General features: G+C 72.9%; 43 protein-coding genes and 3 tRNA genes. 25 read left to right on the forward strand and 21 right to left on the reverse strand.

The window, feature by feature from the left end; all coding sequences use genetic code 11:
* Window positions 1-103: 103 nt before the first annotated feature.
* Window positions 104-1,477 carry an AAA family ATPase gene (locus tag ACFV9Q_RS23650; RefSeq protein WP_377236437.1) on the reverse strand — a complete coding sequence of 458 codons (1,374 nt, stop codon included), beginning with the start codon at window positions 1,475-1,477 and terminating at the stop codon, window positions 104-106.
* Window positions 1,478-1,603: 126 nt separating this feature from the next.
* Between ACFV9Q_RS23650 and ACFV9Q_RS23655 the strand changes: the two genes are divergently transcribed.
* The 5 genes from ACFV9Q_RS23655 (at window position 1,604) to ACFV9Q_RS23675 (ending at window position 6,418) form a co-directional block, all read left to right on the forward strand.
* Window positions 1,604-1,906: a DUF3039 domain-containing protein gene (locus ACFV9Q_RS23655; protein WP_377229631.1), complete on the forward strand. Its 303-nt coding sequence runs from the start codon at window positions 1,604-1,606 to the stop codon at window positions 1,904-1,906.
* Window positions 1,903-3,708, forward strand: a complete 1,806-nt coding sequence (locus tag ACFV9Q_RS23660) for a DEAD/DEAH box helicase (RefSeq protein WP_377229630.1) — start codon at window positions 1,903-1,905, stop codon at window positions 3,706-3,708. Before ACFV9Q_RS23655 ends, ACFV9Q_RS23660 begins: the two co-directional genes overlap by 4 nt.
* A gap of 92 nt (window positions 3,709-3,800) precedes the next feature.
* Window positions 3,801-5,249 carry a nicotinate phosphoribosyltransferase gene (locus ACFV9Q_RS23665; RefSeq protein WP_377229629.1) on the forward strand — a complete coding sequence of 483 codons (1,449 nt, stop codon included), beginning with the start codon at window positions 3,801-3,803 and terminating at the stop codon, window positions 5,247-5,249.
* A 114-nt stretch (window positions 5,250-5,363) separates the two neighbouring features.
* Window positions 5,364-5,672 carry an ATP-dependent Clp protease adapter ClpS gene (gene clpS, locus ACFV9Q_RS23670; protein WP_377229633.1) on the forward strand — a complete coding sequence of 103 codons (309 nt, stop codon included), beginning with the start codon at window positions 5,364-5,366 and terminating at the stop codon, window positions 5,670-5,672.
* A complete protein-coding gene (locus ACFV9Q_RS23675) occupies window positions 5,669-6,418 on the forward strand; it encodes a DUF2017 family protein (RefSeq protein WP_377229628.1) in 750 nt (249 codons plus the stop codon). Before clpS ends, ACFV9Q_RS23675 begins: the two co-directional genes overlap by 4 nt.
* A gap of 14 nt (window positions 6,419-6,432) precedes the next feature.
* Here the strand turns inward: ACFV9Q_RS23675 and ACFV9Q_RS23680 are convergent, their stop codons facing one another.
* Together ACFV9Q_RS23680 and murI are read right to left on the reverse strand one after the other, a co-directional pair.
* Window positions 6,433-7,260 carry an MBL fold metallo-hydrolase gene (locus ACFV9Q_RS23680; protein ID WP_377236438.1) on the reverse strand — a complete coding sequence of 276 codons (828 nt, stop codon included), beginning with the start codon at window positions 7,258-7,260 and terminating at the stop codon, window positions 6,433-6,435.
* Complete coding sequence (gene murI, locus ACFV9Q_RS23685; RefSeq protein WP_377229626.1) at window positions 7,260-8,063, reverse strand: glutamate racemase; 804 nt, start codon at window positions 8,061-8,063, stop codon at window positions 7,260-7,262. Before murI ends, ACFV9Q_RS23680 begins: the two co-directional genes overlap by 1 nt.
* A gap of 143 nt (window positions 8,064-8,206) precedes the next feature.
* On the opposite strand from murI, the gene rph reads away from it, so the two are divergent.
* Together rph and rdgB are read left to right on the forward strand one after the other, a co-directional pair.
* Complete coding sequence (rph, locus tag ACFV9Q_RS23690; RefSeq protein WP_377229625.1) at window positions 8,207-8,959, forward strand: ribonuclease PH; 753 nt, start codon at window positions 8,207-8,209, stop codon at window positions 8,957-8,959.
* A 27-nt stretch (window positions 8,960-8,986) separates the two neighbouring features.
* A complete protein-coding gene (rdgB, locus tag ACFV9Q_RS23695; protein ID WP_377236439.1) occupies window positions 8,987-9,619 on the forward strand; it encodes an RdgB/HAM1 family non-canonical purine NTP pyrophosphatase in 633 nt (210 codons plus the stop codon).
* Between the two features lie 103 nt (window positions 9,620-9,722).
* Here the strand turns inward: rdgB and ACFV9Q_RS23700 are convergent, their stop codons facing one another.
* Entirely contained in the window at window positions 9,723-10,106 is a 384-nt protein-coding gene (locus ACFV9Q_RS23700; protein ID WP_377236440.1) for a DUF3054 domain-containing protein, read from the reverse strand.
* 60 nt (window positions 10,107-10,166) lie between these two features.
* Here ACFV9Q_RS23700 and ACFV9Q_RS23705 point away from each other — a divergent pair, with 60 nt between their 5' ends.
* The gene (locus ACFV9Q_RS23705) at window positions 10,167-11,798 is read left to right on the forward strand and encodes an ATP-binding cassette domain-containing protein (protein WP_377236441.1); all 1,632 of its coding nucleotides are present in this window, start codon (window positions 10,167-10,169) and stop codon (window positions 11,796-11,798) included.
* A 3-nt stretch (window positions 11,799-11,801) separates the two neighbouring features.
* Here the strand turns inward: ACFV9Q_RS23705 and ACFV9Q_RS23710 are convergent, their stop codons facing one another.
* A complete protein-coding gene (locus ACFV9Q_RS23710) occupies window positions 11,802-12,371 on the reverse strand; it encodes an NUDIX hydrolase family protein (RefSeq protein ID WP_377229620.1) in 570 nt (189 codons plus the stop codon).
* Between the two features lie 156 nt (window positions 12,372-12,527).
* Between ACFV9Q_RS23710 and trxA the strand changes: the two genes are divergently transcribed.
* A complete protein-coding gene (trxA, locus tag ACFV9Q_RS23715) occupies window positions 12,528-12,893 on the forward strand; it encodes a thioredoxin (RefSeq protein WP_182614171.1) in 366 nt (121 codons plus the stop codon).
* A 37-nt stretch (window positions 12,894-12,930) separates the two neighbouring features.
* Here trxA and ACFV9Q_RS23720 read toward each other — a convergent pair whose 3' ends face one another.
* The 5 genes from ACFV9Q_RS23720 to bcp all read right to left on the reverse strand — a co-directional run bounded on the left by ACFV9Q_RS23720 (window position 12,931) and on the right by bcp (window position 16,176).
* Window positions 12,931-13,530, reverse strand: coding sequence for a DsbA family protein (locus ACFV9Q_RS23720; RefSeq protein WP_377236482.1), 600 nt, complete (start codon window positions 13,528-13,530; stop codon window positions 12,931-12,933).
* A 246-nt stretch (window positions 13,531-13,776) separates the two neighbouring features.
* On the reverse strand, window positions 13,777-14,223 hold the full coding sequence (locus tag ACFV9Q_RS23725; protein ID WP_377236442.1) for a hypothetical protein: 447 nt from the start codon (window positions 14,221-14,223) through the stop codon (window positions 13,777-13,779).
* A gap of 54 nt (window positions 14,224-14,277) precedes the next feature.
* Window positions 14,278-14,359, reverse strand: a tRNA-Leu gene (locus ACFV9Q_RS23730).
* A 35-nt stretch (window positions 14,360-14,394) separates the two neighbouring features.
* Window positions 14,395-15,618: an acyl-CoA dehydrogenase family protein gene (locus ACFV9Q_RS23735; protein WP_377236443.1), complete on the reverse strand. Its 1,224-nt coding sequence runs from the start codon at window positions 15,616-15,618 to the stop codon at window positions 14,395-14,397.
* 75 nt (window positions 15,619-15,693) lie between these two features.
* Window positions 15,694-16,176: a thioredoxin-dependent thiol peroxidase gene (bcp, locus tag ACFV9Q_RS23740; protein WP_377236444.1), complete on the reverse strand. Its 483-nt coding sequence runs from the start codon at window positions 16,174-16,176 to the stop codon at window positions 15,694-15,696.
* A 149-nt stretch (window positions 16,177-16,325) separates the two neighbouring features.
* Between bcp and ACFV9Q_RS23745 the strand changes: the two genes are divergently transcribed.
* Complete coding sequence (locus ACFV9Q_RS23745; RefSeq protein ID WP_020013266.1) at window positions 16,326-16,622, forward strand: co-chaperone GroES; 297 nt, start codon at window positions 16,326-16,328, stop codon at window positions 16,620-16,622.
* Between the two features lie 17 nt (window positions 16,623-16,639).
* Here the strand turns inward: ACFV9Q_RS23745 and ACFV9Q_RS23750 are convergent, their stop codons facing one another.
* Window positions 16,640-17,200, reverse strand: coding sequence for a hypothetical protein (locus tag ACFV9Q_RS23750; protein WP_377236445.1), 561 nt, complete (start codon window positions 17,198-17,200; stop codon window positions 16,640-16,642).
* A gap of 116 nt (window positions 17,201-17,316) precedes the next feature.
* Here ACFV9Q_RS23750 and ACFV9Q_RS23755 point away from each other — a divergent pair.
* Both ACFV9Q_RS23755 and ACFV9Q_RS23760 read left to right on the forward strand, forming a co-directional pair.
* Window positions 17,317-17,392 (forward strand) — tRNA-Lys (locus ACFV9Q_RS23755).
* A 106-nt stretch (window positions 17,393-17,498) separates the two neighbouring features.
* Window positions 17,499-17,571, forward strand: a tRNA-Lys gene (locus tag ACFV9Q_RS23760).
* 57 nt (window positions 17,572-17,628) lie between these two features.
* Here ACFV9Q_RS23760 and ACFV9Q_RS23765 read toward each other — a convergent pair.
* Window positions 17,629-17,931, reverse strand: a complete 303-nt coding sequence (locus ACFV9Q_RS23765) for a hypothetical protein (protein WP_377236446.1) — start codon at window positions 17,929-17,931, stop codon at window positions 17,629-17,631.
* Between the two features lie 146 nt (window positions 17,932-18,077).
* Between ACFV9Q_RS23765 and ACFV9Q_RS23770 the strand changes: the two genes are divergently transcribed.
* Complete coding sequence (locus ACFV9Q_RS23770; protein WP_377236447.1) at window positions 18,078-21,587, forward strand: hypothetical protein; 3,510 nt, start codon at window positions 18,078-18,080, stop codon at window positions 21,585-21,587.
* The gene (locus ACFV9Q_RS23775) at window positions 21,584-22,837 is read left to right on the forward strand and encodes a HupE/UreJ family protein (protein ID WP_377236448.1); all 1,254 of its coding nucleotides are present in this window, start codon (window positions 21,584-21,586) and stop codon (window positions 22,835-22,837) included. The genes ACFV9Q_RS23770 and ACFV9Q_RS23775 overlap by 4 nt, the downstream gene beginning before the upstream one ends.
* A gap of 136 nt (window positions 22,838-22,973) precedes the next feature.
* On the opposite strand, the gene ACFV9Q_RS23780 is transcribed toward ACFV9Q_RS23775, so the two are convergent.
* Entirely contained in the window at window positions 22,974-23,975 is a 1,002-nt protein-coding gene (locus ACFV9Q_RS23780; protein WP_377236449.1) for an alpha/beta fold hydrolase, read from the reverse strand.
* Between the two features lie 86 nt (window positions 23,976-24,061).
* On the opposite strand from ACFV9Q_RS23780, the gene ACFV9Q_RS23785 reads away from it, so the two are divergent.
* On the forward strand, window positions 24,062-24,625 hold the full coding sequence (locus tag ACFV9Q_RS23785) for a TetR/AcrR family transcriptional regulator (RefSeq protein WP_377236450.1): 564 nt from the start codon (window positions 24,062-24,064) through the stop codon (window positions 24,623-24,625).
* 28 nt (window positions 24,626-24,653) lie between these two features.
* Here ACFV9Q_RS23785 and ACFV9Q_RS23790 read toward each other — a convergent pair whose 3' ends face one another.
* Window positions 24,654-24,950, reverse strand: a complete 297-nt coding sequence (locus ACFV9Q_RS23790; protein WP_377236451.1) for a hypothetical protein — start codon at window positions 24,948-24,950, stop codon at window positions 24,654-24,656.
* Between the two features lie 163 nt (window positions 24,951-25,113).
* On the opposite strand from ACFV9Q_RS23790, the gene trmB reads away from it, so the two are divergent.
* From trmB to ACFV9Q_RS23805, 3 genes are all read left to right on the forward strand, one after another.
* Window positions 25,114-25,908, forward strand: coding sequence for a tRNA (guanosine(46)-N7)-methyltransferase TrmB (trmB, locus tag ACFV9Q_RS23795; RefSeq protein ID WP_377236452.1), 795 nt, complete (start codon window positions 25,114-25,116; stop codon window positions 25,906-25,908).
* A gap of 193 nt (window positions 25,909-26,101) precedes the next feature.
* Complete coding sequence (locus tag ACFV9Q_RS23800; RefSeq protein ID WP_377230971.1) at window positions 26,102-26,440, forward strand: DUF485 domain-containing protein; 339 nt, start codon at window positions 26,102-26,104, stop codon at window positions 26,438-26,440.
* Window positions 26,437-28,086 carry a cation acetate symporter gene (locus ACFV9Q_RS23805; protein WP_377236453.1) on the forward strand — a complete coding sequence of 550 codons (1,650 nt, stop codon included), beginning with the start codon at window positions 26,437-26,439 and terminating at the stop codon, window positions 28,084-28,086. Before ACFV9Q_RS23800 ends, ACFV9Q_RS23805 begins: the two co-directional genes overlap by 4 nt.
* 68 nt (window positions 28,087-28,154) lie before the next feature.
* Here ACFV9Q_RS23805 and ACFV9Q_RS23810 read toward each other — a convergent pair whose 3' ends face one another.
* Window positions 28,155-29,141 carry an epimerase gene (locus ACFV9Q_RS23810; protein ID WP_377236454.1) on the reverse strand — a complete coding sequence of 329 codons (987 nt, stop codon included), beginning with the start codon at window positions 29,139-29,141 and terminating at the stop codon, window positions 28,155-28,157.
* A 111-nt stretch (window positions 29,142-29,252) separates the two neighbouring features.
* On the reverse strand, window positions 29,253-29,609 hold the full coding sequence (locus ACFV9Q_RS23815) for a nuclear transport factor 2 family protein (protein WP_377236455.1): 357 nt from the start codon (window positions 29,607-29,609) through the stop codon (window positions 29,253-29,255).
* Between the two features lie 91 nt (window positions 29,610-29,700).
* On the opposite strand from ACFV9Q_RS23815, the gene ACFV9Q_RS23820 reads away from it, so the two are divergent.
* Window positions 29,701-30,534 (forward strand): MerR family transcriptional regulator, encoded by an 834-nt coding sequence (locus ACFV9Q_RS23820; RefSeq protein ID WP_377236456.1) that lies wholly within the window; start codon window positions 29,701-29,703, stop codon window positions 30,532-30,534.
* Window positions 30,535-30,585: 51 nt separating this feature from the next.
* On the opposite strand, the gene ACFV9Q_RS23825 is transcribed toward ACFV9Q_RS23820, so the two are convergent.
* A complete protein-coding gene (locus ACFV9Q_RS23825; RefSeq protein WP_377236457.1) occupies window positions 30,586-32,910 on the reverse strand; it encodes an FdhF/YdeP family oxidoreductase in 2,325 nt (774 codons plus the stop codon).
* 189 nt (window positions 32,911-33,099) lie between these two features.
* On the opposite strand from ACFV9Q_RS23825, the gene ACFV9Q_RS23830 reads away from it, so the two are divergent.
* The gene (locus tag ACFV9Q_RS23830; RefSeq protein WP_377236458.1) at window positions 33,100-33,504 is read left to right on the forward strand and encodes an ester cyclase; all 405 of its coding nucleotides are present in this window, start codon (window positions 33,100-33,102) and stop codon (window positions 33,502-33,504) included.
* 113 nt (window positions 33,505-33,617) lie between these two features.
* Window positions 33,618-34,538: a formate dehydrogenase accessory sulfurtransferase FdhD gene (gene fdhD, locus ACFV9Q_RS23835; protein ID WP_377236459.1), complete on the forward strand. Its 921-nt coding sequence runs from the start codon at window positions 33,618-33,620 to the stop codon at window positions 34,536-34,538.
* Here fdhD and ACFV9Q_RS23840 read toward each other — a convergent pair.
* On the reverse strand, window positions 34,511-35,386 hold the full coding sequence (locus ACFV9Q_RS23840; RefSeq protein WP_377236460.1) for an alpha/beta hydrolase: 876 nt from the start codon (window positions 35,384-35,386) through the stop codon (window positions 34,511-34,513). The genes fdhD and ACFV9Q_RS23840 overlap by 28 nt on opposite strands.
* A 30-nt stretch (window positions 35,387-35,416) precedes the next feature.
* Here ACFV9Q_RS23840 and ACFV9Q_RS23845 point away from each other — a divergent pair, with 30 nt between their 5' ends.
* Window positions 35,417-35,908, forward strand: a complete 492-nt coding sequence (locus tag ACFV9Q_RS23845) for a MarR family winged helix-turn-helix transcriptional regulator (RefSeq protein WP_377236461.1) — start codon at window positions 35,417-35,419, stop codon at window positions 35,906-35,908.
* Window positions 35,909-35,934: 26 nt separating this feature from the next.
* On the opposite strand, the gene ACFV9Q_RS23850 is transcribed toward ACFV9Q_RS23845, so the two are convergent.
* The 3 genes from ACFV9Q_RS23850 to ACFV9Q_RS23860 form a co-directional block, all read right to left on the reverse strand.
* Window positions 35,935-36,081, reverse strand: a complete 147-nt coding sequence (locus ACFV9Q_RS23850) for a hypothetical protein (RefSeq protein ID WP_377236462.1) — start codon at window positions 36,079-36,081, stop codon at window positions 35,935-35,937.
* A gap of 2 nt (window positions 36,082-36,083) precedes the next feature.
* Window positions 36,084-37,481, reverse strand: a complete 1,398-nt coding sequence (locus tag ACFV9Q_RS23855) for an OFA family MFS transporter (protein WP_377236463.1) — start codon at window positions 37,479-37,481, stop codon at window positions 36,084-36,086.
* 142 nt (window positions 37,482-37,623) lie between these two features.
* Window positions 37,624-38,940 carry a serpin family protein gene (locus tag ACFV9Q_RS23860; protein WP_377236464.1) on the reverse strand — a complete coding sequence of 439 codons (1,317 nt, stop codon included), beginning with the start codon at window positions 38,938-38,940 and terminating at the stop codon, window positions 37,624-37,626.
* Between the two features lie 224 nt (window positions 38,941-39,164).
* Here ACFV9Q_RS23860 and ACFV9Q_RS23865 point away from each other — a divergent pair, with 224 nt between their 5' ends.
* From ACFV9Q_RS23865 to ACFV9Q_RS23875, 3 genes are all read left to right on the forward strand, one after another.
* Window positions 39,165-41,573 (forward strand): Tex family protein, encoded by a 2,409-nt coding sequence (locus tag ACFV9Q_RS23865; protein ID WP_377236465.1) that lies wholly within the window; start codon window positions 39,165-39,167, stop codon window positions 41,571-41,573.
* Between the two features lie 191 nt (window positions 41,574-41,764).
* Entirely contained in the window at window positions 41,765-43,453 is a 1,689-nt protein-coding gene (locus ACFV9Q_RS23870) for a TetR/AcrR family transcriptional regulator (protein WP_377236466.1), read from the forward strand.
* Window positions 43,454-43,485: 32 nt separating this feature from the next.
* On the forward strand, window positions 43,486-45,114 hold the full coding sequence (locus ACFV9Q_RS23875; protein WP_377236467.1) for a dihydrolipoyl dehydrogenase family protein: 1,629 nt from the start codon (window positions 43,486-43,488) through the stop codon (window positions 45,112-45,114).
* Window positions 45,115-45,274: the final 160 nt, after the last annotated feature.

Genomic DNA, 45,274 nt, shown 5'->3' on the forward strand with positions numbered 1-45,274 from the left:
AAACTAACGAAAAAAGTGCCGGTGGGGGGGGTTTTGGTGGGGGGGGTTTGACCCCTGTGTGTAGCACTCCCCCCCCCCTGGGGCCACCGGCCCCCCCGACACGTCAGAGGTAGTTGCCCGCGACCGGCGCGGGCTTCCACCGACCGGACGTCGCCACGTCGGCGACCCGGCTGGTCGTGAGGCCGTCGGGGCCGTGCTCCAGGATGGAGCGGCGGGCCACCTCGCGCAGGTCGGCGCCCGTGGCCCCGTCCAGGTAGGACGCGACCAGGTCCACGTCGACGGGGGCGTCCGGCGGCAGGAAGAGCCGCAGGATCTCCGTGCGCCCCGCCTGGTCCGGCGGCGGCACCTCGATGATGGTGTCGAAGCGCCCGGGACGTTTCACGGCCGGGTCCAGCGCGTCCGGGTCGTTCGTGGTGGCGAGGGTCAGCACGTCGTCCGAGCTGCGGGTGCCGTCCAGGGCGTCGAGGAACTCGGCGAACGAGGTGTCGCCGCGCGAACCCTTGGAGGCGACCGAGTCGATCTCCTCCAGCACCACGAGGCACGGCCCGAGGCCGCGGATCTCCTCGTACAGCTCGGTCATCCAGGTGCGCAGCACCTCGGCCGTGACCAGCACGACCGTGAGCGGACCGGCCAGCTCCGTGGCGATGACCCGCGTGAGCTTCGTCTTGCCGACGCCGGGGCGGCCGGCCAGCAGCAGGCCGCGCGAGGTGGTGTGGCCCAGCGCCCGCAGCGCCTCGCGGCGGGTGGTCACGCTGGAGCAGAACAGGTCCACCTCGCGCCACAGCTCGGCGGGCAGCACCACGTCGCCGCGCACCTGGACGGTGTGCTGCACCGGCGTCAGCTCGACGGTGCCGTTCCCGGACCTGGCCGACAGCACGCCGCCGCGGTACGGGTGGTCCGCCTCCAGCGTGCGGGTCAGGTCCTTGAGCACCTGCTCGGCCAGCGCCAGCCCGCCCGGCGGGGTGAAGGTGGTGATCGTGGGCGTCCCGTAGCGGTAGGCCACCTCGACGGCGACGGCCGTGTCGTAGGCGGACCCGGCCGGGAACAGCACGGTGGCGACGGCGGGCACGCTCACCGAGGTGCCGTCGCCGAGGTCGAGCGCCGCGCGCTGCGGCGCTCCGCCGGGGCCGAACACGGCGACGTCGTCGGGGTAGCGGTCCACCCAGCGCTGGAGCGCGTAGGCGTGCAGCCGCTGCAGGGTGCGCGACATGTCGCGGGAGACGTTGACGAGCGTGCTCTCGTCGACGTCCCAGCGGAGGGCGAGCCACTCGGCCGACGAGCGGGGCTCCTTGGGGCGGTCCGGGACGGGGCGGCCGAGCATCGCCGCGACGGCGGCGACGGCGCGGCGCGCGGCCTCGTCGTGGTCACCGAAGTCGGGCCAGACGGGGTCGGGTACGCCGCGGGGGATCAGGTCGGTCGCGGAGGCGGCGCCGTCGTGGGGCAGGGTGAGGCTCCTCTCAGGGCGGGGATGTGACATGCGGACAGTTATATCCGTCGTCACCGACACGACCGCAAGGATTTCCGCGGATCAGCTGTCCGGAACCGGCCTTCCGGGCGCGCGCCGACGGCATCGCTGTCGGTGGTCCCGCGTAGACTTGTCCGCATGACCCAACCTCTCTCCAACCCGCAGGACGACCCCGTGACGCAGGGCGCTACGAGCGTCCTCGAGCGCGAGGAGACCCGGGAGGAGACGGAACCGGGAGACCACGAGCGTTTCGCGCACTACGTGCGCAAGGAGAAGATCATGCAGTCCGCCATGAGCGGCAAGCCGGTGATCGCGCTCTGTGGCAAGGTCTGGGTCCCTGGCCGTGATCCGGGCAAGTTCCCGGTGTGTCCCCGGTGCAAGGAGATCTACGACGGTCTCCGCGACCCGCAGGACGGCGGCGAGGGCGACTCCACCAAGTGACGAGCCAGCCGCAGCAGCTGCCCCACACACCGTCGTCTGCGGCCGCTTCGTCGCTCAGCCCTGCCTTTCCACGTCGTGCCCCCTGGGGTACGGCGTCGAGTCTGCGCGCCTGGCAGGCGGAGGCCCTGGAGCAGTACCGCGTGACGAACCCGCGGGACTTCCTGGCCGTCGCCACCCCGGGCGCGGGCAAGACGACGTTCGCGCTCCGCATCGCCACCGAGCTCCTCGAGCAGGGCATCGTCCGGCGGGTCACGGTAGTGGCCCCCACCGAGCACCTGAAGACCCAGTGGGCCGACGCCGCCGCGCGCGTCGGCATCCGCATCGACCCGGCGTTCAAGAACTCGCAGGGCCGGCACGGCTCGCACTACGACGGCGTCGCCCTCACCTACGCGCAGGTGGCGGCCAAGCCGGCGCTGCACCGTGCCCGCACGGAGGCGGCGCGCACCCTGGTGATCCTCGACGAGGTGCACCACGGCGGTGACGCCCTGAGCTGGGGCGACGCCGTCCGCGAGGCGTTCGAGGGCGCCGAGCGCCGCCTGGCGCTCACCGGCACCCCGTTCCGCAGCGACACGTCCGCCATCCCGTTCGTCCAGTACGAGGCCGACCGCGAGGGCATCCGCCGCTCCAAGGCCGACTACACGTACGGCTACGGCGAGGCGCTGCGCGACCACGTCGTGCGCCCCGTCCTGTTCCTGTCCTACGCGGGCGACATGCGCTGGCGCACCAAGATGGGCGACGAGGTCAGCGCCCGTCTCGGCGAGGCCATGACCAAGGACATGACCGGGCAGGCCTGGCGCACCGCGCTGGACCCGGAGGGGCAGTGGATCCCGTCGGTGCTCGCTGCCGCGGACAAACGCCTCACCGAGGTGCGCCGCACGGTGCCCGACGCCGGCGGCCTGGTCATCGCGACCGACCAGGACAACGCGCGCGCCTACGCCACGCACCTGCAGGAGATCACCGGCAAGCGCCCGATCGTCGTCCTCTCGGACGACGAGGGGGCCTCCGGGCGCATCGAGGAGTACGCGCAGGGCGAGGACCGCTGGATGGTGGCGGTGCGCATGGTGTCGGAGGGCGTGGACGTGCCGCGCCTCGCCGTCGGCGTGTACGCCACCAGCGCCTCGACGCCGCTGTTCTTCGCCCAGGCGATCGGCCGGTTCGTGCGCGCCCGCAAGCGTGGCGAGACGGCGTCGATCTTCCTGCCGAGCGTCGCGCCGCTGCTGAACCTGGCGAACTCGATGGAGCAGGAGCGCGACCACGCGCTCGACCGGCCGCGCACGGCCGAGGAGCAGGGCATCGAGTACGACCCCGAGGCCGCGCTGATCGCGGAGGCCAACAAGGAGGAGAAGGCGTCGAGCGAGCTGCTGGGCTCGTTCCAGGCGCTGGAGGCCCAGGCCTCGTTCGACCGCGTCCTGTTCGACGGCGGCGAGTTCGGCACGAGCGCGGACCTCGGCTCCGCGGAGGAGCAGGACTTCCTCGGCCTGCCCGGGCTCCTGGAGCCCGACCAGGTGGCGACGCTGCTGCGGCAGCGCCAGGCCGACCACCTCAAGGCGCGCGGCGGTGCCCCCACCTCGCGCGAGGTGGAGAACGAGCGGTCCGAGCAGGAGCACCGGCGCGCGGCCGAGCTGCGCAAGGAGCTGTCCAAGCTCGTCTCGGCGTGGGCCAAGCGCAGCGGGCAGCCGCACGGCGTGGTCCACACCGAGCTGCGCCGCAAGTGCGGCGGCCCCGAGGTGCCCCTGGCGACCGCGGACCAGCTCGAGGCGCGCGTTGCCCAGGTCCGGCGCTGGTTCGTCGGTCAGAAGTAGGACGGGAGCAAGAAGATCCGCATGGTGAGACAAGAGGCCGTCCTGGCCGTATTCGCCCGGCCCCGGCCAGTTCTCTGGCCTACCGTGAGTGCATGACCGACGAGCTTCGGAGCATCGGCGCTCCGCTCACAGACTCGTGGCCTGCGCTCGACAACGGTGTCGGTGAACCGCGGCCGCTCCCTGCAGCACCCCTACCGGCGGTTCGCCCGTCGGTGGCCCTGCTGACCGACCGCTACGAGCTCACCATGCTCCAGGCGGCGCTGGCCGACGGCACCGCCCACCGGCACTGCGTGTTCGAGGTGTTCACGCGCCGCCTCCCCGCGGGCCGGCGCTACGGCGTCCTGGCGGGCACCGGTCGTGTCCTGGAAGCGCTGCCACACTTCGTCTTCGAGGACGCCGAGCTGGCCTACCTCCAGGACAACGCCGTGGTGGACCGGCGGACGCTCGACTACCTGGCGAACTACCGCTTCACCGGGACCATCCAGGGCTACGTCGAGGGTGAGGTGTTCTTCCCCGGCTCGCCCGTGCTGCAGGTCGAGGGGTCGTTCGCCGAGGCCGTGCTGCTGGAGACGCTGATCCTGTCGATCCTGAACTACGACTCGGCGGTCGCGTCGGCGGCCTCCCGCATGACGAGCGCGGCCGGGAACCGGCCCGTCCTGGAGATGGGCTCCCGCCGGGCGAGCGAGCAGGCCGCCGTCGCGGCGGCCCGGGCCGCCGTCATCGGCGGCTTCGCCGGGACGTCCAACCTCGAGGCCGGCATGCGGTACGGGCTCGACACCATCGGCACCGCCGCGCACGCCTTCACGCTGCTGCACGACAGCGAGCGGGAGGCGTTCGCGTCGCAGGTCGCCTCGCTGGGCGCCGGCACCACGCTGCTGGTCGACACCTACGACGTGAAGCAGGGCGTGGCCACGGCCGTCGAGGTGGCGGGGACCGGGCTGGGCGCGGTGCGCCTCGACTCGGGCGACCTCGGGGGACTGGCGGGCGAGGTGCGCCGCCAGCTCGACTCGCTCGGCGCGCGGGACACCAAGATCGTCGTCACCTCCGACCTCGACGAGTACGCGATCGCGTCGCTGGCCGCCGCGCCGGTGGACGTGTACGGCGTCGGCACGTCGCTGGTCACGGGGTCGGGCGCGCCGACCTGCGGCATGGTCTACAAGCTGGTGGCGCGCGCCGACGCGTCGGGCGTGCTGCAGCCGGTGGCCAAGGCGTCGGCCAACAAGGCGTCGGTGGGCGGGCGCAAGGCCGCCGCACGGCGCTACGGCCGCGACGGGTACGCCGTCGAGGAGATCATGGTGACCGGTCCGGACACCGCGGTGGCGGAGTGGACGCCGCAGAGCGACGACCTGCGGCCGCTGCTCGCGCCGCTGGTCGTGGACGGTGCCGTCGACTCGCGCTGGGTGGGTCCGTACGGCGTCGCGAACGCCGCGATCAACCACGGGATGGTGCGCGCCGAGCTGCCGCGCGGCGCCCGCCGGCTGTCCAAGGGCGACCCGGCGATCCCGACCGTGGACCTCCGGCTCGACGACCTCCGGGACTGAGGTCACAGCCCGGCGACAACTTGGTGGGAATCTCTGACAGGGGTGTCCAGTCCGGGGACGAAACAGCCTAGAGTGAGACCTGTGACAACTTCCCCGCTGCCGCTGCTCACGCCCCTGGGGTCAGCCGGGACGGCGGTCGAGGAGGACACCGAGGAGGCGCTCGCCTCCGGGATCGCCGACCCGTGGGTGACGATCGTCTGGAACGACCCGGTGAACCTGATGTCCTACGTGACGTACGTGTTCGAGAGCTACTTCGGGTACCCACGCGTCAAGGCGGAGCGGCTCATGACGCAGGTGCACAAGAACGGTCGCGCAGTCGTGTCCAGTGGTGGGCGCGAGCGCATGGAGGTGGATGTGCAGGCCATGCACGGGTTCGGGTTGTGGGCGACGCTGCAGGAGTCCGGCGCGCGGGGAGCCGCATGACACCGTTCCGCGCCATGCGGCGGGGTTACGAGGCTCGGTTCGAACCGGTGGAGCGCGTCGTCCTCGCCAAGGTGGCACGCGACGTCTCCGCGATGCTCCGCGAGGAGGCGGGTCTGGATCTGTTCGCCGACGACGACCCCGGGCCGTCGGCGCACCCCGCGCCGGGCAAGGGGCAGGCCTGGGCCAACGGCCTCCTCGCGCCGGACGAGCTGACCGACGCCGACCTGGCCCGGCTCACGGGCGTGACCGGCGTCGGGCGTATCCCGACGGACCCCGCGGCGCAGCGGCTCCTGCCGGACGCGAGCAAGGACGACGCGGACATCGCCGACGAGTTCCGCCGGCTCACGCAGAACGACGTCGCTCAGGCCAAGGTGGACCGTCTCGAGGCGTTCGCCGCGCTGCTCGACCTGCCGTCGGGCGAGGACGCCCCCGAGCCGCTGGGCCGGCACGGGGCGCCGCCGCCGGTGCGGGTGCCGCGCGAGGACGCGGAGCAGTTCGCCGGGGCGCTCACGGACGTGCGGCTGGTGATCGCCGAGCGGCTCGGCCTGAAGACCGACGACCAGGTCATGCAGCTCACCGACGAGATCATGTGGGACCGGCAGGCCGGCCGCGAGATCCCGGTGGCCACCGACGGGCGGGCCGCCCGCCGGTTCTGGTCCGGCGTGTTCGTCGCGGCGGGCTACGCCCAGGAGACCCTCATGGACGTGATGCTCGCGGAGCTGCGCGGACGGCGGCCCCTGGCCTAGGGGCCGCCGTCCGGTCAGAGCTCGTAGATCGTGCCCGGCCTGGCGATCTCCACCGGGCCGGCGTAGGAGCCGCGGGCCTCGGCCAGGGAGTCCTCCGGGTCGTTCCACACGGGCAGGTGCGTGAGCAGCAGCCGGCGGGCGCCGGCCTCGGTCGCCACCTGTCCGGCGCGGTGCCCGGTGAGATGGATCCCGCGCTCCACGACGTCGTCGCGCCCCTCCAGGAATGCCGCCTCGCTGAGCAGCAGGTCGGCGTCGCGCGCGAGCTCCACCACGGAGGTGCAGGCGTCGGTGTCGCCGGTGTACGCGAGCGTCGTCGTGCCGCCGGACGCCGACGGGCCCGTGACCCGCACGCCGTACGTCTCGACCGGGTGGTAGACGCGGTACGGCTCGATGGTCAGCGGCCCGACCTCGATCTGCTTGTGGTCGGCCCAGGAGCGGAAGTCGAAGTCGTTCTCCATGGACTCGCCGTCGCTGAGCCCGTAGGACAGGGCGACGTGCCGCTCGGCGGTCGACGGCCCGTAGACCGGCAGGGGCTTGTCCCGGCGCCCGGCCCGCAGCGACCCGTGCTCGGGGTGGTAGCGCAGGTAGACGTAGAGACCCGCGAGGTCCGCGCAGTGGTCGGGGTGCAGGTGCGAGATCGACACCGCGTCGAGCGCGTGGGGGTCGACGTGCTGCTGCAGCGCACCGAAGGCGCCGTTGCCGAGGTCGAGCAGGACGTTCCAGTCGCGCGCCTCGTAGCCGGCCGCGGCCGACTCCGCCGCGGTGACCTGCACGAGGTATGACGACGCGGGCGTCGCGGGGCCGGGGAACGAGCCGGAGACCCCCAGGGGGATGAGGCGCATCAGACGGCCTCCACGAGGGAGACCTCGGGGCCGAGGAACCGGCTGGCGAGCTGCCCGAACGGCGCCGGGTCACCCGTGGTCAGGAACCGGTGCACGGGGGCGCCGGCGTCGGCCGAACGCTCGAGGTCGTGCGCCACGAGGGTGCGGTACACGTCCTTGGCGGTCTCGTCGGCGCTGGAGACCAGCGTGACGTCCTCGCCCATGACGTAGGAGATGGCGCCCGCGAGCAGCGGGTAGTGCGTGCAGCCGAGCACCAGCGTGTCGACGCCGGCCGCCTTGACCGGGTCGAGGTACTCGTGCGCGAACTTCTGCACCTCCGGGCCCGACGTGCGGCCCTCCTCGACGAAGCGCACGAACTCGGGGCAGGCCTGGCTCGTGATCGTCAGTCCGGGGGTCACGTGGAAGGCGTCGTCGTACGCGCGCGACTGCACCGTGGTGCGCGTACCGATGACGCCGATCCGGCCCGTCCGGGTGGCGGTCACCGCGGCCCGGGCCGCGGGCAGGATGACCTCGACCACGGGGATGCCGTGGCGCTGCTCGTACCGCTCGCGCGCGTCGCGCATCATGGCCGACGACGCCGTGTTGCATGCGATGACCAGCATCTTCACGCCGTCCGCCACGAGCCGGTCCATGGCGTCCAGGGCCATGGCACGCACGGCCGCGATCGGCTTGGGGCCGTACGGGCTGTTGGCGGTGTCGCCGAGATAGCGGACCTGCTCGTTGGGTAGCTGGTCGAGGATGGCGCGCGCGACCGTGAGGCCGCCGAGGCCGGAGTCGAAGATCCCGATGGGCGCGTCGTTCACGGGGTGAAGCCTAGCGACGACATCGTGTCGGAACCGTTACCGGCGCCACGCCCTGTGCGTGACGCGCGACACGTTCCGGCAGGTCAGCGGGGTGCATTCCGGAGCGCGAAATGATCGTCGCCCGTACCACCTAGGCTGGGCGCATGACCTCCAGCACCGACCAGATCGTGCGCGCCGACGGGCGCGCCACCGACCAGCTCCGCCCCGTGAAGATCACCCGGGGCTGGCTCGACGAGGCCGAGGGTTCGGTGCTCGTGGAGTTCGGGCGCACGCGCGTGCTGTGCGTCGCGTCGTTCACCGAGGGCGTGCCGCGCTGGCGCAAGGGCTCCGGCGAGGGCTGGGTCACGGCCGAGTACGCCATGCTGCCGCGCGCCACCAACGAGCGCAGCCAGCGGGAGTCCGTGAAGGGCAAGATCGGCGGGCGCACGCACGAGATCTCGCGGCTGATCGGCCGCTCGCTGCGCGCCGTCGTCGACCTGAGCGCGCTGGGCGAGAACTCGATCGTGCTGGACTGCGACGTGCTCCAGGCCGACGGCGGCACCCGCACCGCCGCGATCACCGGCGCGTACGTGGCCCTCGCCGACGCCATCGCGTGGGGCCGCCGCCACGGGCACATCAAGGGCGGCAAGCAGGTGCTCGCCGACTCGGTCGCCGCCGTCTCGGTGGGCATCATCGACGGCACCCCGATGCTCGACCTGCCCTACGTCGAGGACGTGCGCGCCGAGACCGACATGAACGTGGTGGTCACGGGCGGCGGCAAGTTCATCGAGGTGCAGGGCACCGCTGAGCACGCGCCGTTCGACCGCGCCGAGCTCGACGCCCTGCTCGACCTCGCGGTGGGCGGCACGGCCGAGCTCACCAAGATCCAGCAGGACGCCCTCGCGCAGGAGCTCTGAGCCGTCGGCGGCTGGCATGATCGGGGCATGACCTCCCTGATCGTGCCGCCCGCCGCCCGGATCGTCCTCGCCACGCACAACGCCAAGAAGGTCCCCGAGCTGCGCGCGATCCTCACCGAGGCGGGCCTGGACCTACCCGACGGCGAGCTGGTCACCTCGGGCGAGGTCGGCGCGCCGGAGCCCGTGGAGGACGGCGTGACGTTCGCCGAGAACGCCCTGATCAAGGCGCGTGCGGTGTGCGCGGCGACCAGCCTGCCCGCGGTCGCCGACGACTCGGGCCTCGCCGTCGACGTGCTGGGCGGGGCGCCCGGCATCTTCTCGGCGCGCTGGGCCGGCAAGCACGGGGACGACCTCGCCAACCTGGAGCTGCTCCTCGGCCAGCTCGGCGACGTGCGCGCCGAGCACCGCCAGGCCGGCTTCGTGTGCGCGGCCGCGCTGGTCACGCCCGACGGGCGCGAGGAGGTGCGGCTCGGCGAGATGCGGGGCGTGCTGGCCACGGCGCCGCGCGGCGCCAACGGCTTCGGCTACGACCCGATCCTGGTCGTGGACGACGACCGGACCGCCGCGGAGCTGTCCGCGGACGAGAAGAACGCGATCTCCCACCGCGGCAAGGCGTTCCGCGCGCTGGCGCCGGTGGTCGTGGAGCTGCTCCGGGGCTGAGCCTCGGCGGGCTGCGCTCGCCGAGCCGCGCGACCATGCACCTGCTGCCAGGACGAGACCCGTCCTGGCAGCAGGTGCATGGTCGATGTCGGGCCGGGCCGCGTCAGCTCTCGGCAGCGCGGGCCTGGCCGCGGCGGATCCCCGCCACCAGGGCGCGCCAGCCGAGCATGGTGATCGCCAGGAAGATCGCGGTGACCAGCGCGAACGACCACGCCAGGCCGCCGCCCGTGAGGCCGCGCAGGGCTAGGCCGCCGAGCACGGTGACGGCCCAGATGATCACGCCGGTGGGCCAGACACGCGCCGGGTCGTGCCACGCGCGGCTCACGGCCCAGCCGATCGCGGCGGCCAGGGCGAAGGGCCAGACGACGCGACCCAGGGCCGCGACCAGCGACCCGTCGTGCGACGCGATGCCGACGACCGTGAAGACGAGGACGGCGACGGCGTCGGCCACGGCGGCGGGCCAGACCGGAGTTCGAGGAGTGCTCACCAGCGCATCCTAGGCGCCGCCGACTTCGGGCCCGGCAGCGGTCCCCCGTAGGCTGGTCGGATGCACCTCGTCGCCCAGGACCTCGGATTCGCCTACCCCGGGCGGCCCGTCATGGACGGTGTCTCCTTCTCGGTGTCCCCGGGCGGACGGCTCGGCGTCGTCGGCGAGAACGGCTCGGGCAAGTCCACCCTGCTGCACCTGCTGGCCGGCGACCTGCTGCCGAAGTCGGGCGAGGTACGCCGCCAGGGCACGGTCGCGCTGGTCGAGCAGGAGCTGCACCCCGCCCCGGGGCAGACCATCGGCGACCTGGTCGCCGGGACGCTCGACGGCCTGCGGAGCGCCGCCGCCGAGCTGGAGGCCGCCGCCGCGGCGTTCGACCACGGCTCCGGCGACCTGGCCGTGCTCGAACGCACGCTCTCGCTCGCGGAGCACCTCGCCGTCTGGGACGCCGACCGCCGCGTCGAGGTGGCCCTCACGCGCCTGGGCGCCCCGCGCGACCCCGGCCGCCGGCTCGACCGGCTCAGCGTGGGGGAGCGGTTCCGGGTCCGGCTGGCCTGCCGCCTCGCGGAGCGCGCCGACCTGCTGCTGCTCGACGAGCCCACCAACCACCTCGACGACTCCGCGATCGAATTCCTCACGGGCGAGCTCGTCGCGTGGCGCGGCGGCGTGGTGCTCGTGACGCACGACCGCGAGCTGCTCGACGACGTCGCCACCGCCATCCTCGACCTCGACCCGTCCTGGGACGGCAAGCCCGTGCTCTACGGGCAGCCCGGCTACCTCGCCTATCGGTTCGCCAAGAACCAGGCGCTGCACCGGTGGCGCCAGCGCTACCGGGCCGAGCGCAAGCGGGCGGCGACCCTGGCCGAGCGCCTCGACGAGTCCTACGAGGGCCTCTCGGACGAGTGGCGCCCGGGCAAGGGCTCCCAGAAGCACCGCCGGGCCACCCGCGCCCGCATCCACGTCAAGGCTGCCGACCGGCTGGTCCAGAAGCTGGAGGCCGAGGCGATCGAGGTGCCCAGGCCGCCCGTCGAGCTCGGGTTCCCCGACCTGCCCGCGATGTCGCCGGGCTGGGACCCCAGCAACCCGGTGGTGGAGGTCCGCTCGCCGCGGGTCGGGGACGACGGCGCGGTCCGGCTGGACCTGCCCGGTACGCGGGTCGCGATCCCGCCGTCGGGCAGGCTGCTCGTGGTGGGGCCCAACGGGACCGGCAAGTCGACGCTGCTCGGGGCGCTCGCCGGCACGCTGGAGCTGGACCGGGGGAGCCGCACGGTCGCGCCGGGCGCGCGCATCGGCGTCGTGGGCCAGGAGAGCGAGCCCATCACCGGCAAGGCCCGCCTACGGACCGGCTTCGAGACCTATGCGGACGAGGCGCTGCGGCTGCTCGCCTCGAACGAGCTGGACCCCGACCACGTGGTCCCGGTCGCGGGCCTCGGGCTGCTCAGCGAGGAGGACCTGGACCGGCCGCTGGCCGAGCTGTCCGCGGGCCAGCGCCGCCGGTTCGAGCTGGCGCGGGCGCTGCTGCACGCGCCGCACCTGCTCCTGCTCGACGAACCGACGAACCACCTGTCGATCGACCTCGTGGACGAGCTGACCCGGGCACTCCAGGTCACGCCCTGCGCCGTCGTCGTGGCGACGCACGACCGCCGCATGCGGGCGGACCTGGAGGACTGGCCGGTCCTGGACCTGTCCTAGCCCTTACGGCAGGCGGCCCACGTGGGCCATCGCCTGCTTGATCAGCATGCCCTGGCCGTTCATCATCTCGGCCTGGACGTCGTCCGCGCAGGCCTCCTCCGGCGTGAGCCAGGCGAGGTCGAGCGCGTTCTGCTGCGGGCGGCAGTCGCCGGTCACGGGCACCACGTACGCGAGCGAGACGGCGTGCTGACGCGGGTCGTGGAACGCGGTGATCCCCGGCGTGGGGAAGTACTCGGCGACGGTGAACGGTTGCGGCGACGGCGGCACCTGCGGCAGCGCGACGGGGCCGAGGTCCTTCTCGATGTGCCGCAGCAGGGCGTCCCGGAGGCGCTCGTGGTACATGACGCGCCCGGAGACCAGGGCGCGGGTCATCGCACCCTGCGGGTTCACGCGGAGCAGCAGCCCGACGGCGACCACGTCACCCGAGTCGTCGACCCGGACCGGCACGGCGTCGACGTACACGAGGGGGAGCTGCGCGCGTACGACCGCGAGGTCCTCGTCGGTCATCCAGCCCGACACCGGGGTGGGCTCGCGGTAGAAATCGTCGGCTGGGTAGTCGGCAGTGTCCGTCACGGGTCCGTTTCTACCAGGTCGGGCCTTGCGGTGCCTGACCCCGCGCCGCCCTGTGGACACCCGGATGTGACACGGATCGCCGAACCGCCGCTCCTGGAATAGCAGAGGGTGGGGCTGTGCTCTACCTGGTAGACGCCCAACGAAAGGAAGCGTGACATGGCAACTGTCGACATCACCGACGCCACGTTCGAGAAGACCGTCAGCGACAACGGGATCGTGCTCGTGGACTTCTGGGCCACCTGGTGCCCGCCGTGCAAGATGTTCGGACCTGTCTTCGAGGCCTCCTCGGACAAGAACGACGACATCGTGCACGCGAAGATCGACACCGACGCCAACCCGGGCATCTCGGCCGCGGCACAGGTGACGTCCATCCCCACGCTCATGGCGTTCCGTGACGGCGTGCTCGTGTTCCGCCAGGCGGGCGCGCTGCCGGCCAAGGGCCTCGCCGAGGTCGTCGAGGCCGTGCGCGGGCTCGACATGGACGTGGTCCGTAAGGACATCGCCGCGCAGCAGCAGAACTGACGCGGCGGGCGGGCCTGGCGGCCCGCCCGCGGTGTGCCTACCGGCCGAGCGCCGTCTCGACGGCCCCGACCAGGTCGGCGGGGCTCCCCGTCTCCAGCTTCTCGCCGTCCAGGAAGAACGTCGGGGTGCCGCTGACGCCGAGCGCGCGGCCCTCGTCGAAGTCGTACTGCACGCGCTCCGTCGTCGCGGGGTCGGCCACGGCGGCGTCGTACCGGTCCAGGTCGAGGCCGAGGTCCTGGGCGAAGCCCCGGAAGACCTCGGCCTGGGACTGCTGGACCTCGCCCCACTCGGCCTGCGACTCGTACATCCGCTGGTACATGGGCTCCAACGCGCCCTGCGCCGCGGCGGCCTCGACCGCCACGGCGGAGTTGGTCGAGTTGGCGTGCGCGGGGATCGGGAAGTACCGGAGCACCACGGTCAGCTCCTCGCCGTACTGTTCCTTGAGCTGCTCGACGGTGGGGTAGTAGGCGCGGCACGTCTCGCACTCGAAGTCGAGGAACTCGACGAGCACCGCCTGCTCGTCGTCGGCCTGGCTCAGGACGCGGCTGTTCTCGCGCACGACCTGGGCGTCCCCGGCCGGGGCGTCCGGGCGGGAGCTCAGGATGAACCCGATCAGCAGCGCGATCAGGCCGAGCACCCCGGCCAGGAGGACCAGCTGCAGCGCGAGCCGGGGCGTGGGACGGCGGGTGGCGGGGCGCCTGGCGGCGGGGCCCTGGGTGGTCAGTCGCTGCGTGGTCGGGCGGTGGGCGTTCGGGCGGTTGGTGGCAGGGCGCTTCGTGGTCACAGGGGTTCCTTCAGGGGTAGGCGGGGGCGTGCCGGCGGCGGGGTCGGTCCCGGTGGCCGGTGGTGGTGGGCGGACAACGTCGTCCGCCGGACGCCCTGCCTACGTGCGGCTGATGCCCCAGAGGAGCGGGTCGTGCCCGAGCGCGTGCGCCAGCGTGTGGGCGCGTGCGGCGCGGTTCCCCGCGGTGACCTGCGCCGGCGCCGCGACCCGGTAGGACGGCGCGCAGACGGCCGGCTCGGTCCCGGTGCCGAGCGGTGCGCGCAGGCTCAGCAGCCCCAGCGTCTCCGCGCCGTGCCGCGACCCGTGGGCCGGGCAGTCGTCGGCGGCCGGGACGACCCGGTCGCGGGCCTTGACCTTGCCCGGACCTGCTGTGTCGTGGTCCGGCACGTCGGCGTGGTGCTGCACCACGGCGACCGCCGGGGCCGCGCTCACGGTGGCCGTGCCCAGCGTGGTGACGCCCAGCAGCCCGGCCAGTGCGAGCAGCAGCACGACGAGCGTGGACCGCGGGGCGGTCGCGCTCGATCGGGGCCGGGCCGAGAGGGTCATGTCGGGGCGATCGTAGACGAACCGCCCCGACTCCGGGGCTCGAAGTGCTGAGGGTGCGCGAGGGGGGACTCGAACCCCCACGTCCGGAGACACCAGGACCTAAACCTGGCGCGGCTGCCAATTACGCCACTCGCGCGCGGCGCTCAGTCTACGGCCAGGTGAGCGTGCAGGTCAGCGGAACGCGGCGATGCCCGTGAGGTGTCGCCCCAGCACGAGCGTGTGCACCTCGTCGGTGCCCTCGTAGGTACGCACCGACTCCAGGTTGCTGGCGTGGCGCATCGGGGAGTGGTCGAGCGTGACGCCGTTGCCGCCCAGGATCGTGCGGGCGGTCCGGCAGATCTCGATGGCGATGCGGGCGTTGTTCAGCTTGCCCGCCGAGATCATGTGTCCCTCCAGCCGCCCGGAGTCCTTGAGCCGGCCCAGGCGCAGGGCCATGAGCTGTGCCTTGGTGATCTCCAGGGCCATGTCGACGAGCTTGGCCTGCGTGAGCTGGAAGCCGGCGATGGGCGTGCCGAACTGCTCCCGGCCCTGCGCGTAGGTCAGCGCCGCCTCGAACGCGTCCCGGGCCGCGCCCACCGCGCCCCAGACGATGCCGTAGCGGGCCTCGTCGAGGCACGCGAACGGCCCGGCCAGCCCCGGGTGCTCGGGGAGCAGGGCGTCCGCGGGCAGCCGCACGCCGTCCAGCGTGATGTCGCACTGCACGGACGCCCGCATCGACAGCTTCGGTTCGATGGGGACGGCGGTGAACCCCGGGGTCGACGTCGGCACGACGAATCCCCGCACACGGTCCCGCTCGCTCCCGTCGTCCTGCGGCTCGCTGACCTTGGCCCAGATGATCGCGACGTCGGCGAACGAGGCCATGCCGATCCAGCGCTTGGCGCCGTCCAGGACCCACTCGCCGCCGGCGTCGCCGCCCTCCGAGCCGGGCTCGAAGCGGGCGCGCGTGGTCATGCTCGCCGGGTCGGAGCCGGCCTCCGGCTCGGTGAGCCCGAAGCAGCCCACGACCTCGCCCGTGGCCATGCGCGGCAGCCACTGCTGCTTCTGGGCCTCGGAGCCGTGCTTGTGGATCGCGGACATCGCCAGCGAGCCCTGCACCGAGACGAACGTGCGGATGCCGGAGTCGCCGGCCTCCAGCTCCTGCGCCGCCAGGCCGTACTCGACGGCGGACCGCCCGGCGCAGCCGTAGCCGTCCAGGTGCATGCCGAGCACGCCGAGCTCGCCCAGCTCGGGGACCAGCTCGCGCGGGAAGTGGGCGTCGGCGAACCACCCGGCGATGTTCGGGCGCACCCGGCGGTCCACGAACTCCCGCACGCGGGCGCGCGTCGCGAGCTCGGCCTCGCTCAGCTCGGAGTCGACGTCGAGCAGGTCCGCCGGGCCGCCCATTAGCGACGCCATTCGTGCCTGAGCCTGCGGTTACGCTCCGGGCGGGTGCCTCGTTCCTCGGCCCCCACCCTGCGCTGCACCTCCGGCTCAGTCATCGAGCCCCAGCACCTTGCGGATCCGCGCCACGTGGCCCGTCGCCTTGACGTTGTAGAACGACTCGGCGACCGTCAGGTCCGGGTTCACCACGACCGTGGAGCGGATGACGCCCACGTACGTCTTGCCGTAGTTCTGCTTCTCGCCCCAGGCGCCGTACGCCTCCAGCGTCGCGTGGTCCTCGTCGGACGCGAGCGGGAACGTCAGCGTCTCGTCCTGCGCGAACTTGGCCAGCTTGGCGACCTTGTCGGGCGAGATGCCGACGACGGCGTAGCCCGCGCCCAGGAGGGACGCCTCCGAGTCACGGAAGTCGCACGCCTCCTTGGTGCACCCCGGCGTCGCGGCGGCCGGGTAGAAGTACACGATGACGCCCTTGTCGGTGCTCTTCGCCAGGTCGGCGAGGCTGACGGAGGCGCCGTCGGCGGTCGGGAGAGTGAAGTCGGGAGCCTTGTCCCCGGGCTCGAGGCGAGTCGTCATGCCCGTAACGGTAGTCGCCTTCGCGGCTCCTCGTGCCCTGCGCGACCGCAGCCTGTGGACAACGCGGAACGGCAGTCGCGTAGCGTTGTCCTGTGAGCACCTCCGCCGTGACCGACTCCGTGACGAAGCCCGGAAACCTCCCGATCCGCATGCTGCACGACCGGCTCCTGGTCGAGCCCGAGACGGACTCCGCGGAACGGCAGTCGACGGCGGGTCTGGTGATCCCGGCGACCGCCGTCGGCCCCAAGCGGCTCGCCTGGGCGACCGTCGTGGCCAAGGGCGAGCACGTGCGTCAGGTCGACGTCGGCGACCGCGTGCTCTTCGACCCGGAGGACCGCGCCGAGGTGGACCTGGCAGGCACCGACTACGTGCTGCTGCGCGAGCGCGACGTGCACGGCGTGGCCGAGAGCGACGAGGCGGACGGCTCGACGGGGCTCTACCTGTAGGTCGGGCTGACTGTGGGTCAGGCGGACGCTTCGCCGGCCTGCAGGGCCTCCAGGCGTTTGATCATGCGGCGCACGAGCAGCAGCGGGATCGCGCCGAAGATGCCGAACGACATGTCGATGAGGCTCCAGCCCCACGGGATGTCCCGCACCGGACCGGCGATCAGGGCCAGCGGGATGATCCCCGCGCACGCGATCAACCCGAAGTCGATGACCCAGATGTTGCGGACCGGATCGCGGAACGGGCCCCAGAACGCGACGGCGATGACGAGGTGGGCGAACGCGAGCCAGTCCGTGCCGTACGCGATGAACGGGTAGTCCCGGGCCGTGGCGTCCAGCCCTTCGCGGACACGGGAGAACCAGTCGACGAGGCTCGGCAACCAGGCGTCCACGCCCCACGCGACGAGCAGCTCGTGGCCCCAGCGGACCTCCGTCGCCAACGGGAACGCCGTGACCCCGCTCAGCACCAGGCCGACGACGAACACGATCAGCCAGGCGCGTACCCGCCGCAGGAGCGCTTCCTGTTCGGGCCTCGCCGCGACGTCTGCCAGGGAACTCGCGCCGGTACCGGTGACGGTCATGGTGCCGGAGCGTAGCGGCGGTCGGCCCTGCCCGGCTGTCGTGCAGTTCACAGGGCGGGCCTGCTCGTTCGGTTACCGATGACGCCCCTGGTCCTGGTAGTGTTTCTTCCCGTTGCGCGCCATTAGCTCAATTGGCAGAGCAGCTGACTCTTAATCAGCGGGTTCTAGGTTCAAGTCCTAGATGGCGCACCAACGCGACGGTCCGGCACCCTCCTTCGGGGGTGGTGGCGGGGGTTGTCGCGAGGCGGAGAAAGTGGTGCGCCGAGGGTCCGAAGCCCTGGTAATCTTTCCGTCGCAGGCGCCATTAGCTCAATTGGCAGAGCAGCTGACTCTTAATCAGCGGGTTCATGGTTCGAGTCCATGATGGCGCACAGCATGACGAAGGCCCCCACCACGGTGGGGGCCTTCGTCGTTCCGGGACGGGGCGGTCAGAGCAGGTCGACCGGGAACAGCTCCGTGCGCGCCACGACCCGGTCCCGCTCCTCCGTCAGCGCGGTGCGGCGCGGGTCCGCGAGGTACCCGTCGAGCTCCCGCTGCCCGGCGAACCGGTACAGCTGCACCTCGTGCGGGCGGCCGTCCGCGCCGTCGGACGCCGCGCGCTGCACCACCGTGCCGCCGTGCTCCGGGACCAGAGCCAGCACCTTGTCCTCGTAGGCCGTGAGGCCCTCCTCCTGGCCGGGCTGCGCCCACAGCAGGCAGCACAGCCGGATCTCGTCGTCGTGGTTCGCCATGGCCCGAGCGTAGGACGCGGTCTCGGCGTACCGACTATTTGTCCACTTGTTGCCTGCTGCACCTGTTCCGTTCACCCGGCCCGTCCAGGTTTGTCCTCCGGGCGTGCTCGGAGCCGTCCATCTCACGGACCACAGGGAGGACGGCCATGCGGCCAGTCACCAGGAAACAGCGGGGTCGGCAGCAGGCCGGTCTCGTCGCGGCGGTCACGGCGGCCACGCTCGCCATGACGGGTTTTGCGGCGACGTCGTCGTCCGCCGCCCCCGCGGACACCGCCCGCCCCGACACCGCCACGACGGCGTCGGCGCCGCACCAGCCGGAGGCCCCGACGTCGGGCGCCCCGACCCTCACTCCCGACGACGGCAAGTTCCTCGAGGGCACCGTGCCCGTCGCGGCCGAGCCGGTCGCACCCGGGGACGACGTCACGCGCCTGACCGTGGACGGCAAGGACGTCCCGGGTGCCACGGAGGCCCTCGGCACGTCGGTGCTCGGCTACACGGTCGGCACCAACTCGACCGAGGCGCGGTACAAGAACTACGTGTCGGTCAACGGCTCGGAGCCGATCCACCTGCCCGACGCCGTGAGCGAGCGCGTCGAGCTGGAGGTTCCCAACGAGTACCTCGTGGCCGGCGAGAACACGGTCGAGGTGGTCGTGGGCACGATCAGCTCCGACTGCGGCATCAACTACGACGACTTCGTGCTGTCGGACTTCACGCTGGAGCCGCTCGGCGAGCTCGCCGACGGCGAGGAGAACGAGTACACCTACTCCTTCGGCGACGGCACCTGCGGCAGCAACACCAGCCTGCTGCTGCGCGCCGAGCTGTCGTTCTTCGTCCAGGGCGACCCGCAGGGCACCACCGGCCTGAGCGCGGACCTCGACACCACGACGCTGACCAACGGCGCGCACACGATCGAGGCCCGCACCGCCTCGGGCGACTCGACGAAGCACCGGGTCCGCGTGAACAACGCGCCCGCCGGCGCGCCCCGTCTCTCGCCGGTCGACGGCACCCTGAGCCGCGGCACCGTCACCGTCACGGGCGCCCGCCCGGCGGCCGGCGAGGGCGCCACCGCGGAGCTCACGGTCGACGGCGACGCGGTGGAGACCACCGAGACGCTCGGCGGGGGCGACGCGGCCTTCTCGTTCAACGTGGGCTCGAACGCCGTCGACGGCGGGGCGGCGAACCTGCTGGTCGTCAACGGCATTGAGACGCCGATGGGCGGCTCGTACGCGAGCCAGCGCGCCGACATCGCGATCCCGAACGAGTGGCTGCGCCCCGGCGACAACACGGTCAAGGTGGTCACCGGCACCTTCGCGGGCGACTGCAACCGTGACGACTTCACGATCTCGAACCTGGCGCTGACGCCCGCGGCGGGCACCGCCGTCGGCGTCGGGCTCAAGCCGTCCTACGCGATGGGCGACGGCACCTGCGGCTCCAGCGGCACCGCGCTGCGCGAGGTCACGCTGACCTTCACGGTCGACGCCCCCGCGCGCGGCCTGCGCGCCGACGTCGACACCACCGCCCTGTCCGACGGCGAGCACGCGCTCGCGGCGACCTCGACGACGGGGGAGACCGCCGCCCGCGCGCTCTTCACCGACAACTCCGGCCCGGCGCTGGTGTCCGCGACCCCCGCGAACGGCGACCGGCTCACCTCGACGGTGCCGCTCGCGGTCGCCGTGGACGACGCCTCCGGCGTGGTCGAGGGCCCGGACGTCACGCTCGACGGCGCGGAGATCGCCGTGGGCGACCCGGTCGGCCCCGGCCTGACCGCGGGCGCGCACACGCTCGTCGTGTCCGCGAAGGACGGCCTCGGCAACGAGGTCACGCACGAGATCGACTTCGTCAGCGCCGGGATCCCGGACGTGCCGGCGGACGTCGCTCCGACGTCGGGCACCGACGGTGTGGGGCGCACCGCCACCCTGAAGGCGACCGTGGCCGCGCCCGGCGGCGGCGACGTCACCGCACGCTTCTCCGCCGCGGAGATCCTCACCCCGAACCAGGCCTGGCAGGGCAGCACGGGCGCCGTGCCGACCACGCTGGACGTGCGCGGCCAGAAGAAGCTGAGCACCAAGGCGCTGGAGCCGGGCGACGGGAAGTCGGTCACGTCCCCCGCGTCGGGCGACGTGACGTACCAGCGGTTCGACGTGCCCGTCCGCGGCCGCGTCGAGGCGCCGGTGCTGCGCTGGGAGGGCACCGCCGACCCGGCGCGCCTGGTCAGCCTGCGGGCCTGGAACCCGGACACCGACGCGTGGGACGTCGTCGCCTCCGCGCGCGGCGCGGTCGAGGGCGGCACCGTGCTGGAGGGCACCGTGTCCCGCGACTACGTGGACCGCGGCACGGTGCACGCCATGGTCACCGGCGAGGACCCCTTCGCCGACGACATCGACGCCGGTGACAAGGACCGGTTCGACGACCCGGACGACTACGACTTCTCGCTGGTGCACTACACGGACACCCAGTACCTGACCGAGGGCGCCGTGGAGCAGGAGACTGCCGAGGAGCGTGCCGTCTGGGCGCAGGGCTACACCGGCGTCATGGACTGGATCGTCGACAACGCCGACGAGCGCAAGATCGCCTACGTGGCGCACACCGGCGACATCGTCGAGAACAACATCCGGGCCTTCCCGCCCGAGATGGAGGACCAGGTCATCGGCGAGTTCGAGTTCGCGTCGCAGGCGCAGGCCCGGATCGACGCCGCCGGCATCCCGAACGGCGTCGTCGCGGGCAACCACGACAACCAGTCCGGCACCGACCCGACGCTGTACGACCAGTACTTCGGGCCGGACCGGTACGAGGCGCTGTCCGAGGACTGGACCGACGCGTCCTACGGCGGCGTCATGGAGCCCGGCTCGAACGAGAACCACTACGACCTGTTCTCGGCCGGCGGCCTGGACTTCGTGGTGGTGGGCCTGTCCTACGGCGTGACGCGCGACGAGGCCGAGTGGGCGGCGTCGGTCTTCGACCGGTACTCCGACCGCAACGGCATCCTGCTCACGCACGACTACCTGGAGCCGTCCGCGTCGCCCGACGGGCGCGGCGCCAACTTCGGCGGGTCCGACGGGCCGCTGCTGTACAACCTGCTCGTCAAGGACAACCCGAACGTGTTCATGGTGCTCGCCGGGCACCGGCACGGCGTGGGCACCAACGTGCGCCCGCCCGTGGTCGGGGACATCGGCGGCGGCGTGGTCGAGCTGCTCGCGGACTACCAGTTCTACACGGTGTCCGCCGGCCAGCTCGGGCTCACCGAGATCGGCGGCTACCAGCCCACCGACCAGCTCCAGTTCGGCGCCTCGTTCTTCCGCATGCTGCAGTTCGACGTCGACCGCGGCGAGGTCTCGATCGACACCTACTCGCCGCTGCTGGGCGAGTTCGGCGCCACGGAGTACGACACCGAGCACCGGTACAACGGGCTCGAGGACAACATGGTGCTGCCGGTCGACCTGACCTCCCGCACCACGTCCTTCAGCACCGACTCCGTCGTGCTGTACGACCCGGTGGACGAGATCGGCCGGGACACGGTGGCCTCCGGTGAGGTCGCCTCCGTCCGGTGGTCGGGCCTCAAGCCCGACCGCACGTACGCCTGGTTCGTCACGGCCCGCACCTCCGGGGGCGGCACGACGACGGCCTCGCCGGCGTACTTCACCACGGCGCGGCGTTGAGACTGCGCCGTCCGCTGGCCCTGGCGGGGCTGCTCGCAGTGCTGAGCAGCCCCGCCGTGGGGCAGGTCGCCTCGGCGCACGACGCCACCAGTGACGTGTACGCCGAGGTGACCACGGCGCCGTCGTCCTCCGGTCCGGAGGGCGGCGGTGCGGACGTCGTGGCCGTGCTCGACCTGGAGTACGACCTGCTCATGAAGTCCGCCTGGCTGCGGGCCGAGGCGTACGACGCGACCGGCCGGGACGACCAGCTCGCCCAGCTCGACGAGCACGAGGCCGAGGTGGACGGGTACGTCACCGACCGGTTCGCCGTGGCCTACGACGGCGAGCCGTGCGCGCCTGAGCTCTTTGCTGCCGACGTCGTAGAGCGGGGTGAGCGGCCGTACGCCTCCCTGACCTACACGTTCGCGTGCGACGGCGAGCCTGAGGGGGTGCACGAGGTCTCCAGCGCGCTGTTCCCGGACGCCGAGTCGTTCGTGCACTCGACCGAGACGATCATCCGGTACTCGCTCGACGACGAGGACGGCTCGGCGGTGCTCACCGCGGCGTCGCCCACGCTGACGACGGGGGAGCACCGGCTGCTGAAGCAGGTCGGGGAGTTCTTCGTGCTGGGCGGCGAGCACCTGCTGTTCGGCATCGACCACGTGCTGTTCCTGCTGGCGCTGCTGATCGGGGCACGGCGGCTGCGCGACGTCGTCCTGACGGCCACGGCGTTCACCGTGGCGCACTCCGTGACGTTCCTGCTCGCGGCGCTCGGCGTGGTGTCGGTGCCGGCGATCGTGGTGGAGCCGGTGATCGCGGTGTCGATCGCCGTCGTGGCGGTGGTGGACCTGGTGCTGATCTGGCGGGGTGGGGCGGGGTTCGGGGCTGGGCTCGGGGGTTCGGCCGGTTCGGCGTCGGGTACGGTCCGGGACGCCCTGCGGTGGCGGGCGCCGGCTGGTCTCCGGGATGAGCGGGGCGCGTGGGACCGCTGGCGGCTGCCCGTGGTGTTCGTCTTCGGGCTGGTGCACGGCGTCGGGTTCGCCGGGGCGCTCGGCATCGACGCCGCCTGGTCGTGGACCCTGCTGTGGTCGCTGCTGTCGTTCAACGTGGGCATCGAGGCGGTGCAGCTCGGCATCATCGCGGTGGTGTTCCCGCTGCTGGTGCTGCTGCGGGTCCGCGCCCCGCGCACGGCCCGCTGGGTGCTGCTGGCGGGCTGTTCGGTGATCGCGGCGGTGGCGCTGTGGTGGGTGCTGGAGCGGCTGGCCGGCTGACGCCGGGCCGCCGCCAACGGCTGGCCGGCTGACGCCGTGGGTAATGAACGTAGGTGTAGTCGCACTCTGAGCGCTCAGAGTGCGACTACACCTACGTTCAGTTGTGTCGGGCAGGTCAGCCGGCGCCGGCGTCCGGCTACTCGTGTGCCGACCAGAACGCCTCCAGCTCCGCGTCCAGCGCCGGCGCCACCTGCATGGGCAGGGAGTGCGTGGTGTCCGGCCAGACCTTGACCTGCGCGTCCGGGATCAGCTCCGCCTTCTCGGCCGCCGCCTCGCCGCCCGCCAGCGACGAGTCGCTCGCGATCGCCACGTACACCGGCATGGGCAGCCCTCTCAGGTCGTCGTCGCTGAGCACGGAGGGGCTGGGCAGCCCCGACGAGCTGTAGCTCTTGGAGCCGACGGCGATCATCCGGGCCAGCGGGTCGTCGGGGTCCACCTCGTCGTCCGACACGCCGCCGATCCGGTTCAGCGCGGACTCGCGCCAGGAGTCCGGGAAGAACGGCAGCGAGACCGGGATGGTCGTGAGGATGACCGACAGCGGCATCATGCCCAGCGTCATGACGGGCTCCAGCAGGCTCAGGCTGGCCAGGCGGTCCGGGTGGCGCACCGCCACGGCCGCCGCCAGCCCGCCGCCCTGGGAGTGCCCCACCAGGTGGACCCGGTCGAGGTCCAGCCCGGCCATCGCCTCCTCCACCCAGCGGGCGGAGTCGGCCATGTCGCGCAGCGGGACAGCCTGCTCGGACAGGCCCGTGTCGCCGAGGGTGTCGAAGGCGTAGACGGTCCGGTGCTCGATGAGGTCGGGCAGATTGTCGCCCCACATCGGGGTCGCGGCGGACCGGCCGGGCAGCAGGACGACGGGCGTGGCGTCGGGGTGCTCGGCGTGCACCCAGGCGTAGGCGCGGACCGTGCCGAAGCTCGTGGTCACGTCGTGCGTCGCGGTGGGCTCGGGCAGGCGGCCGAGCGCCTCGGCGTACGCGTCCTCGTAGGCCCCGCGGTCCTCGGGCGTGCGGAAGTGGCCGACGCCGGGGCCGCCCGCCGCGACCAGCAGCGCCAGCCCGCTGGTCGAGACCACCGCGACGACGGCGAGCAGGACGGTCGGCCAGCGGCGACGCTTCGGGCCGGTGGTTGAGGTGCGCATCGGAGGTACTCTCGGAGCCGGGGCGGTTTTGCAATACGATCGCATCGTAACAGGTAACGATGCGACCGCATTGCTATCCTGGCCGCATGCCGAGAGTCGTGGACCATGAGGAGCGCCGCTGGGAGATCGTCCTCGCGCTCTGGCTGGTCATCGCCCAGCACGGGATCGAGGGCGTCAGCCTGCGCCACGTGGCGGCGGAGGCCGGCGTCTCCATGGGGCGCATCCAGCACTACTTCGGCACCAAGGACGCCCTCGTCCTGGCCGGGTGCACCGCCCTCGTCGACCGCGCCTACGGCGGGTACCAGGAGACCGCCGACGCCGCTCCGCGCGAGCGCCTGCTACACGTGATGAGCCAGCAGATCCCGCGGGACGACGCCGGACGCATGGGCGTCAGCGTCTGGTACGCCTACGTGGCCAAGTCGATCAACGACGCCGCCGTCCGCCAGGTGCTGGCCGAGGCGAGGCGCGGCGCCGAGGACGAGTGCGTGCGGCTGATCCGGGCCGACCGCGACACGAGCGCCGAGGAGGCGCTGACGCAGGCCCGGCGGCTGCTGGCGCTCGCCGACGGGCTCACGCTGCGGGTGCTGGTCCGGGACCTGGAGGCTGCCGAGGCGGTGAGCATGCTGGAGGCCGAGGTCGGCCGGGTGTGATCGAGCCGCCCGGACCCCGGTGCGGCTCTCAGTCCGTGCGGTCCGGACTGCCGAACAGGTCGCCGAACGCCTCCTCCGCCTGCCGTGCGACCTCGACGTCCCGGGTCAGCCGGGCACTGCGGTCGACCGGCCCGTCCCAGGCGCGGGGGTCCCGGGCGGGTCCGTCGAGGAGCCCGCACAGGATCCAGCCCAGGACGAGCTGGGGCCCGGAGGTGCCGCTCCGGGCCGCCATGGTGGTGAGCTGGTCGCCGTCGGCGTCGGACAGGTCGACGACGACCCGCCGTCCGTCGACCTCGACACGCGAGCAGGAGCCGCGGGTGGTCATGGGTGCTTCCGATCGGAGGTCGTCGGGGAGGGGTGCGGCCGCCTCGGTGCCTGGGGCCGAGGCGGCTGTGCACAGCCTGCCGCGTACGCCCGCGGGGGCGCGCGTCGGGCCGGGAATCAGTGCGGATACGCAACGCCCGCCCGCGACCTCGTACGCTTTTCCCGTGAGTCAGCCCGCTTCCGCCCAGCCCGACACCGCGCGCCAGGACACCGAGACCCCGCTCGACCTCTCGGGGTTCCGGACCAGGCCGGTGTCGTTCGTGCGCCGGTCCGGCCGTCTCACGGACAAGCAGAAGCGCCTGTGGGCCGAGCGCCGCACCACCTACGTCGTCGACGTGCCCCGGGCGATCGCGCGCACCTCCGTGCACCCGGAGTATGTGCTCGACGCCGCGGCGCTCTTCGGGCGCACCGCCCCGCTCGTGGTCGAGATCGGCTCGGGGCTGGGTGACGCCGTCGTCGGCGCGGCGTCGACCGATCCTGGGCGCGACTACCTCGCCGTCGAGGTCTACCAGCCCGGGCTGGTGCACACGATCGCGCGCGCCGAGCGGGCCGGGGCGGCCCTGGGGCAGGACGGGCTGCCGAACCTGCGGCTCGTGCAGGCCAACGCGGCCGAGCTGCTGGAGACCACCGTCGCGGCCGCCTCGGTGGACGAGCTCTGGGTCTTCTTCCCCGACCCGTGGCACAAGGCCCGCCACCACAAGCGCCGCCTGGTCACCGCGGAGTTCGCGGCGCTCGCTGCGCGCGTGCTGCGGCCCGGCGGGACGCTCCGCCTGGCGACCGACTGGGCCGAGTACGCCGAGCAGATGGTCGAGGTGTTGGAGGCCGACGAGGACCTCGTCAACGCGCACGGCCCCGGCGTCCTGGCGCCGCGGTTCGAGCGCCGCGTGCTGACCGGCTTCGAGCGCAAGGCGCACGACGCCGGGCGGGACATCGCCGACCTGGAGTACGTGCGCCGCTGACGTCGCGCTGACCAGGTGCTTCCCCGGGGCGGGTGGCAGATACCGTTCGAATGTAACGACTTGGTCAAGTCAGGAAACGCGCCGTCTGAACCGTTTGCCCCCGGCATGTGAGGTACGGCACATTGGGCCGGGTGCGAGATGCGCACACCGGGCCGCGGCAGAGCGCGCGCCCCCATGAGCCAATGGAGGCGTCATGAGTGACGTACAGGCAGCAGGGCCTGCCGAAACCGATTACCAACGTGTCGAGCGATCGGACGAGTTCCAGAGCCTGCGCAGGGCCTTCCGGAACTTCGTCTTCCCGATGACGGCGCTGTTCCTCGTCTGGTACCTCCTGTACGCCCTCATGAGCACGTACGCGCACGAGTTCATGAGCATCCGCGTGTCCGGCACCATCACGGTCGGGCTGGTCTTCGGGCTGCTGCAGTTCGTGTCGACGTTCGTGATCACCACGCTGTACGCGCGGTGGGCCAACAACAAGTTCGACGCCCGGGCGCAGGCCCTGCGCGAGGAGATCGAGGGGGGCGAGCTGTGAACGGGACAGTCACGGCGGCGGCGGCCACGAACGTCGGCAACACCTGGGTCAACATCGGCATCTTCGCGGCGTTCGTGGTGGTCACGCTCGTCGTCGTCTTCCGCGTCTCGCGGCAGAACAAGAGCGCCGCGGACTTCTACGCCGGCGGCCGCAACTTCACCGGCACGCAGAACGGCACCGCGATCGCGGGCGACTACCTGTCCGCCGCGAGCTTCCTGGGCATCGCGGGCGCCATCGCCGTCAACGGGTACGACGGCTTCCTGTACTCCATCGGCTTCCTGGTCGCGTGGCTCGTCGCGCTGCTGCTGGTCGCCGAGCTGCTGCGCAACACCGGCAAGTTCACGATGGCGGACGTGCTGTCGTTCCGCCTCAAGCAGCGGCCGATCCGGCTCGCGGCGGCACTGTCCACGCTTGCGGTGGTGTTCTTCTACCTGCTGGCGCAGATGGCGGGCGCGGGCGGCCTCGTCGCCCTTCTGCTCGGCATCACCGACAAGGCGGGCCAGGGTCTGGTCATCGCCGTCGTCGGCGCCCTGATGATCCTGTACGTGCTGGTGGGCGGCATGAAGGGCACCACCTGGGTGCAGATCATCAAGGCGACGCTGCTCATCCTGGGCGCCGGCGCCATGACCATCTGGGTGCTCGCGCGCTTCGGCTTCAGCCTCTCCGCCGTCATGCAGGAGGCGGTGAACATGGCCGGCGAGAACGGCGAGGCGATCCTCGAACCGGGCCTCCAGTACGGCGCCACGGCGCTGTCGCAGCTCGACTTCCTCTCGCTCGCGCTGGCCCTGGTGCTCGGCACCGCGGGCCTGCCGCACGTGCTCATGCGGTTCTACACGGTGCCGTCGGCCAAGGAGGCCCGCAAGTCCGTGGTCGTCGCAATCTGGCTGATCGGCATCTTCTACCTGTTCACCCTGGTGCTCGGGTACGGCGCGGGCGCGCTGGTGGGCCCCGAGGCGATCCTCGCGGCGCCGGGCGGGCAGAACTCGGCCGCACCGCTGCTCGCGTTCGAGCTCGGCGGCGAGATCCTGCTCGGCATCATCGCGGCGGTCGCCTTCGCGACCATCCTCGCGGTGGTGGCCGGCCTGACGATCACGGCGGCGGCGAGCTTCTCCCACGACATCTACGCCTCGATCATCAAGAAGGGGCAGGTCTCGCCCGACGGCGAGGTCCGGGTGGCCCGCTGGACCGTGGTCGTGATCGGCATCATCGCGATCATCGGCGGCATCTTCGCCAACGGGCAGAACATCGCGTTCCTCGTGGCGCTGGCGTTCTGCGTCGCGGCGTCGGCGAACCTGCCGACGATCATCTACTCGCTGTTCTGGAAGCGGTTCAACACGTCCGGCGCGCTGTGGAGCATCTACGGCGGCCTCATCTCGACCGTCGTGCTGATCATCTTCTCCCCGGTCGTCTCGGGGAAGCCCGCTGACCCGGTCACCGGGCTCAGCAAGTCGATGATCAGCAACCCGGCCATCGACTTCCACTGGTTCCCGCTCGACAACCCGGGCATCGTGACCATCCCGCTCGCGTTCGTGCTCGGCATCGTCGGCACCTACCTGAGCAAGGAGCGGTCGCACCCGGAGAAGTACGCCGAGATGGAGGTCCGCTCCCTGACGGGCGCGGGCGCGGAGAAGGCCACCGCCCACTGACCCACCCTCTTCGTTGAGTGCTGGCTATTTGTTGCTCTGCGGGCCTCAGGCCCGCAGATGGCCAGCACTCAACGAAGGGCGGGGCGGCGGACGGCGTCGTCGATCGCCGGGGCGAGTGTCGGCCAGCGGAAGGCGAAGCCCGCGGCGGTGAGCCGCTCGGGCAGCACCCACCGGCTCTTGAGCACCAGCTCCGCCTCGTTGCGCAGCACCCACACGGCGGGCTCCAGCAACCAGCGCGGCGCGGGGATCCCCAGCGGCATCCGGGTCGCCCGGCGCGGCTCGGCCATGAGCGTGCGGTTGTCGGCCGGGTTGGGCGAGGCGAGGTTGACCGGCCCGGAGATCTCGTCGTGCTCCTCCAGGAACCGGACGGCGCGCAGCACGTCGTCGACGTGGATCCACGAGAACTTCTGGCGGCCGCCGCTGTGGTGGACCGGCACCGGGCCGCCGGTCGGCGAGTCGCCGATGCCGCGGTAGCGGCGGTGCTGGAACCACCAGCCGTCGAGCTGTGGGCCGCCCACGCCGAACCGTGCGAGCCGCGCGAGCATGTCCGACGCCGGGCCGCCCAGCACGATCGCCATGCGCAGGGCGACCCGCCGGGTCTCCGGCAGGCGCCCCGCGAAGAGCTCGTGCTCCCAGCTCCGCGCGACGTCCACGGAGAATCCCGCGCCGAGCTCGCCGTCGTTCTCGGTCTGCGGTCGGTCCAGCGCATACCGGTAGATCGTCGCGGTGCTCGCGTTGAGCCACAGCCGCGGGGGACGGGCGGAGGCCGTGACGGCGTCGTGCAGCTGCCGCGTGGTCTCGACCCGCGACCGCAGGATCTCGTCGCGGTTCCGGTCCGTGTACCGGCAGCCCACGCTCTTGCCTGCGAGGTTGACCAGCAGGTCGGCGCCGTCGACCACGTCCCGGAGGGCCTCCGGCCCGTCGGACCACCGCACGTCGGGTCCGTCGCGGCCGACGCGCGCGACCTCGTACCCGCGTGATGTGAGGTCGTCGACGAGCGCCCGCCCGATGAACCCGGTCCAACCCGCCACGACGGCCCGCTTCGCCTCGGTCATGCGCCGCAGCGTATCGCCCGCCCTCCCCGGCGCCCGTTGAGTGCTGGGTATTTGTTGCCAGGAGGGCTTCGGCTCGACAAATAGCCAGCACTCAACGAAGGGGGTGGCGGGTCAGGGGGCGATGGTCAACGCCGTGATGCGGTTGTCGTGGAGGGTGTAGCGGTAGCGCAGGTCCACGACGTTGCCCGGGAAGTCGCCCTCCAGGTGGCGGACGGCGGTCCAGCGCTCCGCATCGTCCTGCCGGACGGCAGTGAGCTCGCTGGTGTAGGTGTACTCGCTCGCGGCCCGCGACAGCCAGGAGCGGATCTCCGCCAGGCCGCGATAAGTGCGGCCCTCGTCGGTGACCTCCGCGTCGTCGGCGTAGCAGGCCAGCTCGCGCTCGGCGTCGCGGGCCTCGTGCGCCGCCAGGTGGGCGGCGAGGACGGCGGGCAGGTCGGCGGTGTTTTGGGGTGTGGTTCCTTGGTCCATGCCACCCAGGCTGGGGCCTCCCGCAGGGAGAGGGTCAACCCGTCCCGCGGGAGGCGAGGCCGTCCGACGGCGGAGGGTGCACAGTGGTGCCGTGACCCGAGGCCTGACCATCGGCGAGTTCGCCGAGATCACCCACCTGAGCGTCCGGACGCTGCGCCGCTACCACGAGTCCGGTCTGCTGGAGCCGGACCGGGTGGACCCCGTCAGCGGCTACCGGTACTACACGGCCGCGCAGATCCCGCAGGCGCAGGTGATCCACCGGCTGCGCGAGCTGGACGTGCCGCTCGCTGTGGTGCGGCAGATCCTGGCCACGTCCGACGCCGACGCGCGGGCCGGGCTGGTCGCCGGCCACCTGCGCCGGCTGGAGGACGAGCTGGACCGGACCCGGGCCGCCGTCGTCTCGCTCCGCCGGTTGCTGAGTCCCGCGGTGCCGCCCGAGGTCGTGCTGCGGACCGAGCCGCCCCGGCTGGTCGCGGCCGTGGCGGGCGTCGTCGGGCACGACGAGGTGCTGACCTGGTACGCCGACGCGATGGCCGAGCTGGACGAGGCCGTGGCCGGGCACGAGCGGCTCGGGCCGCCCGGCGGGCAGTACGACAACGCGCTGTTCCGCGACGGCCGCGGCCCGGTCCTCGTGTACCGGTCCGTGGCGGACCCGCCCGAGCGCGGGCGGGTGCGACCCGTCGAGCTGCCCGGGGTCGAGCTCGCCGCCGTCGTCCACCACGGCTCGCACGACGACATCGACGTCACCTACGGGCGGCTCGGCGCCTGGGTGGTCGACCACGCGCTCGCGGTGGACGGCCCCGTGCACGAGACATACCTCGTCACCCCGGCCGACACGCCCGATCGGACGGCGTGGCGCACGGAGCTGGCCTGGCCGGTCTTCCGCCTGAACCCGAGCCCGAACCGCCCCACCCCGAACCGTTGAGTGCTGGGTATCTGCGCTTCAGACGGCTCTCGAACCGCAAATACCCAGCACTCAGCGGGAGGGTTCTAGGCGGATGACTACCGACTTCGACGCCGGGGTGTTGCTCTGGTCCGCCGTGTGGTCCAGCGGGACCAGCACGTTCGTCTCCGGGAAGTACGCCGCGGCGCAGCCGCGCGCCGTCGGGAACGAGATGGCGCGGAAACCCTCGGCGCGGCGCTCGCCGATCGAGCCGTCCGGCCCAGGCCACTCGCTGACCAGGTTCACGGTGTCGCCGTCGGCCAGGCCGCCCGACGCCAGGTCGTCCGGGTGGACGAACACGACGCGCCGGCCGTTCTTCACGCCGCGGTACCGGTCGTCGAGGCCGTAGACCGTGGTGTTGAACTGGTCGTGGGAGCGGACGGTCTGCAGCAGCAGGCGGCCCTCCGGCACCTGGACGATCTCCAGCTCGTTCACCGTGAAGTTCGCCTTGCCCGTCGTCGTCGGGAAGAGGCGGGCGTCGCGGGGCGGGTGGGGCAGCACGAACCCGCCGGGCTCGGCGACCCGCCGGTCGAAGTCCTCGAAGCCCGGGACCACGCGCGAGATCGAGTCGCGGATCCGGGAGTAGTCGGCCGCGAACTCCTCCCACGGCGTCGGGTCCTCCGGGCCGAGCACGCGCCGGGCCAGGTCGCAGAGGATCGCGGTCTCGCTGCGCAGGGCGTCGGAGACCGGCGCCAGCCGGCCGCGCGACGTGTGCACCACGCTCATGGAGTCCTCGACCGTGACGACCTGCTCGCGCCCGCCCGTCATGTCCCGCTCGGTGCGGCCGAGGCACGGCAGCACCAGCGACCGCCTGCCCGGGAGCACGTGCGAGCGGTTCAGCTTGGTCGACACGTGCACCGTGAGCGGCACCTCGCGCAGCGCGGCCTCGGTGACGGCGCTGTCCGGCGTGGCCGCGGCGAAGTTGCCGCCCACCGCCATGAAGACCCGGAGGTGCCCGTCGCGGAGGGCCCGGACGGTGTCGACGACGTCGTACCCGTGGGCGCGCGGCGGCTCGAAGCCGAACTCCGTGGACAGCGCGTCCAGGAACAGCTCGGTGGGGCGCTCCCAGATGCCCATGGTGCGGTCGCCCTGCACGTTGCTGTGCCCGCGGACGGGGCAGGCACCCGCGCCCGGGCGGCCGACGTTGCCCCGCAGCAGCAGGAAGCTCACGACCTCGCGGATGGTCGCCACGGCCTGCTTGTGCTGGGTCAGGCCCATCGCCCAGCAGACGATGATGCGGTCGGCGGCCTTCACGTCGTCGACGAACGCCTCGATCTCCGCCCAGTCCAGGCCCGTGGCCCGCTCGACGTCGGCCCGGTCGACGGCGCGCCAGGCGGCCGCCGCCTCCGGGAAGCCCGAGGTGTGCTCGGCGATGAACTCGTGGTCCAGGACCCGCTCGTGCCCGGTGATCCGCGCCTCGTCGTCGGCCTCGACCAGCAGGCGGTTCACCGCCTGGAACAGGGCGAGGTCGCCGGCGAGGCGGACCTGGAGGAACCGGTCGGCGAGCTTGGTGCCCTGCCCCACGACGCCGCGGACGCGCTGCGGGTTCTTGAACGTCTGCAGCCCTGCCTCGGGCAGCGGGTTGATCGCCACGATCCGGGCGCCCCGGTCCTTGGCCTCCTCCAGCGCGGTGAGCATGCGCGGGTGGTTGGTCCCAGGATTCTGGCCGACGACGACGATCAGGTCGGCGTGGTCGGTGATGTCCTCCAGCGACACGCTGCCCTTGCCGATGCCCAGCGTCTCGACCAGGGCGGTGCCGGAGGACTCGTGGCACATGTTCGAGCAGTCGGGCAGGTTGTTCGTGCCGAGCTTGCGCGCCAGGAGCTGGTAGAGGAACGCCGCCTCGTTGCTGGTGCGGCCCGACGTGTAGAACGCGGCCTGGTCCGGCGTGTCCAGGCCGCGCAGCTCGCCGGCGACCAGGCCGAGGGCCTCGTCCCAGGACACCGGCCGGTAGTGGTCGGCGCCCTCCTCGCGCAGCATGGGCTCGGTGATCCGGCCCGACTTGCCCAGTCGGTGGTCGGTCCAGGTCGCGAGCTCCGAGATCGCGTGCTCGGCGAAGAACGCGGCGTCCGCGCGCTTGCGGGTGGCCTCCTCAGCCACCGCCTTGGCGCCGTTCTCGCAGAACTCGGCGAGGTGCGGCTTGCCCGGCTCCGGCCAGGCGCAGCCCGGGCAGTCGAAGCCGCGCTGCTGGTTGATCAGGGGGAGCGTGCGCAGGCCGCGGCTCACGCCCGCCTCCTCGAACACGTGCGCCAGGCCGTGGACCACCCCCGGCACGCCGGCTGCCGCCGTCTTGGGCGGCCCGATGCGCAGGCTCTTCTCGGGGGCGTCGGTGCGGGCCTCGTCGCTCACGTCGGTCACGATGTCGACCCTACGCCGGTTCGACCCGGGTCGGGAGAGCGCTATCAACACCACCTGCCGACCTCGGTGCGATGGCGCCCGTACCCGAGCGGCGGTTGACTGGAATCAACTCCGGACGGCCTGTCCTGGGCCATCCGGTTGCCCCATTTGTTCCTCGGGAGGCACACCATGGGACAGGCACGTGAGTTGATGAACAGGTTCACCGGAGCCCTGATGAGCGGCGACCTCGACACGCTGCGCGAGCTCTACGCCGCGGACGTCGTGGTGACCACGCCGGACGCCGGGACCCTGCACGGCATCGACGCCTTCATCGGGTGGAACCAAGACTTCGTCAGCGCGTTCTCGGACCGCGCCTATCACTCAGAGCGGGAGCTGGAGACGGACGACTCGGCCATCGACCAGGGCGAGCTCGTCGGGACCCATACGAGTCCGATGAAGCTGCCCGACGGGCAGAGCGTCCCGCCGACCGGCAAGCAGGTCCACATGCGAGGCCTCGACATCGCCACGGTCTCCGGCGGGAAGATCGTGCGGCACGACTTCTACTTCGACCAGCTCGACCTGCTCACCCAGCTCGGGCTGGCTCCGACGGGCTGACGCCGACTGCCTGACTCCGACAGCCTCACGCCGACAACCTGACGACGCGGCCCGGACATATCGGTCGCGGTAGGGCCTGTGGAAGTGGCCGTCCGAGGTGCGAGACTGGCGGTATGGGAGTCGTCACCGACCGACGGCGCGTGGTGCGCGTCCGCGAGGGCGCCCGCGCGTCGCGCCCCGACACGCTCGCGGTCGAGGAACCGCTCATGGTCCGGCTGGTCGGGCCGGGCGATCTCGTCAGCCGGGCGCGCCCGCTCGGCGTGGTCCCGGGCGGCGTCGTGCCCGTAGGCGGTCTCGTCCCCGCGGGGGGTGCGCTGCCGGACGGCGTCCTGCCGGGCGCGCGCCCCGCCGGGACCACCCTCACCATGACGATGCGGACCCCCGGCGACGACTTCGACCTCGTCGCAGGCTGGCTGGTCTCGGAGGGCGCCGTCACGGCGCGCGAGGACATCGCCGGGATGCGGCTGTGCCCCGACGAGGACAACACCGTGGAGGTGGCGCTCGCGCCCGGCGTCGAGCCGCCGCGGCAGCGGGCCTTCGCGACGACGAGCGCGTGCGGGGTGTGCGGGTCGGACACCGTGGTGGAGGTGCGGGCCGCGCTGCGCTGGCCGGTCGCGCGCGACGCCGTCACGGTCGGGACCGACGTGATAGCCGCGCTGCCCGACCTGTTGCGGGAGCGCCAGCGGGCCTTCGACCGGACCGGCGGCCTGCACGCTGCGGGCCTGTTCACCGCCGACGGCGAGCCGCTGTACGTGCGCGAGGACGTGGGCCGGCACAACGCCGTCGACAAGGTGGTGGGGGCCGCCCTGCGCGACGGCGCCCTGCCCGCTGCCGGGACGGTGCTCCAGGTCAGCGGGCGGGCGTCGTTCGAGCTGGTGCAGAAGGCCGCGCGGGCCGGGATCCCGGTGCTGTCCGCGATCTCCGCGCCGTCGACCCTCGCGGTGGACCTGGCCGAGGAGTGCGGCCTGACCCTGCTGGGCTTCGTGCGCGGCGACTCGATGAACGTCTACACGCGGGCGGACCGGCTGCGCTGAGGCGTCGCGGCCGGTGCGACCCGGCGGGCGAGGAAGGCCGCCGCGGTGTCCATGGCGCGGGCCGCCGCCGGCTCGGTGGTGTGGTGGTGCTGGAAGACGTGCGCGCTGCCCGGGTAGACCTCCAGCGTCACCTCGACGTCGGCCTCCGCGGCCCGCGCGGCCAGCCGGGTGCTGTCGTCGAGCAGCACCTCGGCGGAGCCGACCTGGAGCAGCAGCGGCGGCAGGCCGCGCAGGTCGGCGAGCACCGGGCTGGCCAGGGGGTTGCGGGCGTCCGCGGCGTCGGACAGGTAGGTGGCCGCGTACTCCCGGATGTCGGCGGCGTCGAAGATGGGGTCCACGCTCTCCTTGCCGGTGAGGCTCGCGCCGGACAGCGTCAGGTCGAACCAGCCGGAGAAGGTGACGACGGCGGCCGGCAGCGGGAGCCCGGCGTCGCGGGCGGCCAGCACCGTGGCCAGCGCGAGCCCGCCGCCCGCGGAGTCGCCGGCGACCACGACCCGGGCAGGGTCGGTCTCGGCGAGCAGCGCCCGGTAGGCGGCCAGCCCGTCGTCGACCGCCGCGGGGAACGGGTGCTCGGGGGCGAGGCGGTAGTCGGGCGCCACCGCGCGCAGGCCCGCGCGGGCGGCGAGCGCCGCGGCCAGCGGCACGCCTGTGCGGGCGTCGCCGATCACGTAGCCGCCGCCGTGCAGGTAGAGCAGCACGCCGGCGTCGTCGTCGGTCTGCGGCCCGGCGATGTCCAGGGCCGGGACGCCGCCGAGCGTCGTCCCGGTCACGCGGGTGCCGTCCGGCAGCGGGAGCCGGCCGAACGACGAGTAGAAGGTGCGGAGCTCGGCGAGCGAGTTCTGGTCCATGGTTCCCCTCGGTGCGCGAAGATAGATTCCATGGAAGCCAAACAAGATTCCACGGAATCTATTCCTCGGGACGGGGGCGTGCTCGACGGCGCGCGGCTGCTCGACGACCTCGTCCGGGTCGAGGTCCGGCTATACACACTGCTCGACGCGCGCCTGCGGGCCGCGCACGGGCACGGGCTCGGCCGGGTCGACCTGCTGCGCGCCGTCGACGCGGTCCCGCGGTGCCGGGTCTCCGACCTCGTCCGACGCCTCGGGATCACCGTCGGCGCGGCGAGCAAGGGGGTGGACCGGCAGGTCCGGGACGGGCTGGTGCGCCGGCAGGCCAACCCCGAGGACGGCCGGTCCTCGTTCCTGGAGCTCACGCCCGCCGGGCGACAGGTGCTGGACGAGATGCTCCCGACGCTCGACCGCGAGACGGCCGAGGTGCTGCGGGGCACGGGTGTGCCCGACGGCGACCTCGCGCGCCTGGCGCGGATCCTCGCGGCGGTGCGGGGCGGCCTGGAGGCCGGGAGCGCGAGGTGAGGACGTCGCCGTCGGGCAGGAAGGCCTCAGCCCGTGAACAGCGGGATGACGCTCCGGACCGTCTGGAACAGCCCGTAGGCCAGGGGGACGGTCACCACGAGCCAGGTGAGGATCAGCCGCGGGACCTGGTTCGGCGGCTGCTCCGGCGTCCGCTCCTGGGTCTGCTCGACCATGGTCACACCTTCCCTTCGGCGAACTCGTCCGTGCGGCCCGGCCGCTCGTGGAACCGGGCCGCGACCGGCCGGACCAGGGCGTTGGCCACGAAGCCGACGGCGAGGACGGCCACCATGGTGAACAGCGCGGGCCGGTAGTCGGCGGCGACCAGCTCGCCGGGCGTGCCCTGGGCGTCCAGGAACCCGTTGATGATCAGCGGCCCGGCGATGCCCGCGGCCGACCACGCGGTGAGCAGGCGGCCGTGGATGGCGCCCACCTGGAAGGTGCCGAACAGGTCGCGCAGGTAGGCCGGGACGGTGGCGAAGCCGCCGCCGTAGAACGACAGGATCACGGCGGCCACCAGCACGAAGATCACCGTGGACGTGTGGCCGACGGTGGCCAGGAGCACGTACAGGATCATCCCGACGCCCAGGTACATGACGTAGATGGGCTTGCGGCCGATGTAGTCCGACGTGGAGGACCACACGAAGCGGCCGGCCATGTTGAACAGGGACAGGAACGCCACGAACCCGGCCGCCGTCGCCGGCGCGACGGACGAGACGCCGTCCACCCGGAAGAAGTCCTGGATCATCGGCGCGGCCTGCTCCAGGATGCCGATGCCCGCCGTCACGTTGCAGAACAGGACGGTCCACAGGAACCAGAACTGCGGGGTCCTGATCGCGTTCGCCGCGGAGACGTTCCCGGTCGAGACCAGCGGCTTGGCCGCGACGGCGGCGGCGTCGAACCCGGCGGGCGTCCAGCCGGGCGGCGGCACCTTCACCGTGAACACGCCCAGCATCATCACCAGGAAGTACACGATGCCGAGGGTCACGAAGAGCGAGGTGACGGCGCTGCCCGACGCCACCGAGGTGGGGTCGGTGGGGTCGTAGCCGCTGTCGTAGGCGGCCATGAGCTGCCGGGACAGGGGCGAGGCGATGAGCGCGCCGCCGCCGAACCCCATGATCGCCATGCCCGTGGCCAGGCCCGGCCGGTCCGGGAACCACTTGATCAGCGTGGACACCGGCGAGATGTAGCCGATGCCGAGCCCGATGCCCCCGATGAACCCGTACCCGAGGTAGACGAGCCAGAGCTGCGACGTCGCGATGCCGAGCGCCCCGACGAGGAACCCGGAGGCCCAGAAGCAGGCCGAGGCGAACATGGCGGCACGGGGCCCGGCGCGCTCCACCCACGTGCCCAGCACGGCGGCCGAGAGGCCGAGCATGACGATGGCGATGGAGAAGATGACGCCGATCGCGGTGAGGCTGGTCTCGAAGTGGGCGACCAGCGCGCTCTTGTAGACGCTGGTGGCATAGGCCTGGCCGATGCACAGATGGATGGCGAGCGCGGCCGGCGGGATGAGCCACCTGCTGTAGCCGGGCTTTGCCACCGTGTGCTCCCGGTCGAGGAACGACAGTGCCATCAAGCACCTCCTCGTGCTCAGGGGATCAGGTCGCAGTAAGTGCGGTTTCTCCCGTTTGCGTGGGCACGCTACTGGCGCTGGATGCCCGGGTCAATGGTCGACGGCGGCGCGCCTCACCCCGGCGCGCCGCCGTGCCCCCGGCTCAGTGCCGCGGGCTGCGCACCGCGGCCAGGAACAGGGGGAGGTGGGTCTCGGTGTGGGCGATCCGCAACAGGTAGGGCCGGTCCACGGTCATGCGGACGGCAGGCCCGCCCGCCGGAGCCCCGCTCGTCGCGACACCGATCTCGGTGACGGCGGCCGCGACCGTCCCGTCCTCGTCCAGGCGCAGGTAGGCCTGCTGCATCGCCTGGCTCACCCTGAGCTGCTCGGCGGTGCTGATGCCCGTGAGGTCCGGGGCGTCGTACAGCCCGCCCAGGCCCGCCTCGTCCAGGGCCGGGGCCAGGTCCAGCGTCGGCGGTTCGAGCTCCAGCGTGGGCATGGCGAGCTCGACGAGCCGGGGCGCCGCGTCGTCGAGGGCGGTGGTGAGGGCGGTCAGCGTGCCGGGCGCGACGTCCGCCGGGTCGGTGTCCTCCGGCGGCAGCAGCACGTCCGCGTGGAACGCCTCGCCGTAGGGGAGCCGGACGGCGGCCCAGCCGTCCTGCTCGGCGTACCCCCAGGACTCGGTGCCGTGCAGCATCTCGACGGGCCCGGTGCCCTCGGGGCCGGTGAAGTCCTCGTCCCGCGTGGCGTGCTCCTGGAACGGCGTGTCCCAGCGGGCCGCGAGCAGGATCGCGTTCTGCAGCACCAGGCGCAGCATCGGGTCGGGCTCGATCGCCGACTCCTTGATCAGGCCGCCCGTGTGGTGGTTCACCCAGGCGTCCAGCACCTTCTTGCCCGAACCGGTGCCCAGGTCGGTGCGCTGCACCCCGGCGTCGAACGCCGAGGCGAGCGCGTCCAGGTAGTCCGGCTCGACGGCGAGCCGGTCGTCGAGCACGGCCTGGTTCGCCAGGTGCAGCACCGGGCGGTCGGGGAGGTCGTCGTCCTGCGCGACGCCGGGGTCGCCGTCGTGCCTCGCGAGCTCGGCCGTCAGCGCGTTGTAGGCCGCGGTGCGGTCCTCGCCCGAGGCGCCGAGCGCGGCGTCCAGCGCCGTCGCCGTCTCGCCGCGCGCACCCTCGGCGAGCAGGGCCAGCGCGAAGGTCAGGGACGCCGGGGAGACCAGGGCGTTGTCCTTCGTCGTGGCGGTCGCGCGCAGGGCGAGCAGGCCCAGCTCCTCCGTCGCGACGACGGCGTCGGCGCTCGCGGATGCGTCGGCGACCGCGACGGTGACACGTGGCGCGTCCGACCGTTCCAGGCCCTCGTCCGCCGCGGGTCCGCAGGCGGTCAGGACGAGGACGGCGGCGGTGACGACCGCCGTCGAGGTCGTCGCACCGGGCGCGCGACGGTGGGTGGCGGGATGCGCGGACGGATCGCGACGCTGCACGGTTTCCTCCAGGTCGGTGGCCCGCACGGGCGGGTGGGGTCCTGCTCCGGATGTGTCGTGACGCGTCCCGTGCTTGCACCATGCCTCGTCTCAGACGTACAGGTCACCCGGGTGACCTGTACGTCTGACACGCGTGGGCGGATGCGACAGATGTCAGTGGCGGCGGGCACAATCACTCCCGACCATCCCGGTGGGTTCGACCCCCTGAAGTGAGGTAGTGGACGTTGGCAAGCATCAACCAGCGCATCGCCGAGGAGCTGGGCGTTCGGGAGGGGCAGGTGACCGCGGCGGTCGACCTGCTCGACGGCGGCGCGACCGTGCCGTTCATCGCCCGGTACCGCAAGGAGGTGACGGGCACCCTCGACGACGCGCAGCTGCGCACCCTCGAGGAGCGGCTGCGGTACCTGCGCGAGCTCGAGGAGCGGCGCGCGGCGATCCTGGCGTCGGTGCAGGAGCAGGGCAAGCTCACGGACGAGCTACGGGCCCAGATCCTGGCGGCGGAGACCAAGTCGCGTCTGGAGGACATCTACCTCCCGTACAAGCCCAAGCGGCGCACCAAGGCGCAGATCGCGCGCGAGGCCGGGCTGGAGCCGCTCGCCGTGGCGCTGCTCGGCGACCCGTCGCTCGACCCGACGGAGGCCGCCGGCCCGTACGTCGACGCCGACAAGGGTGTGGCCGACACGGCCGCGGCGCTCGACGGCGCCCGGGCGATCCTCGTGGAGCGCATGGGGGAGGACGCCGACCTGATCGGCACCCTGCGCGAGCGGCTGTGGAAGCGCGGGCGCATGCTGTCCGCCGTCCGCGACGGGGCGCAGGACAAGGGCGCGAAGTTCTCGGACTACTTCGAGTTCGCCGAGGCCCTGTCCAGCCTGCCGTCCCACCGCGTGCTCGCCCTCTTCCGGGGCGAGAAGGAGGACGTGCTGGACCTGACGATCGAGCCGGAGGAGGGCATCGAGGCGGGCGTGCCGACGTCGTACGAGGCCACGATCGCCCACCAGTTCGACATCACCAACCAGGGCCGTCCGGCCGACCGCTGGCTGGCCGACACCGTCCGCTGGGCCTGGCGCACCAAGATCCTGGTGCACCTCGGCATCGACGTGCGGCTGCGGCTGCGCTCCGAGGCGGAGGACGAGGCCGTGCGCGTGTTCGCCGCCAACCTGCGCGACCTCCTGCTCGCCGCGCCCGCCGGCACGCGGGCCACGATGGGTCTCGACCCGGGCCTGCGCACCGGCGTCAAGGTCGCCGTCGTGGACGCCACGGGCAAGGTCGTGGAGCACGCGACGATCTACCCGCACCAGCCCGCCAACCGCTGGGACGAGTCGCTGGCCGTGCTGGCCCGGCTGGCCCAGAAGCACAAGGTGGACCTGGTGGCGATCGGCAACGGCACGGCGTCGCGCGAGACCGAGCGGCTGGCCGCCGACCTCATGAAGAAGGTGCCGGAGCTCGGCCTGACCAAGGCCGTCGTGTCCGAGGCGGGCGCGTCCGTGTACTCGGCGTCCGCCTACGCGAGCGCGGAGCTGCCCGACCTCGACGTGTCCATCCGGGGCGCCGTCTCGATCGCGCGCCGCCTGCAGGACCCGCTCGCCGAGCTCGTGAAGATCGACCCGAAGTCGATCGGCGTGGGCCAGTACCAGCACGACATCACCGAGACCAAGCTGTCGCGGTCGCTGGACGCCGTGGTGGAGGACTGCGTGAACGGCGTCGGGGTGGACCTGAACACCGCGTCGGTGCCGCTGCTCTCGCGCGTCTCGGGCATCACCGCGACGCTCGCCGAGAACATCGTGGCCCACCGCGACGCGAACGGCCCGTACGGGTCGCGGGCGGCGCTCAAGAACGTGCCGCGGCTGGGCCCCAAGGCCTTCGAGCAGTGCGCGGGCTTCCTCAAGGTCTCGGGCGGCGCCGAGCCGCTGGACGCGTCGTCGGTGCACCCCGAGGCGTACCCCCTGGCGCGGCGCATCGTGACGGCGTCGGGCGCGGACGTGCAGGCCCTCGTCGGCAATCGCGGCGCCCTGCGCACGCTGAAGCCCACCCAGTTCGTGGACGAGACCTTCGGTCTGCCCACCGTGACCGACATCTTCGCCGAGCTGGAGAAGCCCGGCCGCGACCCGCGTCCGGCGTTCACCACGGCGTCCTTCGCCGACGGCGTCGAGACGCTGGGCGACCTGGTGCCCGGCATGGTGCTGGAGGGCCAGGTCACCAACGTCGCGGCGTTCGGCGCGTTCGTCGACGTCGGCGTGCACCAGGACGGGCTCGTGCACGTCTCGGCCATGTCCAAGAACTTCGTCAGCGACCCGCGCGAGGTCGTGAAGTCGGGCGACATCGTCAAGGTGAAGGTCATGGACGTGGACCTGCAGCGCAAGCGGGTCTCGCTGACCCTGCGCCTGGACGACGAGATCGGGGCGGCCCCCGGCGGCCGCACGTCTGGCGGCTCCCGCTCCGACGGGGCCGGCGGCCAGGGCGACGGCCAGCGCGGCGGCCGTCCGGGCGGCGGCGAGGGCCGCGGCCGCGGTGGACAGGGCCGTGGCCAGGGACAGCGCGGGCAGGGCGGTCAGGGCGGACAGGGTGGCCGCGGCCGCCCGGCCCCGGCCGACACCGCGATGGCGGACGCCCTCCGCCGCGCAGGCCTGGCCTGACACCCTCCGCGAGCTGCGCTCGCGGGCCGCGCTCGCGGCCTGAGGAGGAGCCGAACGTAGGGTTGGTCGCAGCAAGAGGCGTGATGGGGCGACCAACCCTACGTTCGGCTACCAGGTGATGCCTGGAGCGGGCCCGGCATGGGAGACTGGGTGCCGCATCGTCGGCCCCCACCGGAGACCAAGTACGCCCCGTGAGCAGCACCGCAGAGACCACGCCCCGGCGACGTCGACGGCAGGAGCTCCTGAGCAGCTCGATCGTCGTGGCGCGCCGCCTGCTCGCCGACGGCGGGCTCGAGAGCGTGACGATGCTGGCCGTCAGCCGGGAGATCGGGATCGCTGGGCCAGGCCTCTACCGGTACTTCCCGAGCCGCGCCGACCTGCTCCGGGTGACGTACCGGGACGTGCTCGACGAGCTGGTCGCGCACGTCCGCGCGGCGATCGCCCGGCAGCCGGCCGGTGACCGCGCCGCCGCGGTGCAGGCGCTGACGAACGCGATGTTCGCGTGGAGCGTGGCGCACCCCCACGAGTTCGACCTGCTGCTCGGCGCCGGCCTGCGCCTGGTCGAGGACGGCGCGCCGGTCGGCGGGGAGTCCGGTGGCGGCACGTTCTACGAGGTGGCGGCGCTCGCGTTCCCCCCGGTCGTCGCCCAGTGGGCCGACGGCGCGGTCCGGTTCGACGAGCCGGTCGTCCCGGAGCTCGCGGCGGACCTGGGCGCCCGCCGCGACGCGCTCCTGGCCGTGTTCCCGGACGCGCCCCGGGACGTGCCGCTGGGTCTGGTCGTCGCCGTCCGCGTCGCGTGGCAGCGCACCTTCGGACTGTTGTGCATGACGGCGTACGGGCACGTCACCGAGCCCGACGGTCCGGTCCGGCGCGACTACATCACGGCCCTGCTCGACGACCTGAACGCCCGGAACCTCGCGCTCTTCGGCTTGACACCCAGCCCCGCCGCCGTCCTGGAGCCCGTGTTCGAGCCGGGGGCCGGGAGCTCCGGGTCCGGGACGGCGACGCCCGAGAACACCGCACCCGAGCCGTTCCTCGCCGGGGCCTACCCGGCCACCGAGGCGGGCACGACCGCGCGGGGCGGCACGGGCCGCCGGGCCCGGCTGCGCCGCGAGCTGCTGGCGGAGGCGCTGCGCTCGGCGCGCCGCCTGCTGGACGAGCACGGCCCGGACGGCGTCACGATGCAGGCCGTGGCGAAGGACGTCGGGATCGCGGCGCCCGGGCTGTACCGGTACTTCGACGGTCGTCCCGGCCTGTTGCACGCCACCCACCAGGACGTCGTCGACGAGCTCCTGGCGTACGTGGAGACTGCCAGGGCGCGGCAGCCCGCGGACGACCCGAGCGCGCAGTGCCACGCCGTGATCGACGCGCTGTTCCGCTGGTGCCTCGCGCACCGCAACGAGTACGACCTGCTGATGTCGGGGCGGATGCGGATCTCCCTCCCGGGCGAGGACACGCCCGGGGAGCCCCGGCACGCGCCGCTGATGGCCCTGGACCGGGTGGGCGCCGTGTTCGCGCCCATCGCCCTGGCGTGGTGGCGGGCGGGCTGCCGCGTGATCCCCGACGACGAGCTCCTGCCCGCGCTCGTGCCCCACCTGCGGGCCGCCCGCGAGGCGATGCGCGGGATCCCGGGCTTCCCGCCGGACGTGCCGCTCGGGCTGCTGCACGCGATGAACCTGTGCTCCGCGCGGCTCTGGGGCCTGCTCACGCTGACCGTCTACGGCCACATGGGCGACCTGGACGCCCCGGAGGCTGCCGCACACCTGGACGCGCTGGTGCTGGACCTCGCGGCCGACGCCCTCGACGTCTTCGGCCAGAAGCTCTCCGCCGCCGTCGTGCTGGTGCGGGACACGCCGGGGCCGTCCGGACCCGTCCGATAGACCGTGGTGCGGGTTCGGTCCAGGATGACGACATGAACAACGCACCCGAGACACCCGGTGAGCAGGCGGACGAGACCTACGACGTCATCGTGATCGGCGGCGGGCCCGTGGGCGAGAACGCGGCGGACCGCGCCTCCCGCACCGGCCTGTCCGTCGCCCTGGTCGAGTCCGAGCTCGTGGGCGGCGAGTGCTCGTACTGGGCCTGCATGCCGTCCAAGGTGCTGCTGCGCGCGGGCACCGTGCGCGCCCTGGCGCGCGACACACCCGGCCTGGCCGACCCGGGGGCGCCCGACGTCGCCGCCGTGCTGGCCCGGCGCACCGAGATCACCTACGACTGGGACGACTCCGGGCAGGTCTCGTGGGTCGAGGGTGCGGGCATGACGCTCGTGCGCGGGCACGGCCGCCTGGCCGGCGAGAAGCTGGTGGAGGTCACGGTGCCGCGCGCGCCGGCCGGCGGCGGGTCCGGCGACGCGGCCGGCGGCGGCGAGGACGACGACTCCGACGTCGGCGGGGGGCTCGGTGAGGCCGAGACCGGCGAGGCCCCGGTGACGAGGCTCCTGCGGGCCCGGCACGCGGTGATCGCGTCGACCGGCAGCGTGCCCGTGCTGCCCGACACCCCGGGGCTGGCGGCCGCCGCGCCGTGGTCGAGCCGGGAGGCGACGGGAGCCGAGGCGATCCCCGAGTCCCTGGTCGTGATCGGCGGCGGCGTGGTGGGCGTCGAGATGGCGAACGCGTACTCGGACCTCGGCGCACAGGTGACGCTGCTGGCCCGGGGCGGCCTGCTGTCGAACGCCGAACCGTTCGCGGGCGAGATGGTGGGCGAGTCGCTGCGCGCGATCGGCGTCGACGTCCGGACCGGTGTCGGCGTCGCCTCGGTCGAGCGGCCGGGCACCGGCAGCGACAACGAGCCTGCCGGTCCGGTGACGGTCACCCTGTCCGACGGCGCGACGATCACGGCCGCCGAGATCCTGGTCGCGACGGGGCGCGTGCCGCGCACGACCGACCTGAACGTGGAGAGCGTGGGCCTGGACAGGTCGAGCCTGGGCCGCGGCGGGGCGCTGGTGGTCAACGAGTCGCTCGAGGTGGTCGGCGTGCCCGGCGGCTGGCTGTACGCGTGCGGCGACGTGACGGGGCGGGCGCCGACCACGCACCAGGGCAAGTACCAGGGCCGGATCGTCGGCGACGTGGTCGCGGCCCGGTACGGCACGGAGTCCGGCGACCGGTCTCCGACGAGCGGCGACCCGGAGCCCGCCGTCGGACAGGAGGGCAAGCCGTGGTCGCGGTACGCCGCGACCGCCGACCACGGTGCGCGCGTCCAGGTGGTGTTCACCCACCCGCAGGTCGGCTGGGTGGGGCCGACGGAGCGCGAGGCGCGGGCCGCCGGGATCCCGGTCGAGGCCGTGTCGTACGACCTGTCCTGGGTGTCCGGGGCGAGCGTGGACGGCCCGAACTACACGGGCCGGGCCCAGGTGCTGGTCGACACGCAGCGCCGGGTCCTGGTGGGCGCCACGTTCGTGGGGCCGGACGCCGGCGAGATGCTGCACGCCGCGACGATCGCCGTCGTCGGCGAGGTGCCGCTGGACCGTCTGTGGCACGCGGTGCCCGCGTACCCGACGGTCAGCGAGGTGTGGCTCCGCTTCCTGGAGTCCTACGGCCTCTGAGCCGCCTCGGGCTCGGCCCGCTCACCCTCGGCCAACTCACCCTCGGCCAACTCACCCTCTGTCCCACTCACCTTTGAGGCCCGGGTTTCTTCGCTCTGGACGGATCCAGAGCGAAGAAACCCGGGCCTCAAAGGGGAGTCGGTCGGCCCCGCCGCGGCGT

Origin of the sequence: Promicromonospora sp. NPDC059942 (genome assembly GCF_042731755.1) — a bacterium.
GTDB lineage: Bacteria > Actinomycetota > Actinomycetes > Actinomycetales > Cellulomonadaceae > Promicromonospora.

What these genes read in the sequence shown, in the direction of transcription:
- ACFV9Q_RS23650 (WP_377236437.1), bottom strand. Translation starts at nt 1,477, where the DNA reads ATGTCACATCCCCGCCCTGAGAGGAGCCTCACCCTGCCCCACGACGGC.
- ACFV9Q_RS23655 (WP_377229631.1), top strand. Translation starts at nt 1,604, where the DNA reads ATGACCCAACCTCTCTCCAACCCGCAGGACGACCCCGTGACGCAGGGC.
- ACFV9Q_RS23665 (WP_377229629.1), top strand. Translation starts at nt 3,801, where the DNA reads ATGACCGACGAGCTTCGGAGCATCGGCGCTCCGCTCACAGACTCGTGG.
- ACFV9Q_RS23675 (WP_377229628.1), top strand. Translation starts at nt 5,669, where the DNA reads ATGACACCGTTCCGCGCCATGCGGCGGGGTTACGAGGCTCGGTTCGAA.
- ACFV9Q_RS23680 (WP_377236438.1), bottom strand. Translation starts at nt 7,260, where the DNA reads ATGCGCCTCATCCCCCTGGGGGTCTCCGGCTCGTTCCCCGGCCCCGCG.
- rph (WP_377229625.1), top strand. Translation starts at nt 8,207, where the DNA reads ATGACCTCCAGCACCGACCAGATCGTGCGCGCCGACGGGCGCGCCACC.
- rdgB (WP_377236439.1), top strand. Translation starts at nt 8,987, where the DNA reads ATGACCTCCCTGATCGTGCCGCCCGCCGCCCGGATCGTCCTCGCCACG.
- ACFV9Q_RS23705 (WP_377236441.1), top strand. Translation starts at nt 10,167, where the DNA reads ATGCACCTCGTCGCCCAGGACCTCGGATTCGCCTACCCCGGGCGGCCC.
- trxA (WP_182614171.1), top strand. Translation starts at nt 12,528, where the DNA reads ATGGCAACTGTCGACATCACCGACGCCACGTTCGAGAAGACCGTCAGC.
- ACFV9Q_RS23725 (WP_377236442.1), bottom strand. Translation starts at nt 14,223, where the DNA reads ATGACCCTCTCGGCCCGGCCCCGATCGAGCGCGACCGCCCCGCGGTCC.
- ACFV9Q_RS23735 (WP_377236443.1), bottom strand. Translation starts at nt 15,618, where the DNA reads ATGGCGTCGCTAATGGGCGGCCCGGCGGACCTGCTCGACGTCGACTCC.
- bcp (WP_377236444.1), bottom strand. Translation starts at nt 16,176, where the DNA reads ATGACGACTCGCCTCGAGCCCGGGGACAAGGCTCCCGACTTCACTCTC.
- ACFV9Q_RS23745 (WP_020013266.1), top strand. Translation starts at nt 16,326, where the DNA reads ATGCTGCACGACCGGCTCCTGGTCGAGCCCGAGACGGACTCCGCGGAA.
- ACFV9Q_RS23750 (WP_377236445.1), bottom strand. Translation starts at nt 17,200, where the DNA reads ATGACCGTCACCGGTACCGGCGCGAGTTCCCTGGCAGACGTCGCGGCG.
- ACFV9Q_RS23765 (WP_377236446.1), bottom strand. Translation starts at nt 17,931, where the DNA reads ATGGCGAACCACGACGACGAGATCCGGCTGTGCTGCCTGCTGTGGGCG.
- ACFV9Q_RS23770 (WP_377236447.1), top strand. Translation starts at nt 18,078, where the DNA reads ATGCGGCCAGTCACCAGGAAACAGCGGGGTCGGCAGCAGGCCGGTCTC.
- ACFV9Q_RS23780 (WP_377236449.1), bottom strand. Translation starts at nt 23,975, where the DNA reads ATGCGCACCTCAACCACCGGCCCGAAGCGTCGCCGCTGGCCGACCGTC.
- ACFV9Q_RS23785 (WP_377236450.1), top strand. Translation starts at nt 24,062, where the DNA reads ATGCCGAGAGTCGTGGACCATGAGGAGCGCCGCTGGGAGATCGTCCTC.
- ACFV9Q_RS23790 (WP_377236451.1), bottom strand. Translation starts at nt 24,950, where the DNA reads ATGACCACCCGCGGCTCCTGCTCGCGTGTCGAGGTCGACGGACGGCGG.
- ACFV9Q_RS23800 (WP_377230971.1), top strand. Translation starts at nt 26,102, where the DNA reads ATGAGTGACGTACAGGCAGCAGGGCCTGCCGAAACCGATTACCAACGT.
- ACFV9Q_RS23810 (WP_377236454.1), bottom strand. Translation starts at nt 29,141, where the DNA reads ATGACCGAGGCGAAGCGGGCCGTCGTGGCGGGTTGGACCGGGTTCATC.
- ACFV9Q_RS23815 (WP_377236455.1), bottom strand. Translation starts at nt 29,609, where the DNA reads ATGGACCAAGGAACCACACCCCAAAACACCGCCGACCTGCCCGCCGTC.
- ACFV9Q_RS23830 (WP_377236458.1), top strand. Translation starts at nt 33,100, where the DNA reads ATGAACAGGTTCACCGGAGCCCTGATGAGCGGCGACCTCGACACGCTG.
- fdhD (WP_377236459.1), top strand. Translation starts at nt 33,618, where the DNA reads ATGGGAGTCGTCACCGACCGACGGCGCGTGGTGCGCGTCCGCGAGGGC.
- ACFV9Q_RS23840 (WP_377236460.1), bottom strand. Translation starts at nt 35,386, where the DNA reads ATGGACCAGAACTCGCTCGCCGAGCTCCGCACCTTCTACTCGTCGTTC.
- ACFV9Q_RS23845 (WP_377236461.1), top strand. Translation starts at nt 35,417, where the DNA reads ATGGAAGCCAAACAAGATTCCACGGAATCTATTCCTCGGGACGGGGGC.
- ACFV9Q_RS23850 (WP_377236462.1), bottom strand. Translation starts at nt 36,081, where the DNA reads ATGGTCGAGCAGACCCAGGAGCGGACGCCGGAGCAGCCGCCGAACCAG.
- ACFV9Q_RS23855 (WP_377236463.1), bottom strand. Translation starts at nt 37,481, where the DNA reads ATGGCACTGTCGTTCCTCGACCGGGAGCACACGGTGGCAAAGCCCGGC.
- ACFV9Q_RS23875 (WP_377236467.1), top strand. Translation starts at nt 43,486, where the DNA reads ATGAACAACGCACCCGAGACACCCGGTGAGCAGGCGGACGAGACCTAC.